The 54,023-nt window shown below is 45.9% G+C and carries 48 protein-coding genes (1 of these 48 running past the window's edge); 23 read left to right on the top strand and 25 right to left on the bottom strand.

Annotated features, from left to right (window positions below):
- Positions 1-1,065: 1,065 nt before the first annotated feature.
- Positions 1,066-2,127 carry a TerC/Alx family metal homeostasis membrane protein gene (locus GO755_RS25315; protein WP_157588092.1) on the bottom strand — a complete coding sequence of 354 codons (1,062 nt, stop codon included), beginning with the start codon at positions 2,125-2,127 and terminating at the stop codon, positions 1,066-1,068.
- Positions 2,128-2,270: 143 nt separating this feature from the next.
- Between GO755_RS25315 and GO755_RS25310 the strand changes: the two genes are divergently transcribed.
- Positions 2,271-3,011 carry a glycosyltransferase family 2 protein gene (locus GO755_RS25310; protein WP_157588091.1) on the top strand — a complete coding sequence of 247 codons (741 nt, stop codon included), beginning with the start codon at positions 2,271-2,273 and terminating at the stop codon, positions 3,009-3,011.
- 174 nt (positions 3,012-3,185) lie between these two features.
- Here the strand turns inward: GO755_RS25310 and lpdA are convergent, their stop codons facing one another.
- Both lpdA and GO755_RS25300 read right to left on the bottom strand, forming a co-directional pair.
- Positions 3,186-4,586 (bottom strand): dihydrolipoyl dehydrogenase, encoded by a 1,401-nt coding sequence (gene lpdA, locus GO755_RS25305; RefSeq protein ID WP_157588090.1) that lies wholly within the window; start codon positions 4,584-4,586, stop codon positions 3,186-3,188.
- A gap of 93 nt (positions 4,587-4,679) precedes the next feature.
- Positions 4,680-6,407 (bottom strand): M43 family zinc metalloprotease, encoded by a 1,728-nt coding sequence (locus GO755_RS25300; protein ID WP_157588089.1) that lies wholly within the window; start codon positions 6,405-6,407, stop codon positions 4,680-4,682.
- A gap of 153 nt (positions 6,408-6,560) precedes the next feature.
- Between GO755_RS25300 and prfB the strand changes: the two genes are divergently transcribed.
- Both prfB and GO755_RS25290 read left to right on the top strand, forming a co-directional pair.
- Positions 6,561-7,638, top strand: a protein-coding gene (gene prfB / locus GO755_RS25295; protein ID WP_157588088.1) for a peptide chain release factor 2 whose coding sequence is annotated in 2 segments (ribosomal slippage) — positions 6,561-6,620 and positions 6,622-7,638 — 1,077 coding nt in all. Because the reading frame shifts where the segments join, the coding sequence is not laid out codon by codon here.
- Positions 7,639-7,827: 189 nt separating this feature from the next.
- Positions 7,828-8,460, top strand: coding sequence for an SGNH/GDSL hydrolase family protein (locus tag GO755_RS25290; protein WP_157588104.1), 633 nt, complete (start codon positions 7,828-7,830; stop codon positions 8,458-8,460).
- On the opposite strand, the gene GO755_RS25285 is transcribed toward GO755_RS25290, so the two are convergent.
- The 11 genes from GO755_RS25285 to GO755_RS25235 form a co-directional block, all read right to left on the bottom strand.
- Positions 8,461-9,159, bottom strand: coding sequence for a DUF2306 domain-containing protein (locus tag GO755_RS25285; RefSeq protein ID WP_157588087.1), 699 nt, complete (start codon positions 9,157-9,159; stop codon positions 8,461-8,463).
- Between the two features lie 136 nt (positions 9,160-9,295).
- On the bottom strand, positions 9,296-10,153 hold the full coding sequence (locus GO755_RS25280; RefSeq protein WP_227687079.1) for a LytR/AlgR family response regulator transcription factor: 858 nt from the start codon (positions 10,151-10,153) through the stop codon (positions 9,296-9,298).
- Positions 10,154-10,219: 66 nt separating this feature from the next.
- Positions 10,220-10,843, bottom strand: a complete 624-nt coding sequence (locus tag GO755_RS25275; RefSeq protein ID WP_157588085.1) for a rhomboid family intramembrane serine protease — start codon at positions 10,841-10,843, stop codon at positions 10,220-10,222.
- A 92-nt stretch (positions 10,844-10,935) separates the two neighbouring features.
- Entirely contained in the window at positions 10,936-11,907 is a 972-nt protein-coding gene (locus GO755_RS25270; RefSeq protein WP_157588084.1) for a polyprenyl synthetase family protein, read from the bottom strand.
- A 63-nt stretch (positions 11,908-11,970) separates the two neighbouring features.
- Positions 11,971-12,795 (bottom strand): hypothetical protein, encoded by an 825-nt coding sequence (locus GO755_RS25265; RefSeq protein WP_317165960.1) that lies wholly within the window; start codon positions 12,793-12,795, stop codon positions 11,971-11,973.
- 69 nt (positions 12,796-12,864) lie between these two features.
- Positions 12,865-13,299: a nucleoside deaminase gene (locus GO755_RS25260; RefSeq protein WP_157588083.1), complete on the bottom strand. Its 435-nt coding sequence runs from the start codon at positions 13,297-13,299 to the stop codon at positions 12,865-12,867.
- Between the two features lie 75 nt (positions 13,300-13,374).
- The gene (locus GO755_RS25255) at positions 13,375-14,055 is read right to left on the bottom strand and encodes an NUDIX hydrolase (protein ID WP_157588082.1); all 681 of its coding nucleotides are present in this window, start codon (positions 14,053-14,055) and stop codon (positions 13,375-13,377) included.
- A gap of 115 nt (positions 14,056-14,170) precedes the next feature.
- Positions 14,171-14,830 carry a hypothetical protein gene (locus tag GO755_RS25250; protein ID WP_157588081.1) on the bottom strand — a complete coding sequence of 220 codons (660 nt, stop codon included), beginning with the start codon at positions 14,828-14,830 and terminating at the stop codon, positions 14,171-14,173.
- A 121-nt stretch (positions 14,831-14,951) separates the two neighbouring features.
- Positions 14,952-17,159: a S9 family peptidase gene (locus tag GO755_RS25245; RefSeq protein WP_157588080.1), complete on the bottom strand. Its 2,208-nt coding sequence runs from the start codon at positions 17,157-17,159 to the stop codon at positions 14,952-14,954.
- On the bottom strand, positions 17,156-17,683 hold the full coding sequence (locus GO755_RS25240; protein WP_157588079.1) for a DinB family protein: 528 nt from the start codon (positions 17,681-17,683) through the stop codon (positions 17,156-17,158). The genes GO755_RS25245 and GO755_RS25240 overlap by 4 nt, the downstream gene beginning before the upstream one ends.
- A 120-nt stretch (positions 17,684-17,803) precedes the next feature.
- Positions 17,804-19,942, bottom strand: coding sequence for a S46 family peptidase (locus GO755_RS25235; RefSeq protein WP_157588078.1), 2,139 nt, complete (start codon positions 19,940-19,942; stop codon positions 17,804-17,806).
- A gap of 509 nt (positions 19,943-20,451) precedes the next feature.
- Here GO755_RS25235 and GO755_RS25230 point away from each other — a divergent pair.
- On the top strand, positions 20,452-21,279 hold the full coding sequence (locus tag GO755_RS25230; RefSeq protein ID WP_227687078.1) for a hypothetical protein: 828 nt from the start codon (positions 20,452-20,454) through the stop codon (positions 21,277-21,279).
- 3 nt (positions 21,280-21,282) lie between these two features.
- On the opposite strand, the gene GO755_RS25225 is transcribed toward GO755_RS25230, so the two are convergent.
- On the bottom strand, positions 21,283-22,623 hold the full coding sequence (locus GO755_RS25225) for an NAD(P)/FAD-dependent oxidoreductase (RefSeq protein ID WP_157588077.1): 1,341 nt from the start codon (positions 22,621-22,623) through the stop codon (positions 21,283-21,285).
- 220 nt (positions 22,624-22,843) lie between these two features.
- On the opposite strand from GO755_RS25225, the gene GO755_RS25220 reads away from it, so the two are divergent.
- Both GO755_RS25220 and GO755_RS25215 read left to right on the top strand, forming a co-directional pair.
- Positions 22,844-25,264 carry a TonB-dependent receptor gene (locus GO755_RS25220; RefSeq protein WP_157588076.1) on the top strand — a complete coding sequence of 807 codons (2,421 nt, stop codon included), beginning with the start codon at positions 22,844-22,846 and terminating at the stop codon, positions 25,262-25,264.
- Complete coding sequence (locus tag GO755_RS25215; protein WP_157588075.1) at positions 25,264-26,214, top strand: DUF4249 domain-containing protein; 951 nt, start codon at positions 25,264-25,266, stop codon at positions 26,212-26,214. The genes GO755_RS25220 and GO755_RS25215 overlap by 1 nt, the downstream gene beginning before the upstream one ends.
- An 82-nt stretch (positions 26,215-26,296) precedes the next feature.
- Here the strand turns inward: GO755_RS25215 and GO755_RS25210 are convergent, their stop codons facing one another.
- The gene (locus GO755_RS25210) at positions 26,297-27,400 is read right to left on the bottom strand and encodes a chorismate mutase (protein WP_157588074.1); all 1,104 of its coding nucleotides are present in this window, start codon (positions 27,398-27,400) and stop codon (positions 26,297-26,299) included.
- A gap of 274 nt (positions 27,401-27,674) precedes the next feature.
- On the opposite strand from GO755_RS25210, the gene GO755_RS25205 reads away from it, so the two are divergent.
- Both GO755_RS25205 and GO755_RS25200 read left to right on the top strand, forming a co-directional pair.
- The gene (locus GO755_RS25205) at positions 27,675-28,886 is read left to right on the top strand and encodes a proline dehydrogenase family protein (protein WP_157588101.1); all 1,212 of its coding nucleotides are present in this window, start codon (positions 27,675-27,677) and stop codon (positions 28,884-28,886) included.
- A gap of 144 nt (positions 28,887-29,030) precedes the next feature.
- Positions 29,031-29,813, top strand: coding sequence for a lipoprotein signal peptidase (locus tag GO755_RS25200; protein WP_157588073.1), 783 nt, complete (start codon positions 29,031-29,033; stop codon positions 29,811-29,813).
- Positions 29,814-29,896: 83 nt separating this feature from the next.
- Here the strand turns inward: GO755_RS25200 and GO755_RS25195 are convergent, their stop codons facing one another.
- Positions 29,897-30,781, bottom strand: a complete 885-nt coding sequence (locus GO755_RS25195) for an OmpA/MotB family protein (RefSeq protein ID WP_157588072.1) — start codon at positions 30,779-30,781, stop codon at positions 29,897-29,899.
- 275 nt (positions 30,782-31,056) lie between these two features.
- Here GO755_RS25195 and GO755_RS25190 point away from each other — a divergent pair, with 275 nt between their 5' ends.
- From GO755_RS25190 to GO755_RS25180, 3 genes are all read left to right on the top strand, one after another.
- A complete protein-coding gene (locus GO755_RS25190; protein ID WP_157588071.1) occupies positions 31,057-32,184 on the top strand; it encodes a lactonase family protein in 1,128 nt (375 codons plus the stop codon).
- An 18-nt stretch (positions 32,185-32,202) separates the two neighbouring features.
- A complete protein-coding gene (locus tag GO755_RS25185; protein WP_157588070.1) occupies positions 32,203-32,799 on the top strand; it encodes a 3-keto-disaccharide hydrolase in 597 nt (198 codons plus the stop codon).
- 90 nt (positions 32,800-32,889) lie between these two features.
- Positions 32,890-33,735 (top strand): 3-keto-disaccharide hydrolase, encoded by an 846-nt coding sequence (locus GO755_RS25180; RefSeq protein ID WP_157588069.1) that lies wholly within the window; start codon positions 32,890-32,892, stop codon positions 33,733-33,735.
- A gap of 15 nt (positions 33,736-33,750) precedes the next feature.
- On the opposite strand, the gene GO755_RS25175 is transcribed toward GO755_RS25180, so the two are convergent.
- Complete coding sequence (locus tag GO755_RS25175; protein WP_157588068.1) at positions 33,751-34,245, bottom strand: VOC family protein; 495 nt, start codon at positions 34,243-34,245, stop codon at positions 33,751-33,753.
- 102 nt (positions 34,246-34,347) lie between these two features.
- Between GO755_RS25175 and GO755_RS25170 the strand changes: the two genes are divergently transcribed.
- On the top strand, positions 34,348-37,635 hold the full coding sequence (locus GO755_RS25170; protein ID WP_157588067.1) for a S41 family peptidase: 3,288 nt from the start codon (positions 34,348-34,350) through the stop codon (positions 37,633-37,635).
- A gap of 147 nt (positions 37,636-37,782) precedes the next feature.
- Positions 37,783-38,427: a hypothetical protein gene (locus GO755_RS25165; protein ID WP_157588066.1), complete on the top strand. Its 645-nt coding sequence runs from the start codon at positions 37,783-37,785 to the stop codon at positions 38,425-38,427.
- Between the two features lie 13 nt (positions 38,428-38,440).
- Here the strand turns inward: GO755_RS25165 and GO755_RS25160 are convergent, their stop codons facing one another.
- Complete coding sequence (locus GO755_RS25160) at positions 38,441-38,944, bottom strand: DUF6265 family protein (protein WP_157588065.1); 504 nt, start codon at positions 38,942-38,944, stop codon at positions 38,441-38,443.
- A gap of 156 nt (positions 38,945-39,100) precedes the next feature.
- On the opposite strand from GO755_RS25160, the gene GO755_RS25155 reads away from it, so the two are divergent.
- From GO755_RS25155 to GO755_RS25140, 4 genes are all read left to right on the top strand, one after another.
- On the top strand, positions 39,101-40,006 hold the full coding sequence (locus GO755_RS25155) for a DnaJ C-terminal domain-containing protein (RefSeq protein ID WP_157588064.1): 906 nt from the start codon (positions 39,101-39,103) through the stop codon (positions 40,004-40,006).
- A gap of 12 nt (positions 40,007-40,018) precedes the next feature.
- Positions 40,019-40,321 carry a chaperone modulator CbpM gene (locus tag GO755_RS25150; RefSeq protein ID WP_157588063.1) on the top strand — a complete coding sequence of 101 codons (303 nt, stop codon included), beginning with the start codon at positions 40,019-40,021 and terminating at the stop codon, positions 40,319-40,321.
- Between the two features lie 164 nt (positions 40,322-40,485).
- The gene (locus GO755_RS25145) at positions 40,486-40,815 is read left to right on the top strand and encodes a hypothetical protein (RefSeq protein WP_227687077.1); all 330 of its coding nucleotides are present in this window, start codon (positions 40,486-40,488) and stop codon (positions 40,813-40,815) included.
- A gap of 127 nt (positions 40,816-40,942) precedes the next feature.
- The gene (locus GO755_RS25140; RefSeq protein WP_157588061.1) at positions 40,943-42,007 is read left to right on the top strand and encodes a DmpA family aminopeptidase; all 1,065 of its coding nucleotides are present in this window, start codon (positions 40,943-40,945) and stop codon (positions 42,005-42,007) included.
- 19 nt (positions 42,008-42,026) lie between these two features.
- On the opposite strand, the gene GO755_RS25135 is transcribed toward GO755_RS25140, so the two are convergent.
- The 3 genes from GO755_RS25135 to GO755_RS25125 all read right to left on the bottom strand — a co-directional run bounded on the left by GO755_RS25135 (position 42,027) and on the right by GO755_RS25125 (position 45,490).
- Positions 42,027-42,587, bottom strand: a complete 561-nt coding sequence (locus GO755_RS25135; RefSeq protein WP_157588060.1) for a hypothetical protein — start codon at positions 42,585-42,587, stop codon at positions 42,027-42,029.
- A 104-nt stretch (positions 42,588-42,691) separates the two neighbouring features.
- Positions 42,692-44,752 (bottom strand): OPT family oligopeptide transporter, encoded by a 2,061-nt coding sequence (locus GO755_RS25130; protein ID WP_157588059.1) that lies wholly within the window; start codon positions 44,750-44,752, stop codon positions 42,692-42,694.
- 69 nt (positions 44,753-44,821) lie between these two features.
- A complete protein-coding gene (locus GO755_RS25125) occupies positions 44,822-45,490 on the bottom strand; it encodes an AlbA family DNA-binding domain-containing protein (protein ID WP_157588058.1) in 669 nt (222 codons plus the stop codon).
- Positions 45,491-45,652: 162 nt separating this feature from the next.
- Between GO755_RS25125 and GO755_RS25120 the strand changes: the two genes are divergently transcribed.
- Positions 45,653-46,135 carry a sterol desaturase family protein gene (locus GO755_RS25120; protein WP_157588057.1) on the top strand — a complete coding sequence of 161 codons (483 nt, stop codon included), beginning with the start codon at positions 45,653-45,655 and terminating at the stop codon, positions 46,133-46,135.
- Between the two features lie 98 nt (positions 46,136-46,233).
- Here GO755_RS25120 and GO755_RS25115 read toward each other — a convergent pair whose 3' ends face one another.
- Positions 46,234-46,455 carry a DUF2795 domain-containing protein gene (locus GO755_RS25115; protein WP_009284883.1) on the bottom strand — a complete coding sequence of 74 codons (222 nt, stop codon included), beginning with the start codon at positions 46,453-46,455 and terminating at the stop codon, positions 46,234-46,236.
- 245 nt (positions 46,456-46,700) lie between these two features.
- On the opposite strand from GO755_RS25115, the gene GO755_RS25110 reads away from it, so the two are divergent.
- Positions 46,701-47,426, top strand: a complete 726-nt coding sequence (locus GO755_RS25110) for a copper homeostasis protein CutC (protein WP_157588056.1) — start codon at positions 46,701-46,703, stop codon at positions 47,424-47,426.
- Here GO755_RS25110 and purU read toward each other — a convergent pair.
- Positions 47,421-48,275, bottom strand: a complete 855-nt coding sequence (purU, locus tag GO755_RS25105) for a formyltetrahydrofolate deformylase (RefSeq protein WP_157588055.1) — start codon at positions 48,273-48,275, stop codon at positions 47,421-47,423. The two genes, GO755_RS25110 and purU, sit on opposite strands and share 6 nt — an antisense overlap.
- An 80-nt stretch (positions 48,276-48,355) precedes the next feature.
- On the opposite strand from purU, the gene GO755_RS25100 reads away from it, so the two are divergent.
- From GO755_RS25100 to mog, 3 genes are all read left to right on the top strand, one after another.
- Positions 48,356-49,363 carry an isoaspartyl peptidase/L-asparaginase family protein gene (locus GO755_RS25100; protein WP_157588054.1) on the top strand — a complete coding sequence of 336 codons (1,008 nt, stop codon included), beginning with the start codon at positions 48,356-48,358 and terminating at the stop codon, positions 49,361-49,363.
- A gap of 93 nt (positions 49,364-49,456) precedes the next feature.
- On the top strand, positions 49,457-51,277 hold the full coding sequence (locus GO755_RS25095) for a glycosyltransferase (RefSeq protein WP_157588053.1): 1,821 nt from the start codon (positions 49,457-49,459) through the stop codon (positions 51,275-51,277).
- A 98-nt stretch (positions 51,278-51,375) separates the two neighbouring features.
- Positions 51,376-51,900 (top strand): molybdopterin adenylyltransferase, encoded by a 525-nt coding sequence (gene mog / locus GO755_RS25090; RefSeq protein WP_157588052.1) that lies wholly within the window; start codon positions 51,376-51,378, stop codon positions 51,898-51,900.
- A 67-nt stretch (positions 51,901-51,967) separates the two neighbouring features.
- On the opposite strand, the gene GO755_RS25085 is transcribed toward mog, so the two are convergent.
- Positions 51,968-53,164, bottom strand: a complete 1,197-nt coding sequence (locus GO755_RS25085; RefSeq protein ID WP_157588051.1) for an anhydro-N-acetylmuramic acid kinase — start codon at positions 53,162-53,164, stop codon at positions 51,968-51,970.
- A 124-nt stretch (positions 53,165-53,288) separates the two neighbouring features.
- Here GO755_RS25085 and GO755_RS25080 point away from each other — a divergent pair, with 124 nt between their 5' ends.
- Positions 53,289-54,023: the 5' portion of a fructosamine kinase family protein gene (locus GO755_RS25080; RefSeq protein ID WP_157588050.1), read on the top strand. Its footprint extends 162 nt past the window's final position; only the first 735 of its 897 coding nucleotides appear in the window; the start codon lies at positions 53,289-53,291; the stop codon falls past the right edge of the window.

The raw sequence follows: 54,023 nt of genomic DNA, 5'->3' as shown, positions 1-54,023 counted from the left end.
TATCCGTTCAGGAAAGTCGCTCCCAGGCACGTCTAAAGCAAAAGAAGCCTGGTTACGACCAGGCTTCTTTCTTCCAGTTTTCTTAACGTTGAGTAGGTAATCTATGAATATGCTACCTTGTGTTGCTGGCAGCTAGCTAGTTCATATTATTAATTACCCTATAGCACAAATTGCGCCAACTTACTTACTCTACCATAAATACCCTGATAGTCAATAACTTGCAGTAATTATATACTTTTTACTTCAGGACAGTACGTGTGGAAAAAGGGGTACATTTTCCACATAAGTGTGTGCGTATACCACAAAATCCACAATCGATCACCAAACAAGATTAAAAACCAATCTTCCAAGACTCTCGATAACAATGCAGAAGAGCGATACGGAGACTAATAAAACTAACGTCCAGGGACCGCTTAGAGTTAAGTATTCTTTTGGGACTTCCATGACTAATCAAGAAAATATTAAGCTGCCAATCGCGATGTCGGTTTCCCAATCCTGAATGACAGTAACGTTTCATCAATTCGGGACCAGGTCCGAAAAACGGAACGTAACAGGCGTGACGAAAATGGAATGGAATCGTAGTCAATCCCTGGCCGTATAAATTGGCAGGCAGCCCCAGAGCTATGTGGTTTGGGCTGATCGATCCGTCTCCTAAGCAAAAAAGAGCAACCAGTATAACGCCATCCTCCATAACCCGCCCACAATGAGCCGGTCGTGCTAACCGGAACTGTAGAACAATACCGATTGGAAAATGAGAGAAATCGCGATTCTGACATAATTTTCATACTTACAAGCGATTACACATCACTATAACGAAAATTAGGAAAAAATGGATTTACTCAGGAAAAAATTCTTGATAAAATTTAACAGAAATTAAATGCGCAGGAATTCGTCAAAGTGCTGACCGAAGTCTGTTTAAGCCGATTTTGCCAGAAGAGTGTATGGACTCAAAACTGGGTTAATTCCAGAATAGGCATAGGTCAACAGCCACCAGCCTATAGCATCTTAAGTGTTGGACTGATGAATTATCTCCAATACCAGCGATTTCAGATCGTTGTCCAAAAATTAGTTTTCCTCTTTCTTTTCCGGTATCAACCAGGAAGCTAGAATACTGACACCCAGGATACCAATAATAATATACAACGAGTAAACGGGTTTGAAACCTAAACCCGCCAGCCAATGCTCAGCCAGCATTTTAGCGCCAATAAACGTCAACAGCACCGCCAGCCCAACTTTCAGGAAACGGAACTGGCTCATAATGCTCGACAGGAAGAAAAACATGGAACGTAGTCCCATGATGGCAAATACATTGGAGAAAAAGACAATGTATGGGTCTTTTGTAATCGAGAAAATAGCTGGAATTGAGTCAACCGCGAACACTAAATCGGTAAAAGCAACGACAATAACGATCAGAAATAGAGGAGTCACGAATATCTTTCTATCTGACTTTCGGCGGATGAAAAAATTATCCGTCACATTGCGGTGGTAAACATTCAGGTACTTGCTGGCAAACCGAATTACGGGGTGCTGAGCAGGATCAATTTTCTCGTCTTCCTCTTTCTGAAAGAACAATTGAACGCCTGTGTAAACCAAAAAAGCGCCAAAGAGGTACATGATCCATTCGAAGCGCTGAATCAACGCGGAACCCAGGAAAATAAAAATAAATCGTAGTATAATTGCTCCCAGAATACCCCACACCAAAATCTTTTTGTAATAGCGCTCATGAACACCAAAGGAGCTGAATATCAGTATAAATACAAAAATATTATCGGCAGAGAGTGAATATTCTACCAGATAACCAGTTATGTATTCTAAAGCCATGTTGGCCTGAAAGCTCTCTAAACTGGCAGCAAAATTGCCGGGAACGAGTTTAACATGATCAGCATATAGGTCACGTACTTCCTGAAGGCGGGCAAATGTATCGATACCATGAACCAGGTAACCGAAATATTGCAGAAAAAAATAGAAGCCAACGGATAAAGCAACCCAGATAGCACTCCAGATGGCAGCCTCTTTAAACTGAACAACATGACTTTTCTTCTTGGAGAAAACCCCAAGGTCTACGATCATTATAAGAAGGACAAAAGCGGCAAAGGCAAGAAAAAATATAGTTTCGCTGGAAAACATAATTGCTAAATATACAGCCAATTAAGGCCTGGATCAGGTAGTACTGTCGGTTAAACAACAAATCTACGCCCAATATCCTGAAGGAAACGGCTGCTATTGTTAAAAATATTGGTACAGTAATACCCACCTCTTAATTTTGCCCTATGTTTAATGAGAAAAAAGTGATTGTGGTCATGCCCGCCTACCGGGCAGCCCTAACGCTGGAACGTACCTACCGTGAAATTCCGCTTGACTTAGTTGATGACGTTATTTTAGTTGATGATGCCAGTCCCGATAATACCGTTGAAGTAGCTCGTCGTCTGGGCATTCGGCATGTTATTCGGCATGATCGGAATAAAGGCTACGGCGGCAACCAGAAGACCTGTTACGCTAAAGCGATTGAGCTTGGTGCCGACATTGTAGTCATGCTTCACCCTGATTATCAGTACACACCCTTGCTACTGCCTGCTATGATTACGATTATTGGCAATGGACTGTATCCGGTTGTATTTGCCTCGCGTATTTTGGGGAAGGGTGCTTTAAAGGGAGGCATGCCAATGTATAAATACATTGCCAATCGGTTTCTGACGCTCACGCAGAATATCCTCATGAATCAGAAGCTTTCTGAATATCATACAGGCTACCGGGCGTTTTCTGGCGAAGTCCTTCGCAATCTGGATTTCACGCATAATTCCGATGATTTCATTTTCGATAACGAAATGATCGCCCAGATTTTCTATAAGGGTTACGAAATTGGCGAAGTTACCTGCCCCACCAAGTATTTTGATGAAGCTTCCTCCATCAACTTCCGACGCAGTTCCATCTACGGCCTCGGTGTCCTACGCACTTCATTGTTTTATTTCTTCACAAAGCTTGGATTGATGCACTGGAAAATCCTGAAATAGCACTACAAGTGTCAACAAAAAAGGCTGCTAGTTGGATACTAGTAGCCTTTTTTGTTTTTGTCATTTTATGCTTGTCATTCCGACGAAAGGAGGAATCTCGAGCTTGATTAATAGGGAGGCTTGAGATTCCTCCTTTCGTCGGAATGACAAGCATAAAATGACAGACGAAAAATATTACAAGTGAATTGCTTCACCGTAGGCGGCTTCGGTAGCGTCTTTAATTGCTTCCGACATGGTTGGGTGCGGGTGAACCGTTTTCAGGATTTCCTCCCCAGTCGTTTCCAGTTTACGAGCCGCCACTACCTCCGCAATCATTTCGGTTACGTTGGTGCCAATGAAGTGAGCGCCCAGGAACTCACCGTATTTGGCATCGAAAATAACTTTCACGAAACCTTCTGGTGCGCCAGCAGCTTTCGCTTTACCCGATGCGGTGAAAGGAAATTTACCCACCTTTAGCTCATAACCCGCTTCGCGAGCGGCTTTCTCAGTATAACCTACCGATGCAATTTCAGGTGTGCAGTACGTACAGCCGGGGATGTTATTGTAGTTCAGCGGTTCTACGTGTGGTAGCCCAGCAATTTTCTCAACGCAAATGATCGCTTCGGCAGAAGCTACGTGCGCCAGCGCCTGGCCTTTTGTTACGTCGCCGATGGCATAATAGCCTTCAACATTGGTGCGGTAATAATCATCGGAAACGATTTTGCCCCGATCAACCGTAATTCCGACTTCTTCCAAACCGATGTTTTCGATATTGGCAACAACACCCGCAGCCGATAGCACAACGTCGACATCAAAGGTTTTTTCGCCATCGGGTGTTTTTACAAACACTTTACATCCGCTGCCACTGGTGTCTACTTTCGTCACCTCCGACTTGGTATAAATATCGATGCCGATCTTTTTGTACTGTTTTGCCAGCTCTTTCGAGATGTCTTCGTCTTCAACGGGTACTACGTTTGGCAGAAACTCGATGATTGTCACTTTCGTACCCATGCTAGCGTAGACGTAAGCAAACTCAACGCCAATCGCACCTGACCCAATCACAAGCATGCTATCTGGCTTCTTATCCAGCGTCATGGCTTTGCGATATTCAATCACTTTGTTGCCATCGATAGGGACACTCGGCAATTGACGTGCACGGCCTCCAGTAGCAATAATGATGTGCTTGGCTTCGTATTCGGTAACTTTTCCATCAGCCGCCGTTACGTCGACTTTCTTACCGGGTTTTACCTTACCAAAACCATTGATAACATCAATTTTATTTTTCTTCATCAGGAACTGAACGCCTTTGCTCATGCTATCAGCCACGCCCCGACTCCGCTTAATAACTGCACCAAAATCAGCTTTCGATTCACCCGAAACGGTGATTCCGTAATCGGCCGAATGCTTGATATACTCAAAAACCTGCGCTGATTTAAGCAGGGCTTTGGTTGGGATACAGCCCCAGTTCAGACAAATGCCGCCAAGGCTCTCGCGCTCGACAACGGCGGTTTTCAATCCTAACTGCGACGCCCGGATAGCAGCTACATAGCCGCCAGGCCCGCTACCCACAACGATTACGTCGTACTGTGAAGCCATTAGTTTTATGAAAAATATATAATGAAAAATGTGTAATGTCCGTGATTACAGAACACAAAGGTAGGTCGAAAAGTTGATACGGGGCTATTCGTCTTAATTACCTGTCAATTGTAATTGCCCACCCACTGCATATTGCAATCTCCCTTGGAGCGTTAGATTTAGGGCCTGCTTCATGCCACTACTAATCGACACAATATGCCCGGACTGTACCGAAACAATATCAGCAGAAGTGGGCACACAGGTACAGGACCAAGTGGCTGGTGTTGCCCAACTACCCGATGCGACTGAAATAACAGTACGCCGTTGAACAACAACGGTATAGTCCTCCACCTGTCCAACTCCCTCATTTACGGACGATGTACCTACCAGATTGCAGGGTGTAGGTGCTTGCCCCGTAGGATTAGGGTTATCTGCAATAATTCGGAGCCGTAATGGTGTATTTATTTTAACATTGACAGCAGCAGGCACAGTTACAATAACCGTTGCGCTACCTGCCGAAGTTGTCATCAGTGTTTCGCCAGCATCATTGAAATCACCGTCTGCGTTATAATCTACGTACGCTCGTAAATACTGGTAGTTATTGTAAGTACCCTGGACTGCTAATGAGTACGACTGCCCCGCAGTAAGCGTAGTGCGTTGGTTACAGGTCCGATCCACATAAAAAGCACCGTCGGCCATCGAAGAATTAGAATAGACATCAAGTGTGTTGAAGGTCAATCGCCCAACCCCATAATAAGGCGACAATCCATTCGCGGCCGAAACGGAACAAACTGTAGGCGGACTAGCTGCTGGAGCCGATAATGCACCAGAACTCAATAATCCACCCCGAAACGCTAATAGTGCCGTTCGCATTCGATCTTTCTGACCTTGCGTAAACATCCATTGGCAGCTCGTATAGCCCATGTAATTGTTCAGTACGGTATAATTCATGCTTGCATCGGCTATCTGAAACGCAGCCCCTGTACAAGTATTTGATGTAACTCCACAGGTACTATTCAACACTGGTTCGGTATCGCAAACGCGGTCGCCGGTAGTTGTACAGGAAGTTGATGGAGGGCAGGTTGTTTCATTCCCATTATCATAGTCATGGAAGGTGTGATACAAATTGAAGACGTGCCCCATTTCGTGAACAATGGTTTTGTTCGTACTGGTAACTGTGCCAGCACAGACCACAATACCATCATTGAGCGCGGAGTTGTACTCAGGAAAAAAAGCAAAACCACCGGCGTTGGCATCTCCATTAATCTTATTTACAATCCAGATGTTAATGTAATCTGTATTAGGCCAACGACTGAGCGACTTTACGGCCACTTCGTCGGCGCTACCCCCATACGTTCCAATGGCAATGCCACCGCTTGTATAATTCGTTACGCTACTGCCGTTTACCCGATTAATACCGGAGGTACTACCACACTGGGGCGACCGCATAGCTAGTTGAAACTGAATACCTATATCAACCCCACCCGATTGCGGAAAGCTCTTGCGAAAGCCAGCATTCAGTACGCCAATCATAGCCTGGATAGACGCGTCAGAAGGATTGTTAGCACTACCGATAGATTCGCCATTATGGATTACGTGAACGACTACGGGAAGTGTATAAACAGTTTCCTGCGCAACCCGTGCACCACGCTGGCGGGCAATTTGCTGTTGAAAAGTGGCTTCGGATTGATTTAACCGCTGGACAAATAATGGGTCACGTGCACGCTGCTGTTGCCATAGTAAACCGAATCCACACACAGATGCTTTAGACGAGTCAATTTGCCCTAAGGCAATCCATGAAATTAAGAGTAAAGGGATCAGAATCAGTAAACTGTATTTCATAGCCCGAGAAAGGTTTTACATAAGAAAGCTAGCGACAAAGCAGGCAAATTCCTATACACATCTGCTGAAACCTCTCCCCCACTTTCTTTTGTTCTATCTTTGTGATCCTAATTTAGGACACGGAGATTATTTTTTTAACAATACGACAAGTTCATGACAACCGACCAGTTGACCGACTTGAGAGCCAGAGTAGAGGCTCTAAGGAGGTATCTTTGACTACGATGCCAAGAAAGAACAATTAGCTGAACTCGAGCAGCAAACCTTTCAACCTGAGTTCTGGACCAATGCTGCCCGTGCCGAAGGCGTAATGAAGCAGGTTCGTGCCCTGAAAGGCTGGACCAGCGGTTATGAGAAATTGAATAGCCAGTTCGGCGATCTCGAAACGCTATTCGAATTCTACGAAGCCGGCGATGTGAGTGAGGAAGAAGTGGACGAGGAAGGGAGTAAGCTTAAAGACACGCTTGACGACCTTGAACTCAAAAAAATGCTCGGTAATGAGGAAGATCAGCTTAGTGCAGTCCTCGAAATAAACGCCGGGGCAGGTGGTACAGAAAGTCAGGACTGGGCTGATATGCTTTATCGCATGTATATGCGCTGGGCCGAAAAACATGGTTACGGATTAAAACAGGTCGATTATCAGGAGGGCGATACAGCTGGTATTAAATCAGCTACGATTGAGGTCGATGGTGCACTTGCCTACGGCTTTCTAAAATCCGAGAATGGTGTTCACCGCCTGGTGCGCATTTCTCCGTTCGACTCCAACGCCCGACGGCATACATCATTTGCCTCGGTATATGCTTACCCATTAATTGACGATACGATTAACATTGAAGTCAATCCGGCCGATATTGACTGGGATACGTTCCGATCGGGTGGTGCTGGTGGACAGAATGTGAACAAAGTAGAAACGGCTGTCCGACTGAAGCACAAACCGTCGGGTTTGATTATTGAGTGTCAGCAGGAACGGAGTCAGTTGCAGAATAAGGAGGTGGCCATACGCTTACTGAAATCAAAACTCTACGAAATCGAGGTGCAGAAGCGGAACGCGGCCCGCGCCGAAGTAGAAGCCAGCAAGCAGAAAATCGAGTGGGGCTCCCAAATACGTTCTTACGTATTGGATGATCGGCGGGTGAAAGACCATCGCACGGGTTACCAAACGTCTAATACAGAAGCCGTGCTGGATGGCGACCTTGACCCATTCATTAAGGCGTTTTTGCTGGAACAGGAGTAATCCGAACCGGGATTTTCTTGATCTAAATGATTATCATGATTTTGTGCCCTAAATCAGATTCTTTAAATCTGATTTAGGGCACAAATCGTTTATTGTAACTAGGCATCAACGTTTCTCTAAATCATGACAATCCAACTAATCACACAAATCCTGGTTCAGATAATTTTACTAGCCTGCACCCAACACGACATGATCGAAAATCCGAACGCTGATGCATCGAAATATAGCTTCCTATCACTTGGCGATTCCTATACCATTGGGGAACGCGTTTCAGAAACTGATCGCTGGAGCGTTCAATTAGCTGGGCTTTTACGCAAAGACGGTTTGGATATAGCAAGCCCGGATATTATTGCTCGTACCGGCTGGACAACATCTGAACTGCAGGATGCGATTAAAGCCAGTGGCAATCAGAAAACATATAGTCTGGTTTCGTTGCTAATTGGCGTCAACAATCAATATCGTGGTCAGAGTCAGGATACGTATCGAACTGAGTTTCGAGAGTTGCTGCAAACGGCCACCAAGTTTGCCGGAGGTAAAACGGCACACGTTTTTGTCTTATCGATTCCCGATTGGGGTTATTCACCCTATGCCGCTGGCCAGAGCAAAGCTAGAATCGCTCAGGAGATTGACCAGTTCAATACCATTGCCAGAGATGAGTGTGAGAAAGCAGCCATTACTTTCGTTGACATTACTCCGCTGACCCGGTCAGCTTCAGGTGATGAAACACAATTTGCTTCTGATGGCCTGCATTATTCAGGTAAACAAATGAAGCTTTGGGCTGAAAAAGCACTGCCAACCGCCAAAGAGTCATTACAAAAATGATTAGGCGACTACGGGCGTCTTCACAGCACTAAATTTCTTCTTATAATACCGCACTGTTCTGCCAATTAGCATTCCTCCAATGATGCTTGGGGCGATCCAGCCAAGAGTACCAGCCCAATCGGGCGCATTGTCAGGCAGTATACGAGCCAGATTCGTGACCAAAGCGGCTGTAAATGTGGCAATATAAGAACCACCCATCCGCGTGAAATGCTGAAAAAACCAATGCATTTTTTCCGTAGGCTGCGTCATTTGTTTGACATCACGTCCGGCAAATGTCAATGTCAGCACCCCGAAAAAAGAGAATAAAATCGGGAAGAATGATGCTCCATTTAGCGCCAATAAATACACGCCAAAGCCAATCATTCCCACGCTGACCATCAGTGTTATGAAGGTAAGTCCCTTATCGAATGATGTTGGACCTGTCTTTTTCTGCTTCGTTGCGCGCCAGCCCGTCATGCTTAAGTAAAAACTAAAGACAGCGATACCTGTCAGGAACAGACGCATCATTTTGAAGGGCTGTAAGCCGCATAATAGCAACGCCGTTATCGCAACGGTAATCATGCAATACACATAGATCAGCCCGGTCCGATTATGTAGTTGGCTGCCTTTTTTAGAAAACATAGGGATCAGGCCAACCAGCAAGGCAGTGAAACCGGTAGCGATATGGATAATGAGGAGAGAAATAATCAGCGTTTTCATAGCCGTTTGTGTGCTTGTCGTTCGTTGAGACAAACTTACATCGGCTCGCCAACCTGCTGCAACTAAAAGGGGTGAACAGCAATTTTAGGGATGTTTGGCAACTAAAAACGGCTTTAGGGACGAACAGAGGGCTATTTTACAACGCTTTCAGCTCGGCAACCAGCGTTTCGTTATACTGTCTGGCCACGGGTAGTTGAAACTGCCCACCTAGTAAGTGAAGTTTGTAACCTTGTGCATTACCCGTTACGCGCTCAACCCGATTAAGATTAACCACATAGGAACGATGACACCGGACAATGTGCGGTTGGGCAATCTGTTTTTCTAATCGACTCAAGCTGCTCCGTAGAAGCGGTTTAGCAGGCTGCTCATTTTTAAGATAAACGACAGTGCAATAATTATCGCTGGACTCGATAAAAACCAGGGATTCGATTGGTAGAGTCAGTTTGTCTTTCTCATTATCAGCCACCAGCGTTACTATAGAATCTGGTAATTCAGACGCAGCTGTAACTACCGTATTCATTGTAGGAATGTTATCTGTAACTGAACTATGAATTGGCAGATCGGCGGCAGCGCGACTGTATTTTTTGAGCTCCCGAATATAATTGAGTAATACCAGACCTGTTACAGGAAATACAGCGATCAGGAAAGTCACGACAATCATATTTAGCCAGTTCAAACCACTCTCCTCTTTAGGTTCCAGCAACCCTGACAGATAAAGTCGGTTAGCAATGGCAATCAGCAAAACATTTGTTGTTACGAACAGAATTTCACGCCCAATTGTCCAGGTTTGTTCTGCGAATAGCTTTGGGAATAGCCGTGGCCAAATGACAAAATTGATGGCCGTTATAACAAATGTAACAGCGCCAAAACCTATTACTTTAAGCGCTTTATTCGGTGTCTCCCATAGGTTAATCCCAAACGGCTGAAAGATCAGCAAAAACAAACCAACGAATAGCCCAATTACCGCAGCCTTACGCAGTTCCTGCATAGGCATATTTGTGGATGGGTATGGTTGATTGAACAGGCTGAACATAGTAAGTCGACAATAGGATCGTATTTACTAAAACAGGCGCCAGCCAGCAATCTGTTCGAAAAAATCAGGGAGCACTTGTGGGTACACAATAATCATAAACACGATACCGAATAATGCTCCATAGAAGTGAGCATCGTGATTAATATTACTACCTCCACGACGAGCTTCGTAGTAAGAATAAGCAAGATACAATGGTCCAAAAATGAATCCAGGGATACCGATCGGGAGAAAAAACAGGGAGATAGGCGTTAAAGGTCGAAATAGAATAGCGGCAAAAATAATGGCAGATACGCCCCCCGATGCGCCCAGCGAATTGTACCCCGGATCGTTTCGATGCTTTAGAAAGGTAGGAATGTCAGATACTAAAATGGCAGCTAAGTAAAATCCAACTAGGTATACCGCACCGCTTCCCGCAAATAAGTAATAAAATAGTTGCTCAATAAAACTAGCAAAGAAGTAGAAGCTAATCATGTTGAACAACAAGTGTCCCCAGTCGGCATGTAGAAAACCTGACGTGATCAATCGATAATACTCCCCCCGACTTGCTATTCGATAGGGGTTCATTATAAACCGATCCATAAGGCTGTAATCTCTCCAGGCCAGAACACTAACGAGGACCGTGACAACAATGATAATAATGGTTATGCTCATGATTTTATGTATGGTATAGGATGTAGGATATATGAAGTATTATATAGAGAATAGCTAGCATACCTCATATATCCTATATCATACATCTTTTCTCAGCTTTCGCGTTCGACTAATTGGCGAGTGAATTGAATCAACAAATTCTTCCGGTCAGACTCGGCATTGATTTGATCGAAGTTGGCAAATCCCCGGGCAAAATAGTCGTTAATACGAGTTTCGGTCTGTTGGCGAATACCTAACTGGTCGTATATAGCCGTGACAGCCTGCACTTTTTCAACTTTGTCAAAGGTTTTTCGGGTTAGCCAGTCGGTTAGTTCATCCCGGATTGATCCCTGAGCTTGCTGGAGTGCTTTTATGAGTAAAAAGGTTTTTTTGTTGGCGATAATGTCGCCACCAACTTGTTTACCAAACTTGATAGGGTCACCATATACATCAAGCAAATCATCTTTTAACTGAAAACCAACACCAATGTTCATCCCACCTTCATAAAGATGACGGGTTGTTTCAGCATCAGCTCCAGCAATTAAACCGCCAAGTTCAAGCGCATAGCCTAACAAGACCGACGTCTTCAGGCGAATCATGTCGATATATTCGGCTTCGGTAACGTCCCAGCGAGTTTCAAAATTCATATCCATCTGCTGGCCCTCACAAACCTCAGCTGCGGTCCGGCTAAAGCGCTCTAAAGCAGGCTTTAGTTTATCCGCTTCGATCGATAGCAGCAGTTGATACGCATTGACCAGCATCACATCTCCAGACAGGATAGCCGTATTCCCATTCCATTTTTCATGCACAGTGGGGTTCCCCCGACGCAAGGGAGCCTGATCCATAATATCATCGTGCATGAGGGTAAAATTGTGGAAGACCTCTACGCCCAACGCGGGCCGAACCGCTTTTTTCCAGTCGTCAGTAAACAGGTAAGTCGACATAAGGGTCAATAAAGGCCGCATGCGCTTACCACCAAGATTCATAATATATCGAATGGGGTCATAGAGTTCGGGCGGAGATTCCCCGTACTGAATAGATTGGAGTTCGTTTTGAAGGGCATCTATAAAAATTGCTGGACTCATTCGGTTAGGAAAGGCATTGCTGCCGGGTTTTAGCCCAAAAATACAGCAAAAGCCCCCAAAAGCCTAACGACCAATTTGCCGGCGGTAGCTCCGCTGGCCTGGTGTAATGATAACGAAGATCAGACGACCCGATACCATAAAATATCCATCATTTTTACCCGTATTGCCCCGTTGTTCACCAGGTTCATTAGGCGTTGTACCTAGTTCAGCACGTCGGTCGGATAGGGCGGCTGCCAATGAGCTCATGCTGCTACGATCAGGGTAAACCGAGCTAACATCGTCCAGATAATCGCTTAAAACATGTGTGTATGTCCCCTCAAGCATAAATCGAAATCGCTCATTAGCCAGGAGTGGTATCCCGAATCCATAGCGAACAATACCCGCCAGTTGATTATAAGCTACACCTTCGGTTTGGAGTACGGATAGCCCGTACGATTTATCCTTATAGACCGCTTTCGGTCGCATGTAGGTTATACCAGCACCTAGAAGCACATAGGGAATAGTGGCCCGATGAGGATCGTTGACAGGCCATAGATCCACCTGCATACCCGTCCAAATATCAGGATTCAGACTTCTGAACGATAGATTGTTGTAGAAATTTCGGGTGTATTTTTGGTGGGCATAGATATAATAAAGCTGAACCTCTGCCCGATACGAAAGCTGTTGAGAAATCCGATAGGTTGCAGCTATATTGACACCCAATCCCAGTTGTAAGTGAGCAATATTCCCCAGCTCACTCAAATCTCCTGTATATTTCGTTGTACCTAAACCCGTGTTCAACAGCCAGGTTCCGGGCTTTTCACGCCAGATTTCTGATCGTTGCGCTAGTACGTTAAGGGAATAAGAATATCCTATGGCAAACGCAATGAAAAATACAGAAAATCGCACGAGTCCGGTTAGTTATAGCAATGGCTTATGTGACGTATCTTAACTGGATAGGTAACATAAGCATGCCACTTATAACTCTCCGATGTCTTCGTTCCAGAGTGTTGGTTTTTCGGCAATGAACTGATTCATCATCTCAACGCATTCGGGTAGGTCAAGATCGATCACCTCTACCCCATGCTGCTCCATGAATTCCCGTGCTCCCGGAAAGGTCCGCGATTCGCCGACAATCACTTTCGGAATTTTGAATTGTACAATGGTTCCAGCGCACATATAACACGGCATCAACGTGGAGTAAATAACTGTGTCACGAAACGACCCGACGCGCCCTGCATTATTCAGACAATCCATTTCACCGTGCAAAATTGGGTTGTCTTCCTGCACACGCTTATTATGACCAGATGCCACCAATTTTCCATTTTTAATCAGTGTCGAGCCGATGGGAATACCACCTTCGCTCAAACTTTTTCGGGCCTGATTAATAGCCTCCTGCATGAATTCATCCATTCTATTCTCAGTTTGTAGTTCGTGGTTTGTAGTCGAAGTCAACATGTATGAGTTAACTGCATATAGTTGCTTTGTCTATAGCAACTTCATCGTCTCATAATCTCCTACATGTTTCAGATAGAGAAAATTAAGCAGTAATCCGTTCACATTGGTGATGAGCTTATGCGATTCTGGCAACGTAGCCACTACACTGACAATACGCTCATGCTCTGCCTCACTTCCCATATTTTTGAGGTGAAACGCCATGATTTCGTCACGAGCCATTTCTTTCTCGATATAGAAAAAGTGCATCCCTTCGTCGCTGGTGCCGGTGCTGGGAAACCAAACCCGTGGGTTTAGCTTCGTCAACTCATCGGCCATAACAGTAAGGCCAATTTCTTCGCCAATTTCACGAGCGGCTACATCGCCGGGATCATCACTGGCGTCAACCATTCCGGCAGGATGCTCATAGGTTTGCGAGCCATCGGCAATACGTCGTTGTTTCACCAATACCACAAATTTCTCGCGGGTATCTTTGTCAATCAGGCAAACCAGCATCGATGCTGCGTGGCCTTTCAGAAATAGTGCAGGGGGAATTTTGTCGCCTTCAGGCGTATCCGCGTCCACTTCGAGCATGGCGAACAACACTTCACCATTGTGTCTTCGACGAATATAAAAATCATTAATGGCATTGATTTTCATGCCATTTGCTTCCATCTGGGTTTTCCAGTAATGAAACTTATGTGCCTCTTCGAGCGATTCCTGCTGTTTACTCATAGATACAAATCACGTAAAAAAAAGTCTTCATATCAGTCGTTTGCTGACATGAAGACAAAAATAGAGTTGATCAACAAAAATGACCCATTCGCATCTGGGATACAACCAAACATGTTTAATTCAATTTCAATCTGAATGTGCCGTTCGAGATGACGATTTGGTCTACTTTTTCCTGCTTTTTATAGCCGTTTCCTTCGGGATCAATATCGGAATCATAGCCCGAAGCCTTCGTAATAGCTTTATCCTGCATCTTGTTCATTAGGCGACCCATGCCGCCAAAAACGGTAGCAGTTGCTTTTTCTTTCCAATAGCTGCCTTCCAATGTACCAGAAAAGGTAGCTTCCAGAAAACCATCGGTCCCCATTTTAACCTGTATTGTCTCATCGGCATTTTTCGACTTACCGACGTGATACTCCATACGAGGCTCTTTGGTTTCTTCGACGTATTTAATGACGGCAATGCCTTTATACTTGCCCATATCTTCGTATTTCTTCTTATTTTCTTTGGTGTCTGGCTTGTCGGCGTCAACGACCAGATAGGTACCCGATTCGAGAACATCACTTTTATCGAAGCGCCCCAACCATATTCGAAGCGATTTGTCAGGTTTTACCGTATTAGCCGTTATCCACCAGAAATTGGCAATCTTAATTCGGCGTGGCTGCGTCGTAAATTCCTTTCCGTCAATCTGCGCCTTTAGGGTATTATCGTTTGCGATTTGTGCAAAACTGACAGTTGTCAAAAAAAGCAGGCAAAAAAACAAACAGCGAACAGTCATGATCTGAGCAGGTTAATGATGGTCATAAACTTATAGAAATAAAGAATTGAATGTCATTCTCCTTTAGTTTGCGGTTCATTTCTAGCAAAAACGTAAGGCGGGTGGGACCCGCCTTACTTCATTACTTCTGCGTTAATACCTGCGAATCGGGGCCTATATACCGCTCGAAGAATTCATAAATTCGCAGTATTCTGTCAATGCGTTGCCGAACATTACCTGATCGACTTAGTTCGTGCGTGGCACCGGGCATGCGCACATACTCCACTGGGCGACCTAATATTTTAAGACTTTTATACATCATTTCGCTCTGAATAGGGCCCGTGCGAAGATCATTTTCGCCATGCTTAATTAGCAGAGGTGTTTTAATATTCTGCACGAAGGTGTAGGGTGAATTGGTCTCCAACACCTTGGCATCGGCAGACCAGGGATAAGCGAAGTAGCTCGGAATGAGCCGCCAGGCATTGCCTTCGCCCAGGAAAGTTGTGAGATCATACACGCCCCGTTGTGCGAAGGCCGCTTTGAACCGATTATCATGCCCAACGATCCAGGCGGTGAGATAGCCCGCATACGACCCTCCTGTAATCACCTGCCGACTGGTGTCAACCCAGGCTTCTTTCGCTGCGTCGCTTTCGGCGGCCAGAACATCCTCTGCTGGCCCAGTGCCCCAATCCTTAATGTTGGCTCGTTGGAAATTGATGCCGTACCCGCCCGACCCGCGCGGATTCGCATAGACGACGCCATATCCTTGTGCACACATATACTGAAACTCATGCCACATGGACTGCTCGCCTGGTCCCCACATAGCGGTTGGGCCACCGTGCATATTTAGTAGGAGCGGATACTTTTTATTGGCCTCAAAAACCGTCGGCTTCATAATCCAGTAATCCACCGTTTGGCCAAGCGAGTTTTTATAGGTGCGTTTTTGAGGGAGACTAAGCTGCCGTTGGGCAACCCAGTCGTTATGATTGCTCAGTTTTGTTTGCGCTTTGGCAGTTTCATCCGTTACATAGAGTTCCGATGGATTCGCTACTTCGGTTTTAGCGATAACCACCCGATTGCCTACTACATCGAAACCGGTAACACCACTTTCAAAATCGGTTAGTTGGGTAACCTGACGGGTAGCGGGATCAAGCCGATACAGTGGGGCTCCTCCATTCGACGAAGCCGTAAAGTAGATAACATCACTTGTAACGGCTTTTTTACCTTTTGCCGAGCTGGATAGCGTTGCCCAAACCAGATTTCCGGCAGCCCGGTCGAAGGTAACAAGTTGGGTACCCGAAGCTGTTGAGCCGTTGAGCGTTGCCAGACCAATTTGCGAGAAATTGACTCCTTCCGATGGGCTAACCAGAAACGCCAGTTGCTTACCATCTGGCGATATTTCTGGCGCACCATAACTTTTGCCTTCTTCGCCGAGAACCAGCGTTTTTTTGCCAGAACCGTCCGCCGAAATAAAGAAAATAGCATTATCCTGCTCACGGTCGGGGTGTTTGAGCGAATCGCGGTCGGTTACGGCCAATAAACCTTGTCCATTGGGAAGCCAGTTGGCGGCACCATAAGACGAATAGCCTCGCGTCAAAGGTTTGGGCGTTGCTCCCTCGGCCACATCGATTACGTATAAATGTGTAAAGGTTATATCCGGCTCGGTTGTGGCTTCACCTTGAAAATTAAGTCGGTTAATAACTTTCGCCTTTTTATCCTCAACATCTTTATTCAGATAAGCGCGAATTTCAGCCAGCGAACCGTCAGGATTAGGCTTTACTTTTTTATCGACCTTAATAAAATTATTATTGGTAAAACCCGGTTTTTCGAGCGACCAGGACGGTCCGCCTTTGGCTGGATTTAATAACGAATCCGTCAGCATCTGGGCCATGGTTACACCGCCCGTAAACGCAATCCGTTTTCCATCGGGCGACCAAAGCGGATTATAGGCTCCATAAGTACTATTCGTCAACTGCCAGGCTTCGCCCCCATCCAACGACATGATGAAGATCTGACTTTTTGCTTTCACCGTCCGGACAAAAGCCAGCCATTTCCCATCGGGCGACCAGGTAGCTTGTCGTGCTGACTCGGGGCCACGTGTTAGCGCTTTCGTATCGCCCGGCTTCAGGCCTGTTAAATAAATGTGCGTTTTGTAGTCATACTCCTCCTTTTGATCAGGATTAGTTTCAATGGTTGTGAGCGTGTAAACGGCCCGTTGCCCGTCGGGGGCCAGTTCGATACCACCGATCTGCCTAATTCGTGTGAGGTCGGTAGCTGTTATTTTTGATTTAGTCTGGGCGCAAACGGCCTGCGCCGTGATGGCGATGAAGAGGAAGGTTTGTTTAATCATAGTTTGGTAAGAAGTGGCAAATAGCGTTCCCGAATAATATTAGCATGATGCTGAGCATGACCCACGATCACAAAGCCTAAGGCCAGCACAGAAATAGTCTGGTGAAAACAGATGCCACTACGGAGCAGCATTTCATTGTCGAAGCTTTTGTAGAGCGCAATGGTCGACTGTCTGACATCGGCATATTCGGCGTATAAATCAGGGATAGTTCGTCGGGTGGCGCGGGAATTTTTACCAAACAATTCTTCATCATAGCCAGGTAAACTGGTCTGATCATTTCGGGCAAAGCGTAACGCTCGGTACGACATAATACGCTCGTTATCAATAACGTGCTGCACAATGTCTTTTACCATCCATTTCTCGGGCGCATACCGAAGATCGCCGATGGCTTCGAGTTTGTAGGCTGGCATCAAACTCTCAAACGATGCCGATTGAGTGAGAGCCTCCATGATAAATACGTTATCGGCGATATTGATATACCGGTCGAAAAACTGGGGCATCACTGGAATTTCAGATTTGGTCATTGGCTTGGGTGGGTGTTTGTTATAAATATAATGCGTTAAAGCGAATTGAGCGGGTTAAAACAGGTAAAAATCTGTTTTAACCCGCTCAAACGGATAGCAATTCAACTGTATTTGCAGTCGTTATTTCTTTACGGAAACTGGCTTAGCGGGCGCGCCAATCAGCTCATTTACCAGTCGGTCTGCTTTGTAAATATATCGCATGGCCGCAATGATTCCGCCTGTATGTACCGAAATGGTTCTGTTTAGATCAGGCACAAAAATGAACTCGCCGGGTAGGCTTTCCATATTCCCGTCAAATGCCAAGCCTACTGCTTCCCGATTTTTGTTAATCATTGGGCTACCGGAGTTTCCGCCAATAATATCGTTCGTGGAGATAAAGCACATAGGCTGTTTCAACAACTCCATCGGCGGATTTTTCCAGCGAGCTGGCAAATCCCAGGGCGCTTTATTAGCAAAGGAATAATTCCGATCATACAGGCCAGCAAAGGTGGTCAGGATAGGAGCTTTTGTGCCATTGTAGTTATACGATTGAACAACCCCATCGTTAATCCGAAGCGAAAAAGTGGCGTCAGGTGGCACAGCTGTACCATACACATCATAGAGCATGCGTCCCAACTGCCCACGCAAAACCTCTTGCCGTTGTGTAAGCTGCCGAGCTTGCCGGGCGGCTGTCACATAACGAGGAAAGCCTATTTTAGCCAAAGCCAGCATTGGATCGTTGGACGAACTGGCAATATTCGGTCGGGTAGATAATTCCTTCAGAAAAGCTGGATCGGTAAGCTTCGTATTTTTTACGAGATAAGCCGTTGCTTCTTTCGGGCTACGACTTTTGCCATCGGGTCCAGTTAGAGCCGCTTTTACGTAGGGATCATCATTCCCAAGGGCTGCTTGTGCTTCAGTCAGGTGAGCTGCCAGGTAAGCCTCTTCCAATCCCATATCGGTCACTTCTGGCGCGACCATCAGCGAACGGGCGCGCTCGGCATCCTGTGGGCGTGAAGCCAGCAATTCGCTAAACTGAGTAGCTACATTAGCGAATGTCATTAGCTCACCCATCGTGCGCTCACTTGGAGCGAGATAATTTGCGTCTTTAAAAATAGCACGCAACTGAGCCGTACTAGTAGCAATTTCGTCCCAGGTTCTGAGTTGATCAGCTGGAAGATTTTTGGCTTTGGCAGCTGCCTTAAACTGGTTTTCGAAAACAGCTTTACGCGCCAGCAAGCTGGCATCGCGCAACCCTTCGAGTTGTCCACCATAGGCTTTCAGGCTGTTTTCGTAGCTAAAGATTTCGTTCAGAACACTATCGTTTTTAGCGGTTGCATTGTAGGCTTGCAGTGCAGCCGACCGGTTTTTAAGAAGTTGAATGGTAGCAGGCGTCTGTAAATCGCGATCAAATTCGAGTTCGGCTACTGTTTTTAGCCGTTCCGTATGACCGGGATTACCGATCACAAAAATGGGTTCGCCATCCCGAACGCCATTCGGGTTAAACTTAAAAAAATGGGTCGTTTGCAACGGCTTTCCATTATCATATACCCGGAAGAATGAGCAGTCGAGAGCATAACGCGGATAGGTAAAATTGTCGTAATCACCACCGAAAAAGCCAAGTTGCAGTTCAGGCATGAATACCAGACGCACATCGGTATATCGTTTGAAGCCATAAATCGAATAGCGGCCTCCGTTATAAAACGTTATGGTCTGAAGCTCCAGCCCTTTCCAGCCTGCTTTTTGCCCATATTCCTGTTTTACAGCTGTAAATGCCTCTTCACGTGCCTGTAGCTGTGCCTGTTCTGGTTGAGATGCCGCACCGGCCATAGCATCCTGAATACGCTTCGTAATGTCTTCAATCTTCACTAATTGATCGACGAACAAGCCATCCACTTTTCGCTCTTCAGCAGCTGTTTTAGCAAAAAAACCGGTGGCATTGAGGTCTTCTCCTTTCCGAGTCACACCCGTTCCCGACTCGCGGGCGCAGTGGTGATTGGTCATCACAAGCCCGTTTGCTGAGACGAACGAAGCGGAACAGTAATCTGCAAATCGGAGTGAGGCCAGACGCGTTTCATCAAACCATTTTTCGTCGGGAGTGAAGTTATAGGTCTTCTGAAAATAGTCTTTGGGAGGATTATCGAAGGTCCACATCTTGCCCAAATCGAGTGGGCCGCCTTTAGAAGTAGTATCGGATGTGGATTGGGCTGGTGACGAACCAGATAATAGTGCTAGAAAAGCACTTGCCATCAGGGTAGTGCGAAGATTGATACAGCGCATGGTGTAATCAGGAAAGTGATACTAGTGGAACGCGAATTTGGGACAAACGTTTCAGACGCGCTTATCTTCTAGAGCTTTAATCGAAGCTTAATCAGCGATTTTAATCCTTTATGTGTTCTACTTATCTAACCTTCGAATTACATAAAAATAGATTCATAGCCATGAAAACTTCAAAATTGCTTGCCTTTTTAGTAGCAGTAATGATGATAACGTCTGTGACAAGCTGCACCTCAACTTATTATAGCAGACCTAATTATGGGCGTCATTACGGATACAGACGTCCTTATGGTCCACCACCACGTCCTCCACGACCTTATAGCGGTAACTACGGGTATGGTCGCCCTGGCTGGTAAGAGGGTTGAATTATCCCCCAATGGATACGCCACTTAGGTATATACATTGGGGGATATCTGTATACAGTAGGTACGGAACTCAAACAGGTGAAATACGCTTTATTTAGCATTTGTCACCTGCATACCATTTCACCACCGTCACTTATTGTGTACTGTATGAACTGTAAATCTTTACTGATCACTGGTTTATTCTATTCTTTACTATATCCTGTTTTAGCCCAACAGTCATTCCCCGAAAACTCAATCAAGTTGGGTAAACAGCGCGGTAGTTTGTATTTCACCTGGGGCTATAACCGCGACTGGTACACCAAAAGCACGATCCATTTCCGCAATACAACGACGGATAACTACGACTTTACGTTTATTGATGCGAAGGCCCATGATCGGCCTGATATGGAAAGTTTTTATAAGCCAAATGCGCTGACGATACCGCAGTATGACATGAACCTGGGGTATTTTTTCAATGATAAACGCGACCTGGGGATCGAACTAAGTTGGGATCACCTTAAATACATCGTTACTGATAATCAGGTTATTCACGTAAAGGGCCAGATCAGGGGGCATCAGATTGATAAGGACACGCTCGTAACGCCTGATTTTGTGCATTTACAACACACCAATGGCAATAATTACCTGATGCTCAACTTGGTGAAGCGGCAAAAACTATGGCATTCTAAAGCTTTTCAACTGAGTGCTATGGGTAAAGTTGGTGCCGGGCCATTGATTTCTTACACGATTTCGAGTGTGCTAGGTAACAATGACGATGGTTATTTTCACTATCATGGTGTGGTAGCAGCATTGAGTGGCGGATTTAAACTCGATATACTGAAGTACTTTTTTATACAAACCGACTTACAGGGCGCCTGGGTAGACTACACCAATACCAAACTTGGTGCTGACCATCAGGGCCTGGCTACGCACCATTTCTATTCGCTGCAATACAAATACCTGTTCGGCTTTAATTATCCACTGGGCAAACTTTAGGTTTTAAGCCTGCTCATTCTGTTCCACCATTTCCTGACCAACTTTGTCGTCTTTTCGAACAAACGGGCGAATGATAATACGCGTGCCGCGTTCGTAGGTGAATAGTCGATATACCCAGTTGCTGAATACGATTAGTTTGCTCCGGAAACCGACTAAATACCAGATGTGAACGAATAACCAGGCCATCCAGGCAATAAAGCCGCCTAGATGAATCTTACCAGGTAAATCGGCAACCGCTCGGCTTCGCCCTACAATTGCCAGCGACCCCTTATCAAAATATTCGAAGGGTGTTGTTGGTTCGTTTTTCAGAATTCGCTGGAGGTTCTTCGCTAAATGTTTTCCCTGTTGAATGGCAGGCTGAGCCACACCGGGGTGGCCTTTGGGATAGTCTTTCAATTTCATAAAGGCGATGTCGCCAATCGCAAATACGTCGGTCAGACCCTGCACTCGATTAATTGGATCGACCAGAATTCGCCCTTTTTCAATCGCTTCAGCTGGAATACCGTCGATGAGCGCACCGGTAACGCCAGCCCCCCAAACCAACGTCTGGGTTCTGATTTGTTCGCCCCCTTTGAAGGTCACCGTCTCCCCATCATACGATTCGACCATTGTATTCAGCTTAACAATAACCCCCAGATCTTCGAGATACTGTTGGGCTTTCTTCCCGGCTTCGTCCGACATTGGTGGCAATACTTTACCCAAGCCTTCGACAACGTAGATACTCATCTGGCTGAAATCCAGTCCTGGATAATCACTGGGCAGTACGTGTTTGCGCATTTCGGCCAATGAACCAGCCATTTCCACGCCTGTTGGACCCGCCCCGGCAATGACGAAAGTGAGCAAACTCTCTCGTTCGGCAAAGTCGGTTGTAACACTGGCCTGTTCAAAACATTGCAAAAACTGACTTCGGACGTTGAGTGCTTCAGGAATCGTTTTCAGAGGAAAGGCGTATTTTTTAATCTGCTCATTGCCAAAGTAATTAGATTTTGCCCCACTGGCAACGACTAAAAAATCATAATGTAAATCGCCAATCAGCGTCGTAACCGTTTTTGCAGTTGGATCAATCTTATTCACCCGCACCATTCGATAATGAAAATCGTCGAAGCCGTCGAACATTTTACGAAACGGCTCGGCAATGGCATCTGGCTCTAAACCAGCCGTAGCCACCTGGTACAATAATGGCCAGAAACCGTTGTAATTTTGTTTATCGAACAGCACCACCTGCACATTAATATTGCGCAGGGCTTTAGCCAGATTCATTCCTCCGAAACCACCACCGATAATGATAACACGAGGTTTTCCGGTATCGGGTATATTGAGCGAAAGTTTATCGAATTGAAGCATATCTATTCAGGCCTTGAACATAAAGAACTACACTGGGTATAGTACCTTATAATCAGTCGTTTTGTTTCGATGTGAACCAGAAACTGAGCAATGAATTAGCAGCTTCTTCGTTTCTCCATATAATCCTTTTTCTAAGAAATATTAATTTAAAAAGATACCTCGTATCAGAGCGATTTTCTTATGCAAGCTTCACGTTTATATTCGTACGAATTACCCATTTATGCGAAAGTATCTGTACAGTAGTTTTCTATTATTCTTCCTGTCAATCAGTCTATTAAAAGCCCAAAGCGGATTTGAAAAGTTTACCGTAAGTGGCTATGTGCGCGAAACGGGGAGTCTGGAAGCGCTAATTGGTGTGAATGTTTACTTGCCTGGTACAACAACAGGAACAACTACCAATACTTATGGATTTTATTCGTTGACTTTGCCTGCTCAGGATAGTGTTCGATTGGCCTACTCCTTTGTAGGCTACGAAACAGTTAGTCGTGTCCTGAATCTGCACACTAATCAGACACAAAATATACTACTTACGCCTGGTCGGGCACTCTCGGAGGTGCAGGTAAAAGCGGGGTCATCAGTTGAGAAAGTAAGTGAAAGCGCGCAAATGAGTACGATTGATGTTCCCGTGGCGCAGATTAAAAAGATTCCGGCTTTTTTGGGCGAAAAAGACGTATTGAAGGTTTTGCAATTGATGCCTGGTGTGCAGAAAGGTTCAGAAGGGCAAACGGGAATTTATGTTCGTGGCGGTGGCCCAGACCAGAATCTCATTATTCTGGACGATGCCGTCGTTTACAACGCCAGCCACTTATTTGGCTTTTTCTCGGTCTTTAATGGCGACGCGATTAAGAGCGTTGAGTTAATTAAAGGAGGATTTCCAGCCCGCTATGGCGGTCGGCTCTCGTCGGTTATTGATCTGAATATGAAAGATGGTAACCGGGAGAAACTCCATGGAGAAGGCGGTATTGGTCTGATTGCCTCCCGATTAACCCTCGAAGGTCCACTGACTAAAAATAAAAAAGGCTCTTTCCTGGTTTCAGGCCGGCGAACGTATCTCGATATTATAGCTGCTCCCCTTATCAACGCCCAGACCAAAGGACAAACCCAGGCAGGTTATTACTTCTATGACCTGAATGCCAAGGCAAATTACGATTTCAGTCCGACCAATAAGCTCTATCTAAGCGGTTACTTTGGGCGCGACAAGTTTTATGCACACGACAATACCCAAAACAATGACATCGGACTGGGCTGGGGAAATGCAACGGGCACACTCCGATGGAATCACCTCTTCAATCAGAAACTATTCGCGAACCTGTCCTTAATTTTTAGTGATTACAAATTCCAGATTTCGGCAGTAGAGAAGAGTACGCTAGCTACGGATACCTATTCACTCGAATACAATTCCGGCATTCGTGATTTTTCACTGAAGTATGATGTCGATTATTACCCTAACCCTCAGCACTCCGTAAAGGTAGGTTTGCAGAATACGTACCATCGCTTTACGCCAAGTGCTGTCGTGTTGCAAAATGCAGGTGTAAGTCAGCCGGTTAACAATATCAATACGATTGATGTCCTGGAATCAGGCATTTACGCAGAAGATACCTGGCGTCCATCCAATCGCTTACGTATCAATGCTGGTCTCCGTCTGAGTTATTTCCATCAGACGGGAGTAAATTATTTTAAACCTGAACCTCGGCTTTCGGCAGCTTTTACCCTCAAACCAGACTTGTCGATTAAAGCGTCATATGCGATCATGAACCAATATGTTCATCTGCTGTCGAACACAGGCATAGGGCTCCCAACCGATTTATGGGTGCCTAGTACCGACCGGGTCAAACCGCAGCAATCACAGCAGGTTGCTTTAGGGCTTGCCAAAGATTTTACGACCGGGGGCGCGTTCGCCAAAGGGTTGACGCTAACGGTTGAAGGGTACTATAAAGCGATGAATAATATCATCAATTATAAGGAAGGGGCTAGTTTTCTACTATTGAATGATCCTACGTCTGCCAACAGTATACGCTGGGAAGATAACGTAACAGCAGGTCGGGGGTGGTCGTACGGTGCCGAAGTCTTACTCCAAAAGAAAGTCGGGCGTTTTTCGGGCTGGGCAGGCTATACACTTTCCTGGACTCAGTGGCAATTTGCCGAACTAAATGGTGGTCAACCGTATTACCCCCGCTACGACCGACGGCACGATATTTCGTTAGTAGGTATTTATGAATTGAGTAAGAAAATTACCTTATCGGCAGTTTGGGTTTATGGTACGGGGAATGCGCTGACAGTGCCGGTTGGCCGCTTTGATACCTACCGGGCAGGAAATACGCTGGTTTATGGAGGTTCGCCCGGTATTGTACAAACGTTTTTCAATAACCCACGTACTGCTGACGATTATGGTACACAGAAAAATAGCTTCCGCGCTGAGCCCTACCATCGCTTTGACCTGGGCATTCAGTTTCATAAACAAAAGAAGCACCACGAACGAACCTGGGAAATCAGCGTTTACAATCTCTACGACCGACGTAATCCATTTTTCTACCGCCTTGAATCGGTTGCAGCAACCGCTACAGAGCCTGCCAGAACAGCGCTCTTTCGCTATTCAGTTTTTCCAGTTGTCCCAGCATTCAGCTATAATTTCAAATTCTGATGCGATTAGTAAGCCAACATCATCCTATTACTTTTGCCTTGCTTGTATTCTTATTAGGCTTTCTTCTGCTTACTGGATGCAATAGCTTGCGAAACGAAGTTGATCCGGGACAATTAGGCCTTGAATCGTCGAAACTGGTAGTGAGCAGTTTCTTATGTCCACAGGATACGCTGCTTACTGTTAAAGTAACTCGGTCCAATACGGTAGTAGGTGATAGTATTAGTCTGTTACAGCCTGGCAATACCGTTACCAATGCGACCGTTACGCTGTCGGAAGGAGATCGCTCGGTTGTATTACCCTATTATAAAGTTCGTCCTTCGGCAGATTCTGCCTATAGCATTAGTACTAAACTACTGCCAATTATAGCCGGACACACCTACAAACTCACTGTCGTAACTGCCAATGGGCAACAGGCAACAAGTACATGTACCATCCCGCAACCTGTTGACCCAGGGCTTATTAAATTTTCTTCACTAACCGAACAGTCTCGTACGCAGCTCAAACGCTACTTTGTTCAAGTACAATGGTTAGACCCTGCTGGACAAACAAATGCCTATCAAGTTGCCGGTATTTTTCGATACACTACAACCACCAACGTTCGGGAGGAAAACTACAACAGCCTTTCTTTTGATGATGAAAATCGGGGATTGTTTCCAGATGTGGGAGTCGATGGAGACACTATAGTTTCCGGAAGGGCTTTTCTAACCCCAGTTTCTAGCACTGGTAATCAACAAACAGATTTTTACAGTCAGTATAATACAGCTTCAGTTACAGTTAATCTACTGAGTATCGATCAATCATATTATCGATACCAAGAAGCCATTATCCGGCAACGGCGTTCCCGAGGAAATCCATTTGCCGAACCCGTACTTATTCCCAGCAATATTGAGGGCGGCCTAGGTTGTTTTGCTGGTTATAACAACGCAACACTTACCCTAAAGTTAAAGTAAGTGAAATGGGTGGAATAGGTGCAGTAAGTTCCAAGACTTACTGCACCTATTCCACCCATTTCACTTACTTTACCAATACCAACTATACGCTTTGCGCTGCGCTGTGGATAATTTCCGTTTGCTTGCGAATCGACTCCATGTGGATAATCTTGTAGATTTCTTCCACCAGTTCAGGGTACAATCCCAACTTCTGTCCCAATTCGGTACGTGTCTTCAGAATTTCTTTCCAGCGTTCAGGCTGGAACAGGGTTACGTTATTATCACGTTTGTATTCGGCCAGACGTTCTACGAGGGCCATCCGGGCAGCTAACATTTCGACAATCTGCCGATCTACGTTATCGATGCTGCGACGTGACTGCTCCGTAAAACTCTGGAATTCCAGATTTTGCGACTCAACCTGACGAATTTGCAGGTGATCGAGCATTTCACCGAAAGCCGCAGGTGTCAACTGCTGAGCAGCATCACTCCACGCTTTGTCTGGATCGATATGCGATTCAACAATCAGACCATCGTAGTTAAGGTCCATAGCCATCTGAGCTAATTCGTTCAGATACGCCCGTTTGCCTGCCATGTGGCTTGGATCACCAATGATTGGCAACTGAGGGAAGATCGACTTCAACTCAATAGCCATCTGCCACATCGGTACGTTACGGTATTTACTGGCTTCGCCGGTTGCAAATCCACGGTGAATAGCGCCTAATTTCGTAATACCAGCTCCGGCAAGACGCTCAAAGGCACCTACCCAAAGGGCTAGATCCGGATTAACAGGATTTTTCACCAATACAGGTACATCTACTCCACGCAAAGCGTCAGCAATTTCCTGTACGTTGAATGGGTTAACAGTAGTACGGGCACCTACCCACAGAATATCAACACCATATTTCAGAGCCAGTTCGATGTGCTCGGGCGTGGCAACCTCAACCGCAAACGGCAGACCCGTTTCCGCTTTGGCGCGCTGAATCCAGGGAAGAGCGGCTTCACCCATACCCTCAAAACTACCCGGACGAGTGCGGGGCTTCCACACACCCGCGCGAATAACATGAACCGCGTCCAGGGCTTTTAACTGGCGAGCGGTTTCAACTAACTGATCTTCGGTCTCAGCACTGCACGGACCGGCAATGATCAGAGGTTTGCCGTTGGTCTCAATCCACGACCCAAGCGGCTCTACGGCTAATTCTACTTTCATACTTAACGCTTAATCTAAGAGTAATACCGACTACTCTATCGGGAACTTTCAATTTAATTTTGTAGTATATTTGCAGGGGAATTGGCTGTATTTCAAGCTGGTTCCTTAATTTGTCTAAAACCTTTTTTAGTTTGTCCAAATAAGCCGCGCCGGTGAGTTAACTGATAGACCGAAATTTCGTTATATATTTCGGTCGTGTTAGCCGACACGCATTTAAGTTATGCAAGTAGCACCGCCCAAACGGAGCACTGATATGTCGAACCGAAGTAATCTAATGCCGGAGACAGTCCAGGGCCTTACTGATGTAAAACCCGTTTCATTTGAGGACACTTCGATTGCTTTTTCGTCCCAGTCGGACTTCAAACTCCGAAAGACCTACTGGTTATTTGCGTTGATGAATAAGGGATGGCTGGTAAATTTAGGTACTTTTTTTATAAAGATCGCCTTACGCCTGCATCTTCCCATTAAATTCCTCATTAAAAACACTATTTTCGAGCAATTCTGCGGTGGCGAAAGTATTCAGGATTGCGAACAAACCATCCGCCATCTCCACGACGTTCACGTTGGCACCATCCTCGATTATTCTGTTGAAGGCGAAGAAACCGAAAAAAGTTTCGATGAAACCACACTCGAAATTCTGCGTACGATAGAACGAGCCAGCGAATCTAAAGATATCCCCTTTTCAGTATTTAAAGTGACGGGCGTTGCCTCAACTGAATTGCTTGAAGCGGTTCAGATTGGCGATTCGCTCAATAAGTCACAAAAAGCTGAATTTGATCGGGTTATGCAGCGAGTCGATACACTATGTCGACGAGCCTACGAACGGAACGTCCGTATTTTTATCGATGCGGAAGAAAGCTGGATTCAGGATACAATAGATACGCTGGCGTATGAAATGATGGATCGCTATAATCATGAGCGACCCGTTGTCTATAATACTTACCAGATGTATCGCTGGGAGAGCTTCGATCACCTCCGACGCGACACTGCCGAAGCCCAGGCCAAAGGATACTATCTGGGCGTGAAGCTAGTGCGGGGAGCCTATCTCGAAAAAGAACGACTACGCGCTCATGAAGAGGAATATCAAGATCCAATCCAAGCAACCAAAGCAGATACTGACCTAGCCTTCAATGGAGCTATCGACTTCTGTTTGGAACATCGGGATATCATCTCAGTATGCCTTGGTACGCACAATGAAGAAAGTTGTCGGTACTGCATACAACAAATGAAGCAGTTGGGAATCGCATCCAACGACTCGCATATTTATTTCGCGCAGTTGCTGGGCATGAGCGATAATATCTCCTATAACCTGGCCAATGCCGACTACAACGTAGCCAAATACGTCCCTTACGGTCCTGTCGACACGGTTATGCCTTATCTATTTCGGCGGGCCGACGAAAACAAATCCATTGCTGGACAGAGTAGCCGGGAGTTTAATTTAATTAGTGACGAGTTGAAACGCCGGAAGAACTGCCGACCAAGATAAGTGGTCAATCATGGTCAAGTATAGTTAAGAGTTGTCCTCAAAGCCTGACTATAGTTGATTATCAATGACAACCTTTGACAAGCATTTAATGACTGGCACAGCAAGCCGGGCAACCCGAGCCATGCTGTGCCACCTTTTTTTACTATGATTCAGAAAAGTCCCTTTAAATTTTTTCTGCTAACGCTTATCTTGATTGCACTTGATCAGGGGGTAAAATTGGCTGTGCATCACTATATGGCCCCCGGCTTTGTGGGTCAGGTTAAACTCGTTGGCGATTGGCTCAAGCTACACTACGTACTTAACCCTGGCATGGCGTTCGGGATGCAGTTAGGCCATGAGTACGGCAAATTGTTGTTGAGCATATTTCGCTTGTTTGCCATGGTTGGCATTGGCTATTATCTCGTGAATTTAGCGCATCGGGGTGCACCTAATGGGCTCTTATGGGCCATGGCCATGATTCTTGCCGGAGCTGTTGGCAATGTTATTGACAGCACATTCTATGGTGTTTTTCTGAATAACGCGCCATATGGTTCGCCTACTCCCTGGTTTCATGGCCAAGTAATCGACATGATTTTTGTGGATGTTTGGGAGGGATTTATTCCCGATTGGGTACCTGTTTGGGGAGGCCAGTATTACTCAACTCCTATTTTTAACGTAGCCGATTCCTGTATTTTTATAGGTGTCTGCATTATTCTGTTTTTTCAACGTCGATTCTTCGGCGATCAGCATGTTGAAGATAGCATGCTTCCGATTTCTGGGCCAGATCCGGTTGAAGCGTCGGTATTGCCAGCAGAGGAACTTATCAACAATGATCAGAGTGTTCAGGAGCCCCAATCTGTTCAAGGTGAAGATGAATCACCAACAGATGAAAGTCAGCAGGAGACGCCTGAATCCGTATTACCAGATGAGGAAAAGCATTCTGAATAGATAGATTTTATAAATCAATGGCATAAAAAAGACCGAACCTTCGAAGGTTCGGTCTTTTTTATGCCATTGATTCAACAGGATTCTTACTTACTTCCGCCAGCCTGACCGCTCGACAATAAGTTGAAGAACTGATCCAGTTTTGGGGTAATAATGATTTCCGTCCGGCGATTCTGTTGACGACCAGCATCGGTGGTGTTATCATCCTTCGGTGCGAATTCTGAACGACCACCAGCAGTCATACGCTCAGGAGCTACGCTAAATTTCTTTTGCAACGTCCGAACAACAGACGTAGCCCGTAATGCGCTCAAATCCCAGTTGTCTTTAATAGCCGATGTCGCGATAGGGACAACATCTGTATGGCCTTCTACCAGAATATCAAGCTCTTTGTGATCGTTCACAACCTTAGCCACTTTACCCAGAACGGTTTCAGCGGCTGGCAGGACTTCATAGCTACCCGATTTGAACAGGAGCTTATCTGAAAGAGACACATAAACTACACCTTTTTTCACCTCAACCTGTACGTCCTGATCGTTGATATCGTCCAGCGATCGTTTCAGGCTCATAACCAGCGCCAAATTCATCGAATCTTTCCGTTGAATAGACGAATTTAGGTTATTGGTGTACTTGGTTTGCTCGTTCAGCGTTTCAAGCGATTTCTTAATACTTTCGGCACCCGACTTACTTACAATCGACAAATCTGACATCCGATCAAGGAGGTTCGTATTCGTCTTTTTAAGATAGTCGATCTGCGATTGCAAATCAGCTACCTGCTTGTCTTTGCCTTGTAGATCGGTGTCTTTGGCTGCCAATTGTGTTTTCAGGGCAGTCGTGCGTTGGTCACAATCGTTCAGCGAGGCAACCGCCTTGTCGCGAGCGTCTTGTAGGGATTTAATTTCAGCCAGCCGCTTCTTACTATTGCAGGAAGCCAGCATAGTTACAGCAGCAATAACAATCAAAACTCGTTTCATACTGATAGAGAAGAATAGTAACGGGTAACGAAAAAGTTAGGTTATAAACGATATATACTCAAACTAGAGTGAATCATTCTGCAAAAGTACAAGATTCTGGTTATTCGTTTCAACAGCATTATTCATGTAAAGCAATTATGATTGCATTATTTCCTTAGAATTCACTTAGAAATTGATTAGAACTTAATAAAATAGTGGATTCTGTAGAATGAGCGAAATGACATCGGTAGTTTAAAGCAGCTTCTCACTTATTAATTTGACTCATCATTGTTTTTATGAATAAGCTATTAAGCATTGTTTTGATTGGTATAAGCCTGACTGCACAAGCTCAGTCAGCCAAAGAGATTATGTATATCGGAACCTATTCTCTCCGAGGTAGCGAAGGTATCTATGTATTTGAGTTTGACCGAAAAACAGGTACTATGCAACCGATCCAATCGGTCTCTAATGCTAAAAGTCCATCGTTTCTGGCCATACATCCGTCGGGTAAGTATCTTTACTCAGTAAATGAAGGGGCCGCAAAAACGGAAGGTGGTGTTAGTGCTTACACCATAGATCGGGCAACCGGTAAATTAACTTTTTTGAATGGCCAGTCTTCGCTCGGCGCGGGCCCTTGTCACGTTAGTGTTGACCAAACGGGCAAAACCGCCTTTGTTTCCAACTATGGCGGAGGCAGTTTAGCCGTACTTCCTATTAAAGCAGATGGCACGCTGGGCGAAGCAACAGACAGTGTTCAGGATGAAGGTACCGGCCCAAACACCCAACGGCAGGAAAAAGCACACGTTCACTCGGCAACACTAGCTCCCGACAATCGATTTGTATACGTAGCTGATCTGGGCATCGATAAACTAAATATATACGATATCGATGTTAAGGCCAGCAAGATAAAACCAGCTTCAACACCCTATGCAACGGTGAAACCAGGTTCTGGGCCACGCCATTTCACCTTTCATCCTAATGGGAAATATGCTTATTTAGTCGAAGAAATGACCTCATCTGTAGCTGTCTTTTCCCGTAATCCTCAAACGGGTGCCCTAACGATGCTTGAGGACAATGTTAAAACACTACCCGCCGATTTCACTGGTCAAAATACCAGTGCCGATATTCACATTGATCCGTCGGGCAAGTTTCTATATCAATCAAATCGGGGTTATAATGCGTTGACTATTTTTGCTATTGGTAACGATGGCAAACTGACTAAAGTGGGCGATCAGCCGACAGAAGGAAAAACACCCCGCAACTTCCTGATCGATCCTAAAGGCGAATTTGTGTTCGTGGCGCATCAGGATTCTGATAATATTACGATTTTTAAGCGCGATCAGAAAACGGGAAAACTAACCTACACCGGTCAGTCGGTGAAAGTACCTGCTCCCGTTTGTGTTCTCATGGCAAGTTCTCACTAAACTGTATCTCTATTCCTTATGACTAAATTACTCTCTCTCGGGCTGGTCCTCATGCTATTTATTATGGCCGCACCAACCAAAACCATTAAACTGTTTAATGGTAAGGACTTAACCGGCTGGAAAATTTACGGCACTGAAAAATGGTATGTCGATAACGGAGAACTCATCTGCGAAAGTGGCCCTGATAAGAAGTACGGTTATTTAGCAACCGAAAAATTCTACAAAAACTTCGACCTAACGCTGGAATTCAAGCAGGAAGCCAATGGTAACAGTGGTGTCTTTTTCCGATCCACTGTCGAAGGGACCAAAGTTAGTGGCTGGCAGGTAGAAGTAGCTCCACCGAACCATGACACGGGTGGTATTTATGAATCATATGGACGTAACTGGCTCGTTCAGATCCCCGATGAAAAAGAAAACATTCTGAAACCCGGTGAGTGGAACAAGCTTCGTATTCGCGTAGAGGGCGATCACGTTCAGACATTCCTGAACGGTACACAAATGGTTGATTTAACAGACGAAAAAATTGGTAAAGGCGAAGGCTCCATCGCCCTGCAAATACACGATGGCGGAGGAATTAAAGTCCGCTGGAGGAATATGAAATTGCAGGAATTGTAAAACTAAAAATGCCATAGCTCAACAGTTATGGCATTTTTAGTTTTAAAGCGTTTCGTAATCCTCTTTTACAGCCCCAAATCCTTACCTCCAATGAAATTCCTTTTCTTACCAGTATGCCTTAGTCTGGTTTCTCTCATTTCGCTTCGTGCGCAACCCGCCCAAGGCGTGAGCAAGTGGCAGACCCTCTTCAATGGCAAAAATCTAAGTGGTTGGGAAACCTACCTGGATAAGCCCTATGCAAAAGACAATCAAAGCGATAAAACACCTCCGATTGGCCTAAACAACGACCCTAATCATGTTTTTTCTGTAGTAACCGTAGACGGAAAACCTGCCCTGCGTATTTCAGGAGAAACGTTTGGTGGTATTAATACGCTGGCTGATTTTGAGAATTACCACCTTAAGATGGAATTTAAATGGGGAACGCAAAAATGGCCCCCCAAACTCGACAAACCCCGCGATAGTGGACTACTTTACCATAGTGTTGGCCCTCATGGAACGCCTATGCTCTGGATGGAATCCTTCGAGTTACAGGTACAGGAAGGCGATTGTGGGGACTACTGGGGCGTCATGAATGTCCTGACCGACATTTCAGCCCGTAAAACTGATAAAGGGACCTACATGTATGAGCCGGGCGCTGCACCGATAACGTTTCAGGACAAAACGCCTGTTGGTCGATCATGCCTTAAAAATCCAGATAATGAAAAACCGTCCGGCCAATGGAATGTGCTGGAATTGTACTGTTTCGGTGATACTTGCCTGCACGTCATGAATGGCAAAGTAAATCTGGTATTGACACACACTCGCCATCTGGTTAATGGGCAGGTTGAGCCACTCACCAAAGGAAAAATTCAGTTACAATCAGAGGGTGCTGAAGTGTTTTACCGGAACATTCAAATCCAGGGCATCAATCAATTGCCTTCAGCTTTACTTCGATGAAATTCGTTGCGCTGTCTATCCTAGCTCAGCCAACAATCCCTCCAGGTTCAATGGGTGCGTGTACATCTCGATAGAGCCATCTGGTTTATGCGGCCATTGGTCTTGTGGGCGATCCCAATATAATTCAACGCCATTCTGGTCGGGATCATTGAGATAGATAGCTTCTGACACACCATGATCCGACGCGCCCGTAATGGGATACTTCGCGTCGACAAGCCGCTGTAATGCTACTGCCAGATCCCGGCGGGTAGGATACAGAATTGCGGTATGAAAAAGACCTGCAGAACGTTTGGGCGCCGGTGGTGCGTCTTTACTATACCATGTATTCAAGCCAATGTGGTGATGGTACCCTCCTGCCGAAATAAAGGCAGCCTCCTTACCGTACATTGTAATTAATGAAAACCCCAACAGGTCTCGGTAAAACGCCAATGCCCGGTCTAGATCGGCAACTTTCAGGTGAACGTGACCGATGCGGGTTTGAGCAGGAATGGTATAGGGAGAATCAGGCATAATGTTTAAATTTAGATGCCATTTGCGTTGGCTATCTGCGTTTTCTGTCACACAAATTTTAACGAAAACGAGAATAACCTGAAAATAAATCCTCTTTACCCAATGCACACTTTGTCAACACGTTTACTACTCCGTTGTTTGTTGCTGGCAGCCATCTCGTTGCCTTCCTTAGGGCAAACCCAATCAGCTACGCCAACTCCCAGATTTGCCTACGCTGAGCCCAGTCTTTCACCCGATGGTGCAGAAGTCGCATTTGTATCAGGTGGCGATATCTGGACCGTACCAACCGCTGGTGGCGAAGCCCGTCTGCTCGTATCGCACCCAGACAATGAGTCGCGACCGCTGTATTCGCCCGATGGGAAATACCTGGCTTTTGCCTCATCTCGCACGGGGAATGGCGACATTTACCTACTCACCTTAGAAACCGGAACAATTAAACGGCTTACGTATGATGATGGCAGCGAGGTATTGAATGCCTGGTCCCGCGATAGCAAAATGGTCTATTTTCAATCGACAAGCCGGGATATTTCCGGCATGAACGACATCTACCGGGTAGCCATTACGGGCGGAACTCCAATGCCCGTTACAGCTGATCGCTACGCGAATGAATTTTATAGCGCGCCCTCACCTGATGGTAAAACACTGGCTTTTTCGGCGCGGGGAATTGCTTCTAACCAATGGTGGCGAAAAGGGCGTAGTCATCTTGACGAAGCAGAAATCTGGCTTTATCACCTTGACACAAAAAAAGCCGAAACTGCCTACGAGCAAGTGACCCAAAGTGGAGCGAAAGAACTTTGGCCCATGTGGAGCCAGGATGGAAAAACTATTTACTACGTATCGGATCGTAACAAGATTCAAAACCTGTGGTCGCAACCCATTTCTGGAAAGCCAACTATGCTGACTACGTTTACGAGTGGACGGGTAGTCTGGCCATCTATTGGGTACGATGGAAAGACAATCGTATTTGAACGCGATTTCGGACTCTGGAAATACGATATTGCCAGCCGCCAGGCAACGCCTATCTCAGTCCGGCTTCGGGGTGTTGCGGCCAGTCCTGCTGTTGAACATCTGAAACAGGCCAGCCAATTCCGCGAACTAGCCTTGTCGCCCGATGGCAAGAAAGTGGCTTTCACAGTACATGGTGAAGTATTCGCAGCCTCGGCAAAAGACGGTGGCGATGCTACCCGGATCAGTCATACGGCTGCTAATGAATCGCAACCAGTCTGGACATCTAACAGCCGGGGTCTTGTGTACTTGTCCAGCCGCGATGGAGTCGCTCATCTCTACCGTTATGACTTTGGCACCCGCGATGAAACCCGACTAACCAACGACCTCACCGACGATAGCTCACCCGTATTTTCGCCCGATGGGAAATTGCTGGCGTTCATTCGAAATGGACAGGAACTGCGCGTACTCGATATAGCAACAAAGAAAGAGAAGCTCCTCAAAAAGGGTTTTCTGGGCCGCCCACCTTTTGCCTCTTCGGGTTCCATTGTATGGTCTCCAGATGGAAAATGGATCGCTTTTGCGTCGTTTGGGGCCAAAACCTTTCGGAACATTTCGGTTGTTCCCGCTGCTGGCGGAGAAAGTAAACCCATTAGTTTTCTGGCCAATACGTTTGGTGGGAATCTGAGCTGGAGCCCCGACGGAAAGTATATTCTGTTCAGTACTACTCAGCGCACTGAAACGGCACAGGTTGCCCGAATTGATCTGGTACTTCGCTCTCCCAAATTCAGGGAAGATCAGTTTCGTGACTTGTTCAATGAGGAAATTCCGAAAACGCTGAAGCCCGCGACGGCCCCTACGACAACCGCAAAGACAGCTTCCCGAGACACTACAGCACGTGCTGATACGGCCGACAAATCCGACAAAGGTGGAGCAACAAAGATCGTTTTCGAGGATATTCGTCAACGGCTGAGCCTGTTGCCTGTGGGGGTCGATGTTGACGCACAATCGATCAGTAAGGATGGTAAAACTCTGTTATTGACCGCTACTGTAGCTGGCCAACAGAATTTATACACCTATTCTCTAGATGAATTAGGGCGCGAGCAAAGTGTAGCGCGACAGCTGACGTCAACTCCCGGCAACAAAAGTGGTGTTCAATTCTCATCTGATGGCAAAGAGATTTTTTACCTGGAACAGGGGCGGATTCAATCCATTGCACTGGACAGACGGGAGCCCAAACCGTTGAGTATTTCAACAGAAATGGACGTTGATTTCAGCGAAGAGAAAATACAGGTTTTCCGCCAGGCATGGGATATTCAGAGCAAAGGCTTTTATGACTCAACCTTTCACGGAGCCGATTGGAAAGCTATTCGAGCCGAATACGAACCACTGGCAGCAGGTGCCCGTACACCCGATGAATTACGTCGGCTCATTAGCCTGATGTTAGGCGAATTGAATGCGTCTCACTCTGGCATTTCGGCCCCAGCCGGGTCTGTTCAGACAACTACGGGACGTATTGGGCTTCGCTTCGACCGGACAGAATACGAAAGTACAGGTCGACTCCGGATTACCGAAGTGATTGCGTTGAGTCCTGCTGATATAGCGGGTACCATCAAAGTAGGTGATTATCTACTTGGTGTTGACGATACAAAAATCAATGCGGGTACGAACCTCGATCAATTACTGGAAAACCAGATCAATCACCGGATTTCATTGATGATTGCATCGTCGGCTACTGCTCCACCGCATGAAGTGGTTATACGTCCTGTCAACCTGGCAACGGAAAAAGTTCTACTCTACAAACAATGGGTGCAACAACAACGGGATTATGTGAATAAAGCCAGCGATGGGCGGCTTGGCTACGTGCATTTATTCGATATGTCGGCAGAGTCGCTAGCTCAGTTGAATATTGATTTAGATGCCGACAATCATGCTCGTGAAGGCGTAGTGGTCGATGTTCGGAATAACAATGGTGGATTCGTAAATGCATATGCACTGGACGTATTCACCCGCAAAGGCTATATGACCATGACACCACGTGGACTTCCATCGGCTCCTGCCCGAACCCAGTTAGGCCAGCGGGCGCTGGAAAGGCCCACGATTCTGGTCACGAACCAGCATTCGCTTTCAGATGCGGAAGATTTTACGGAAGGCTACCGGACGCTCAAACTGGGCAAAGTTGTGGGCGAACCCACAGGCGGCTGGATCATTTACACCTCAGCCGCACAGCTCATCGATGGATCGAACTTACGCTTGCCATTCATTAAGATTACCGACAACACTGGCAAAAACATGGAATTAGCTCCTCGCCCGGTCGATATTGAGGTAGCGCGTCCCATTGGCGAAAGTTATACCAACAAAAATGTGCAGTTGGATCGGGCTGTAACCGAATTGCTTAAAGAATTGAATGAAGCAAAAGCCTCGAAACTCAGCACAGGGAAATAAACAAATATAGTAGTGCCAGAAAACAGACAGCGGAGCGTGATTTGACAGTCACGTTCCGCTGTTTGTTAACCAGTCTCTTCCAGTTAGTAAGTGGGGCTCTTCGTTGACGAATGGAATCTATAGCTTTCCGGCCAAAATAGATTTCACATGTTCCTTATTCGTCTATTACTGCTCTGGTTGGTAGCCTGTCTGATCGCAGGTCAATCAGTGGCGCAATCCCCAAAAAAAATGACTGGAGAATATTATTTATCAGGTGTACGTGAAGTAGGATCAGGCATCAAACTAAATGATGACGCTACGTTTGAATTTTTCTTTTCCTATGGGGCCGTCGATCGAATGGGACAGGGAACCTGGAAACAGCAAGGCAATCAGATTACATTGTCCAGCCGCCCACGCCCAGAAAAAGACTTTGCGCTGGTAATCAGCCGAATCGTTCCTGGCAATAAACTAACCATTCGCATCGTCGACCCGAACAAACAAATCCTGCGCTATGTGGAATGTGCGGTTAAAAATGGATCGACCATCCAACGAGAAATGACAAATTCGGAAGGCGAAGTCCAGTTTGAGCAGAAATCTGGGGAAGCCATTTCGTTACGATTTGAACTTTGCCCAGATCGCTATTCGGTTTTCCCCATTACGAACAAAGCTCACAACTACTTCGAGTTTCGATTTGAGCCGTGGATTGCGGAGGCATTTTTCGAAAACGTGACTTATACACTCTCCGAAACCGGTTTTGAAGGTCCGCATCCATTACTGGAACCGGGCAAAATCTATTCGTTTGAGCGTCCCTAAGCAGCCCTAACGTTTATTTGCCAAAGCGATTGAACACAAAAAGATCCGTAAAGGCCCACTTACCGTCTTTCAACTGCCCGCGTTGTATAGCTAACTGGTCGGCGGATCGTTTTTCGTAGATGATCCGAATAGAGCCGTCTTCTTTTTCAAAGGTGGCTTTATCTTTTCCAGCATCGATAAATCGGTAGCGGTCCGATTTATCCTTCTCTTCCTGCCCAATCAGCCCAGGTTTAAAATGCTTCACCAGCACGACGGGCCCTTGTTCGGTTTGCTCAAAAATCAGCATTTCGTACATGGTGACTTTGTTGTCGCGCATCATACGCATAAACCCAGTCAGGTTATCGCCAACGGGCGCTATCCAGGCAGCTTCAATAGGCCCACCATTGAACGTCCCTAACCAACGGCCTTCCATAAAACTGACGTCGGCTAGCGAGCCCGTTTTGGTGGTTTGTGCGTGTGTGGTACAGATTGTGAGCGAACATACGATAAATAGAACGTAGAGATAAGTAATTTTCATAAGGATTTAGGATTGACTTTAGAGCGGCAAATTACGAGAATATGAGTTGATAAAAATCAATAGTCTCCTCAACTTGTCTTCTATTATTTTTACAACCATCCTCATCTCTTCTGTGTTTACTAAGCGTGTTTGTAACTAAAGACACTCCCACCTCTTATGGACTTTATCGACTATTACAGCGTACTGGGCGTACCCAAAACAGCGTCGGACGAAGACATTAAGAAAGCTTATCGTAAGCTGGCTCGAAAACACCACCCCGATCTGAACCCAAACGACGCGGAGGCCAACAAGAAATTTCAGCAGATAAACGAAGCTAACGAAGTTCTGAGCGATCCCGAAAAACGCAAGAAATACGACCAGTACGGCAAAGACTGGCAACATGCCGAACAGTTTGAGCAAGCTCGTCAGCAACAACGATCGCGCCCACAATACGCACAAGGTGATACGGGAGATTATGATTTCTCGGGCGGTTTCGGAGGATCAGATTTCTCTGATTTCTTCTCGTCTATGTTTGGACAAGATGGAGGGATGGGCGGCAGCCGACGACAGACCAAATTCAAAGGCCAGGATTATCAGGCCGAATTGAAATTGGACTTACGCGATGCTTATACTACCCACAAACAAACGCTGACTGTCGACGGCAAGAATATCCGAATTACGGTTCAGGCGGGTATCGAAAATGGGCAGAAAATCAAGCTGGCCGGTTATGGCTCGCCGGGAATGAACGGTGGACCTAATGGCGATTTGTACATCACCTTCGTTATTCCTGATGATAGTCGCTACAAACGCAAAGGCAATGATTTATACGTTGACGAGGAAATAGACTTATATACAGCTATGCTTGGCGGAGAGCGCGTCGTTGAAACGATGGACGGGAAAGTAAAACTAACTGTGAAGCCTGAAACCCAGTCTGGAACGAAAGTAAGACTGAAAGGCAAAGGCTTCCCGATTTATAAACAGGACGGTTCTTTCGGCGATCTGTATATCACCTGGCAAGTGAAGCTACCAACAAATTTGACCGATCAGCAGAAAGAACTATTCCGCCAACTATCGACCCTATAATTCATTGATATTATGCAAACTACACACTTGATTTCTGTTCGTGACTTCTGCGTACATCACCATGTCGAAATCACGTTTGTCGAAACCTTAGCTGATAATGGCCTGATCGAAACGACAATTGTCGAACAGACTACCTATGTTCAGCCGGAGCAAGTAGGTCGCTTAGAGAAATTCGTCCGTTTGCATCAGGATCTAGCCATTCATGCCGATGATCTGGATGTAGTTAGCGATTTGCTGGATCGTATGGAATATTTACAGCAACAGTTGGCTCAGTTACAAAATCGACTTGTTTTCTACGAATCTTCCAATCATTAATGAGTACGATAAATAGGACTACCCCGATGCCAAGAATAGTGCCTTGCATAGCCTTATTACTTTGCTTATACAGCTGCGGTCAACGCTCTTCTCAAACAGAATCGGCGACCAAAACCGACTCGACAAAGAATGTTTCTACCACGGAGACGGCTCGACCAGATACGATGTGTTTCCGGCAAGTGATTGGCCGCGACTCCACTTTGTTACAGCTAGTTATCAAGGATTCAACAGTAACGGGAGAGCTAAACGTATTGCCCTTCGAGAAAGATCGAGCGCGCGGCCCTATACAAGGCACGTTGACAAACAATCAGATTTTGGCCAACTGGCAGCGGTCAGGTGAGGGCGTTACTCAATCTTATGCTGTTGTCTTCACGCTGAAAGGCGATGCCGTAACCTGGCGAGAAGGTGAACGCATTGAAAAGAATGGCAAATGGGTATTGAAGAATCCAGAACAGGGATATGAGTATGTATTAATGAAGGCTGACTGCCCGTAGTTTTGATCAATTATTCAATTATATTGAACTCATTGAATCAACTCAGTAAGCGAATAACCAGATGCTTTTGCTTTCCAATTACAAGCTCCTTTCACTATCGTTTATACTCCTCATTACTAGTTTTGCAATGGCTCAAACGCCTAAACGTCCTCGCGAATACGGCATCCGATTCGGGGTGTTACCAACTGGCACGTTCAACGCTATCACCGACGTGCCGGGCGTTCGGGTTGGCCAAATTACCCTGAAACAAGGGCAGACTATTCGTACGGGTGTTACAGCGATCCTGCCACACGCAGGCAATCAGTTTCAGCAAAAAAGTCCAGCCGCTATTTACATCGGTAATGGTTTCGGTAAATTAATGGGGTATAGTCAGATCGAAGAACTCGGCACGCTCGAAACGCCAATTGTTCTAACGAACACGCTCAGCGTTCCCACCGCTGCCGACGCTCTGATTGATTACACACTAGGCCAGCAAGGTAACGAGCAAGTACGATCGGTGAATTCGGTAGTAGGCGAGACCAACGATGGTTTTCTTAATGATATTCGTGGACGGCACGTAACAAAGCAGCACGTACTGGATGCACTCAAGCAGGCAAAAACAGGACCTGTTGACGAAGGCAACGTCGGGGCTGGCACAGGAACTATTTGTTTTGGGTTCAAAGGAGGTATTGGGACGTCATCCCGTAAGTTACCTGCATCGTTGGGAGGTTATACGGTTGGTGCGCTGGTACAGACAAATTTCGGGGGTGTATTACAAATTGCCGGCGTGCCGATTGGTGTAGCGCTGGGCAAGTATTCATTTAAAGAAAACCTCGACGGCTCGTGCATGATGGTCGTACTAACCGATGCTCCTTTAGACGCCCGCAATCTGAAACGACTGGCGAAACGGGCGTTTATGGGCCTGGCACGCACGGGCGGCATTGCCTCGAACGGTAGTGGCGATTATGTCATCGCCGTATCGACTGCCTACCAAATTCCGCACGATACCCAAAGTTCGTTCGATGAAGTCAAAATACTTCGAAATGATAATGTATCTCCGCTCTTTATGGCTGCTATTGAAGCCACCGAAGAAGCAATTATCAATTCGCTCTTTGCGGCCCAAACCCTTACGGGTGATCAGGGACATCAGGTGGAACAATTACCTATAGACAAAGTGATAGAGTTATTGAAAAAGGCAGGACAAGCGAAATAAATCTTGCTCTGCCTTTTTCTTAGGCAACTTGCCTTTGCTGCCCACCTATTGCCAGTCGAACAAGCCCGTATACGAATAGTCCCAATGCGACTGCCGATATAGCCCATTTCGCATTGGTAAACACCGAACAAAGTGAGGCAATCGTATTGGGTGACTCAGGGTAACTTTTGAGCAAATACACGATGCAGGTATTCTCCAGTAAATCAAATCCCCAAATACCCACGGGCACTATATTCACTAGTTGAAAAGGCGCATATGTTCGGTTCCTGAATACCAACGAGAGAATAATGCAAAACAGAAATGTGTAGATAATTGGATAAATCAGATCGTAGGTTAGTTCACTCTGTGCATAAATACCCCGCCCTTCGGGTCCATAGTCTGCCACCAGTTGGCTGATCTTTGCCGGATCATATCCGAACAATAAATCAATCGGGCCAACTGGCTTTCCAGCTAAGGTATTCATCTGAGCTTCCAGATTTTTAAATACATAGACCGGAAAAGGTATGTATAGTATAATCCCCAGAAGCAACGTTTTCCAGGAAGCAATTCGATAAAAGAATGACGAAAGCGTAGTAAGCATGATTGCACGTAGTTAAGAAGAGGAGTTAGAAAACCTGCTCAATAAACCACTACTTTTCAACTACTTACATACTCAGCCGTCTCAATTTAGTAAGCGGTAGCTACTCAACGCCTGCTCTCCGCAACTCGCCAGAGTACGATCGCTAATGCGGCAAAAGACAGCGCACCTAGTAACTCATAACCGCTTTCTCCCAGTGCTCCAGCTAGTGCAGGTTCCAGGGTTAGCAATGCCAGTCCGTTATAAATTGACTCATTGACCGACAGTAGAGCCACCACGACTCCGGCTAATGCTCCGCCAGCTACTAAACCCGTCGCGAAGAGATTTCCCTTGCCCAGATCAGCGTCTTCTTCTACAGTGCCTTTGCGCTTGGCATTCCAATCAACAATTGACTTCACCAGCCCACCGGCAAAAATAGGAAGCGTCGTTGAAAGAGGTAAATAAAGCCCTACAGCAAAAGCCAACGCGCTAACGCCAACCAACTCGAACACAAACGCAATAAAGGCACCGACCAGCACAAACTGCCAGTCGAGGTTAAAGGAAAGCAAACCCTTAATGAGCGTGGCCATAAGCGTTCCTTGAGGAGCCGGAAACTTATCGGAACCGATAGCATGCGTAATACCCTGCGCTAACAAATCAGGAGTAGGCGTATCCAGAATTTTAACCGTTGCCCCTACAACCAGAGACGAGACAATGACGCCGATAAACAACGCCATCTGTTGGTATTTTGGCGTAGCGCCAACCAGATAACCCGTTTTAAGATCCTGTGACGTTCCTCCTGCGTTGGCAGCGGCTACGCAAATCATACTACCTACCACCAATACAGCAGGTTCGTACACTTTACCCGTTAAACCAAAGCCGATAAAAACCAGAGATGTCCCCATAATGGTAGCAATGGTCATCCCCGATACAGGCGATGAACTGGAGCCAATTAACCCTACAATCCGACTAGACACCGTAACGAAAAAGAATCCGAAGACAATGACTAGTATAGCAATCAGCAATTTAGTTATGATCGAATCGCCGGGAATTTGAGGCAACACGACCATCAATGCCGTTAGCGCAACGCTTCCAATAATAACAATGCGTACGCTTAAGTCCCGTTCTGTACGAGGTGTGCGGTTGCTGGCGCTCAGTTCATCTTCCTTTTCAATAGCATTGATCGACGAGCGACTGAAGCTTTGTTTGAAGGAAGAGACAATGGTCGGAATCGTTTTAATCAGTGTCATGAATCCACCCGCTGTAACGGCCCCCGCACCAATTTGCCGAATATAAGCCCGATAAATGGCTACGGCTGTATCAGCAAACGTGTGTGTCGTTGGGTTCCATCCGCCAGGACCACCCGCCGTTTGCAGATTGGTCAGATAGCCGAGTTTTTGAAGTTGTAAGGCAATCGTATCGCCCGGCACTACCGACGCCAATAGAGGAATTAAGCCCAACCACGCCAATATTCCCCCGCCGACTAAAACTGCCGAGATACGAAAGCCAATAATGTAGCCAACACCTAAATACTCTGGGGTAATCTCTCCCGCAACCTGTGCTGATGGGAAATACCGGTTAGCCTGTTTCGTGGCCCAAACCGGCACTTCGGCAATTACGTGCAATACTTTCTGGAGTAGCGCATAAAGCAAAGCAGCCCCTAATCCCTGGTAAGCCGTTTTGGCAAAATCTCCGCCCTTTTCACCGGCAATCAACACTGATGCACAGGCGGTACCTTCAGGATAGGGAAGCGTGCCATGCTCCTGCACAATCAACGATCGACGCAATGGTATCATCATGAGTGTACCAATAAGGCCGCCCAGAATAGCCAATGTCAGAATTGTCCAGTAATTGAAGAAGTCAGCCCCACTACCGTTCGTCAGGAAAAGAAAACCTGGCATCGTGAAGACCACACCCGATGCAATACTCTCTCCCGCCGAGCCAGTTGTTTGAATGATGTTGTTTTCGAGAATGGTCGTGTTCAAGAAACGCCGACCTAGCGAAATAGCCAGTACCGCAATTGGGATGGAAGCTGATACCGACAATCCAGCTTTGAGCGATAAGTAAACCGTTGCAGCTCCGAACAATACGCCAAAGACGGCCCCGGTGATGATCGCTTTTAATGTAAATTCAGCAGGTGATTCGGTAGCGGGAACAAAAGGTTTATGGCTGGCTAAGGGTTGAGACATAGTCGTTGGTTTTGTGATGCAGCATTACTGAGCTTCACAAAGTAAGACTTTCCCGATATATACCCAATTCTACTGTATGGCTCGTGTGGTGTACTGATCCACTACATCGCTCGGGTGAATCTCCAGCACATTAGCTAATACCAACAACACCAGCGTTCTGGAAGCAATACGGCGCGAAACTCCGGCAATATTCGCGAACAGATCGACTGTAATACTATCGTGTTCGCCAAGGTGTTGCATGAGCTTATGCTCCTTCTCGCCGTAGCTGAATCGAATGTCGCGTTCGGCCTGTTCGCCTTTTAGAATCTCACGCACTTCGCGACTGGCCTGCACCGATTTGTCGGCCACGCGCACGTAAGCCTTCTTGCTGTCGGGGTCGGCAGGGTCGGGAATGATGTAATGAGGCCGAGTCGGGCTTCGGGGTACCCGAATTACGAGAACTTCGCGTTCATCGTAAAGTTGTACTCGTTCGATTGTGTAGGAAATGCGCGGAAAACAGAATTTGTTAATAGCCCGGACGAGCAGGTATTCGTCCTCATCGGCGTATTTCAGTCCCGGAATTTTTTTGTCGTCGCCGACGCCGATGAGCATGATTCCGCCGTTTGTATTAGCGAAGGCTACCACGCCCCGGATGATTTTCTCGGGATGGTTTGTTTTCAGCTTGAACTCTAAATTGCTACCCTCTCCCCGTTTGACCAGGTTTTTGAGTGCTTGATAGTCCATAACCGATGGGTTCATCTGGTTGAACACTGACTTGCGCTAAAGATACGGCTTTTCTGCAAACATGCAAATGAGAGACTCGTATCTCTATCTTTTGTTAAAAACTCGGTTCGTCTCCGTCAACTTTTCAACGTACTTAACCGTTACTAAAGTACTCTTTACTTCATACAAAACACAAAAATGCTGGTAAACGTTGCTCTGGTTTTAGGGACTTTCGGCTTCATGGAAGGCGTTGCCTGGTTTACACATAAGTATGTCATGCATGGTTTTCTATGGAGTTGGCATCGCGACCACCACAACCACCACAATGGCTTCTTTGAGGTGAACGATTTGTTTGCCGTTGTGTTCAGTCTGACCGCCATTACTTTAATTCTTATCGGTGTAGAATTCCCCGAATGGGGTTATTTAGCGTGGATTGGGGCAGGGGTTACACTGTATGGATTCTTTTATTTCGTCTTCCACGACATTATCGTTCATCGACGGGTAAAAATGAAAGTCGATACAAGTGGCCGATATATGCAACGCATTATGCGGGCGCACTACATTCATCATAAAGTGCATACGAAGGGAGGTGCCGAAGCATTCGGTTTTCTATACGCGCCGAAAAAATATGATCGGCCTGTAAAAAGCAAAAAATCGGAGTCCGAATCAAAATCATCGTAGCATGGGTTGCAACGGCCGACCGTCCATGCTACATATAAAAAAGGCGTAATCTCAAACCAGTGGATTACGCCTTTTTTATCAAAAAATATCCGAACGACTCAATATTCGTCTTCGTTGAAGAAGAAGTCATCTTTGGTTGGATAATCTGGCCAAATCTCTTCGATACTTTCGTACGGCTGACCATCGTCTTCAAGTTCTTGTAAGTTTTCAACTACTTCAAGAGGAGCGCCTGAGCGAATTGAATAGTCAATCAGTTCGTCTTTAGTGGCAGGCCATGGGGCATCTTCCAGATAGGATGCTAATTCGAGAGTCCAGTACATAGTGTTCGTATTTTGATGTCTATTTTCAATGAGGGTGCAAAAGTAAAAAAATCGTTAATATCCAAGCTATTTTAGGCAAAAATGTTCGTAATCGTTATTCTACCGGGTTTTAGGCGATTAACGCGCAGCAACGGCGTTTGTTTTTGTCGAAGTAAATAAATTTAAAAGACAAACTAGTAAATGGTCATTCTATTTATTTAGCGCAATGTCTTCTTTTCTCTACGAATCTCCTTTTTTGCCTACTTATGGTTATTGAAGTATGCGCCTATTCGCTCGACTCATGCCTAACGGCGCAACAAGCCGGCGCCAAACGAATTGAACTATGTGGCGGCCTCGCCGAAGGTGGCACTACGCCCAGCGCAGGTCTGATTCAACTCGTCCGTCAGCACCTGACCATTCCATTTTATGTTATGATCCGGCCACGCGGGGGCGATTTTTTATATTCAAAAACCGAATTGGCAGTCATGAAGGCCGATATTCTACTGGCCAAAACGCTGGGAGCCGATGGTGTAGTCCTCGGTGTTTTGAAGGCTGACGGTAGCGTAAACGAAGCACAAACCCTCGAGTTAGTTGAATTAGCCAAGCCATTACCCGTTACGTTCCATCGGGCGTTCGATATGACCCGAGACCCATTCGAAGCCTTAGAGGCCGTTATTCGTACAGGGGCAGTCCGAATTTTAACCTCCGGTCAGCACCAAACCGTCGAGCTGGGTTTAGCGGTACTTCATCAATTAACAGAAAAAGCAGCCGGACGAATTGAAATCATGGCAGGAGCCGGGGTGAACGCTCAAAACACGCCAAAACTGATAGAGGCAGGTGTGCATGCTTTACACCTGAGCGGTGGTCAGAAAGAAGATAGCGGCATGATTTATCGACAACCAGCGGTATCAATGGCCTCAAGTCTACCTGGTGAGTATGAATACATAGAAGCCAGTGAGGAGAAAATCAGGGCGGTTGTTGAACAGCTATAGTACAATGGCTCGGTTACCCGAAATAAATACCCGATCGTTGAAGACTAATTTTAGTGCCTGAGACAGCACTATTTTTTCTACATCTTTCCCTTCCGTAGCCATATCGGCCGCCGTATGACGGTGGTCTACTTCTTTCACATTTTGGGCAATGATTGGGCCTTCATCTAAGTCATTATTCACGAAATGGGCGGTAGCACCAATAATTTTAACGCCCCGCTCATACGCCTGTCGATAAGGGTTAGCGCCTATAAAAGCGGGCAAAAATGAATGGTGAATATTAACAATTCGGTTCGGAAAATGATTAACAAAGTTGGCCGTAAGTACCCGCATATACTTGGCTAATACTACGTACTCAGGTTCATAAATAGCCATTGTTCGCAGAATAGCTTCTTCATGTTCTTCGCGAGTTTTGCCTTCATGTGAAATGTAGTGAAAGGGAATACCAAACTTGCTCACCAGGGGTTGCAATAGACTATAGTTACCCACAACAGCCAGAATATCAGCATCTAACTCGTCGAACGCATACCGAATCAGCAATTCGCCCAAACAATGATGCTCTTTTGTAACCATCACAACGATATTTTTCTTCCGCTTTGGATTCAGGCGAAATGTAATCTCGGATTGATTGGTCGAATCAGGTAACGTGGTCTGCAATTCACGTAATAACGCGTTACTATCCAATGTACCCTCAAACTCGGTACGCATGAAAAATCGGCCTGACGGACTTACGTATTCATCATTATGAATGATGTTTAAATTATGCCGGAATAGTACACCTGTCACATGATAAATAAGGCCCTTACTATCGGGACCGTCCATAAGTAATATATGTTTGTCAGGAGCCGTCATACGTGGTTATGAATAAATTGGCTAAAAGTAGCAAATGCCAGCCGTTTATTCCTTTATTTTGGGTCGTAACCTGCCTATGTATGGTAAATCGACGCCGTTTTTTAACTCTCAGCTCGCTGGCCGGGCTACTTCCCTCACTGTCATTCAGTTCGGCCAAAGCAGTTCATACTTCAGATGGCCCAGACAGCCAACTCACTACCTCCGAAGGCGTAAGCCCTTTACTCAGTGGACCTATCGCCATTTCAACCTGGAAACAGCCAAAAGCAAATGCAGCCGCCCAAGCCGTGCTGGATGGCGGTGGTAGGGCTTTAGATGCTGTTGAAGCGGGTGTTCGCGTCCCAGAAGCCGATCCTGAGGACATGAGTGTGGGCTATGGAGGCAGGCCCGATCGAGACGGTCATGTGACCCTCGATGCCTGTATTATGGACGAGAAAGGGAATGCGGGCTCTGTAACGTTTCTGGAACACATTATGCATCCTATTTCTGTAGCACGGGCTGTTATGGAAAAAACTCCCCACGTGATGCTCAGTGGCGAAGGAGCCCTAACTTTTGCCTTATCGCAAGGATTTAAGAAAGAAAACCTGCTCACGAAAAAAGCCGAGAAAGAATGGCGAGAATGGCTCAAAACAGCTAAGTACAAGCCTATTGCGAATATCGAACGACATGATACCATTGGTATGCTCGCCATCGACAGTAAAGGCGATATCTCAGGTGCCTGTACTACCAGTGGACTTGCCTACAAAATGCGAGGTCGTGTAGGCGATTCACCAATTATTGGTGCCGGACTGTTTGTCGATAATGAAATTGGTGGAGCCTGTGCCACGGGTCTGGGCGAATTAGTTATGCGTACCTGTGGTGCCTTTCTGGTAGTCGAACTAATGCGCCAGGGACACACACCTCAGCAAGCCTGCGAAGAAGCGGCTATGCGAATTATCAAAAAGCAAGATTATAAAGACATACAGGTTGGCTTTCTAGCTTTAAACAAAAAGGGCGAGTATGGTGCTTATAGTATTCAGCCCGGTTTTAATTACACGTTATCGCAGCAAAAAAGGACAGAAGTAACGGATGCAAAGTCATATTTGAAATAAACAAGTTTTTCTTTTATTGTTTATAGTACTTAATTGCCGTACAAAAAGTGGCTAATTACGCGACTAAACAACTATTTAAAATCACGAACTACATTGGAATCGGTATTTTCAACATCGAAGCGGAAGCTCCTACTCGAAATAGCCTGGGAGGTGTGTAATCAGGTAGGTGGAATTTATACGGTTATCCGGTCGAAAGTACCAGCAATGGTCGAAAAATGGGATGACAACTACGTGGCACTGGGGCCTTATTTCCCTCAACGATCGGCCGCCGAATTTGAACCTATCACCGAACCTGACGAGACAGAAATTGGCCAAACGGTTCGTAAAATGCGTCAATTAGGGTACACCGTCGAATACGGTTATTGGTTAGTGACAGGGCGCCCTCGGGTTGTGTTATTCGACCTTAATAGCATCGGTATTGATCAACTTAACCAAATCAAAACCCAGCTTTGGCTAAACCATCAGCTCTCGACGCTTAACATAGAAGATCTTGTAAATCAAACAATTGTGTTTGGCGAGATGGTGCGAATATTCATCACGTTGCTGGCCGAAGACCATGCTCGTCGTGTTGATTTTGTCGCTCATTTCCACGAATGGATGGCTAGTACGGGTCTGCCCGATCTACGAAAAGACAATGTTAAAGTAGCTACGGTATTTACAACACACGCTACCATGCTTGGGCGCTATCTGGCCCAAAACGAGCCGGGCTTTTATGGCAAACTCCCGTTTTTCGACTGGAAGCGCGAAGCACAGCACTACGGTATTGAAACACAAGCAACTATTGAGCGGCTAGCTGCCCTTCAATCGCATGTTTTTACCACTGTCAGTGATGTGACAGCTCGTGAATGTGAGGTTTTTTTAGGAAGAAACCCCGATCTGGTCTTACCGAATGGATTGAATGTCACCCGATTCGCAGCTGTTCACGAATTCCAGAATCTACACGTTCGGTATAAACAGAAGATTCACGAGTTTATAATGGGGCACTTTTTTCAGAGCTATTCATTCGATCTGGAAAAAACCCTCTATTTCTTTACTTCAGGTCGTTTTGAGTTTACAAACAAAGGATATGACCTTACTCTTGAAGCTCTTGCCCGCCTGAACTATCGGATGCGTGAAGCCAACATGGACACGACGGTAGTGATGTTCATGGTTACGAAACAGCCTTACACCTCTATCAATCCTGATGTCCTTCACTCGCGCGCCTTACTCGATGAAATTCAGGAAACCTGCGAAAGCATCGAAAAACAAGTTGGTGAGCGCCTGTTTCAAGCAGCGGCTTCCAATACACAAAGCACGTCGTTACCTGATTTAAACAGTTTTGTAGACGACTATTGGCGACTTCGGCTTCGACGCACTGTTCAAAGCTGGAAAACTAAACACCTTCCCCCTTTTGTGACACACAATCTGGTTCAGGAAGATGATATGACGCGATTTATCCGGCAGGCTAACTTAGTAAATAATGAATACGACCGGGTTAAAATCGTTTATCATCCCGATTTTATAGCCTCCACCAATCCACTCTTTGGCCTAGATTACAGTCAATTCGTACGCGGTTGCCATCTTGGCGTCTTCCCAAGTTATTACGAACCTTGGGGTTATACACCTCTGGAATGCGTAGTTCGTGGAATTCCAACTGTCACGAGTGACCAGTCGGGCTTTGGTGATTTCATTATGCAAATCATGCGTGATTACGAAAACCGGGGCATTTACGTCATCAATCGCCGAACACAGTCATTTAATGAGGCTGCCGATCAATTAGCGGATGTACTCTACCGATTCGTACGAATGGCCCAACGCGACCGGATAAAACAACGTAACCGTGTTGAAAGCATAGCAGACGTGTTCGACTGGAGCAGTCTCCGCTCTTACTATGACACCGCGCATGATTTAGCGTTAAAGCGGAAGAAACCCTGATAATATTTAATGAAAAATGAAGAGTGAAGAATGTAGAATAGAACGCTCCAAGCATGTTTATTCTACATTCTTCACTCTTCATTTTTCACTTTTCAATTATGATTTATATCGGTATTATCAACGTTTCTGATCGGGCCAGCGCGGGTGTTTATGAAGATATTCCGGGAAAGGCCGTTGTCAGTTTACTAACGGAATGGCTTACTTGTTCCTGGAAGCCTGTTTATCGAGTTATTCCCGACGAACAAGATCAACTTGAAGCCACCATGATTGAACTGGCAGACAAAGAAGGCTGCTGTTTAGTCGTAACAACCGGCGGTACAGGCCCCGCCCTGCGAGATGTAACGCCAGAAGCCACCGAAGCCGTTTGCCAGAAAATGCTACCTGGTTTCGGCGAATTGATGCGCCAGGAAAGCCTTAAATACGTGCCAACGGCCATTTTATCACGCCAAACAGCGGGTATTCGAAATCAAACCTTACTCTTGAATTTGCCGGGTAAGCCTACAGCAATTGGACAATGCTTATCGGTTGTTTTTCCGGCCATTCCGTATTGTATTGACCTCATTGGCGGCCCTTTTTTGACCACCAACGAAGAGAAAATGAAGATCTTTAGGCCTAAGAGTTGATTTGTTTCAAGTTCAATGTTCCAAGTTGTAGTTATGATTGAGCCGAACCTGGAACATTGAACTTGAACTAACCAGGGAAACTCACTTTCCCCATTGTTACGTTCGGAACGCCCTGTCTATTGCCAAATGAGGTACTTCCTCCAGCCAGACTTTCATTGGCCAGTACAGCGAACAAAACCGCTTCTTTCGCGTCGCCACTAATACCCAGATCATCTGTACGCCCAAAAGTGCAGTTAGGTAGTTTTTCCTGAAGTGCTTTCGTCAATACAGGGTTGTGCATGCCTCCTCCGCTCATATAAATCTGATAAGTTTCACCATCATGCATTACACGCTTAATAGCGTCAACAATGGTATCGGCACTAAATTGTACAAGGGTAGCCATTAAATCAGCGCCAGGTAAGTCGATAGTCTGACTACGAATCTGTGCTTCCTCAACGTAAATCATATTGAAGACTTCAGGACCAGTTGTTTTGGGAAATGGGGCGTCAAAGAAAGGATTTGTTTTTAAGGCTTCGAGTAACTTGGTGTTTACCTGACCTTGGGCCGCGAGTTTACCATCTTCATCGTAAGGCTTATTCAACAGCTTTCGAGAATAAGCATCTAAAATTGTGTTCCCAGGTCCTGTGTCGGTTGTAAAAACGCTGCTGGCATCTTCACTAGCAGGTAAGTAGGTAAAGTTGGCAATACCGCCCATATTGAGCAGAATTCGGTTTTCACCCCTTTTGGAGAACATAAAATAGTCGCCATATACCGCTAGTGGAGCACCCTCGCCCCCATGCGCTACGTGTTTTTGTCGAAAATCACTGAAGGTAATAATACCAGTTACTGCCGCAACATGATCGCCATCCCCAATCTGCAAAGTAGCATTAGGGAACTTATCGCGTCGGTGCTGACTTTTGGGTGCATGGTATACCGTTTGGCCGTGACTGGCAACTACATCGATCTCATGAGGTTCAATTCCCCAGATACGCAAACAATCGAGAATCATCTGCCCGTGTAATCGTCCAATATATGGGTTTAGCAAACAGAGCTGCTCAAATTCTATTTCTGTTTTAGCAAAGATGGTACGAATGTCAGCCTTCAGCTCGTCGTCATATGGTACGGTTAAAAACTGCTCGAGAGTGACAAAAGTACCGGGTCCAGAGTCAGAAATACGGCAAAGGGCAATGTCAAGCCCATCGAGCGAAGTACCTGACATAAGGCCAATAATTAGACGTTGGGGTTTCTGAGCAATGTGATATAGTTGCTGAATTTGTGGGTTCATTTTAAATTTATAGTTTCGGCTTTATCATTTACAGTTAACCTGTGTCTGGTACATTAGCCAATCGGATCAGCAAACTACCGAAAATCCTGACGGGGAACCACCTAAACCACACACTAAATAACACATGAATTTTTGGGGTGATGAGCAATTTTCCTTTTTTGAAAACATTCTGTTTTCAGTATTAGGTCAATCCGTTGATGTGATCGAAACCCAGTTTTTATCAGGGGGCGACATTAATACGGCTGCTCAGGTATTTTCGTCGGCAGGTATATTTTTCATCAAATGGAATCATACTGATGATACTGCCGGAGGACACCCCAGTATGTTCGAATCCGAAGCCTGGGGTCTCGATCTACTTCGTCCAACCGGAGCGTTTCAAATTCCGCAGGTGATTGGTCATGGTCATTATCTGGGAAAGTGTTATTTAATTCTTGAATACATTGATTTTGGGAAGCCCACTAAAACATATTGGGAAACGCTTGGCCAGAAGCTAACCATTCTACACTCGCACACTCAGCCTAAATTTGGCTTAAATTTTGACAATTATATTGGCTCGCTGCCGCAGACCAATAAACTTACAGACAATGGTTTCGATTTCTTTTTCGATCACCGTCTTCTTCCTCAGGCTGGTTTAGCCCTCTACAAAGATTTACTGTCCAAGCAAGCCTACGATGCACTGTTTCGCCTGCGTAATCGCTTACCAGATCTAATTCCTGACGAACGACCAGCGCTTCTTCATGGGGATTTATGGTCTGGGAATGTCTTGATTAATGAAAGCGGCCTTCCCGCGCTAATTGACCCCGCCGTTTATTATGGATTCAGGGAAGCAGAACTAGCCTTTACGAAATTATTCGCTGGA

The sequence above is a fragment of the Spirosoma arboris genome, from assembly GCF_009754945.1.
Taxonomy (GTDB): Bacteria; Bacteroidota; Bacteroidia; order Cytophagales; family Spirosomataceae; genus Spirosoma; species Spirosoma arboris.
Note: the sequence above shows the minus strand (reverse complement) of the source record. Positions and strands in the feature narration are given on the sequence as shown.

What these genes read in the sequence shown, in the direction of transcription:
- GO755_RS25225 (WP_157588077.1), bottom strand. Translation starts at nt 22,623, where the DNA reads ATGCTTCAATTCGATAAACTTTCGCTCAATATACCCGATACCGGAAAA.
- GO755_RS25300 (WP_157588089.1), bottom strand. Translation starts at nt 6,407, where the DNA reads ATGAAATACAGTTTACTGATTCTGATCCCTTTACTCTTAATTTCATGG.
- GO755_RS25085 (WP_157588051.1), bottom strand. Translation starts at nt 53,164, where the DNA reads ATGAACCCACAAATTCAGCAACTATATCACATTGCTCAGAAACCCCAA.
- lpdA (WP_157588090.1), bottom strand. Translation starts at nt 4,586, where the DNA reads ATGGCTTCACAGTACGACGTAATCGTTGTGGGTAGCGGGCCTGGCGGC.
- GO755_RS25155 (WP_157588064.1), top strand. Translation starts at nt 39,101, where the DNA reads ATGGACTTTATCGACTATTACAGCGTACTGGGCGTACCCAAAACAGCG.
- GO755_RS25310 (WP_157588091.1), top strand. Translation starts at nt 2,271, where the DNA reads ATGTTTAATGAGAAAAAAGTGATTGTGGTCATGCCCGCCTACCGGGCA.
- GO755_RS25245 (WP_157588080.1), bottom strand. Translation starts at nt 17,159, where the DNA reads ATGATTAAACAAACCTTCCTCTTCATCGCCATCACGGCGCAGGCCGTT.
- GO755_RS25190 (WP_157588071.1), top strand. Translation starts at nt 31,057, where the DNA reads ATGAATAAGCTATTAAGCATTGTTTTGATTGGTATAAGCCTGACTGCA.
- GO755_RS25160 (WP_157588065.1), bottom strand. Translation starts at nt 38,944, where the DNA reads ATGAAAATTACTTATCTCTACGTTCTATTTATCGTATGTTCGCTCACA.
- GO755_RS25290 (WP_157588104.1), top strand. Translation starts at nt 7,828, where the DNA reads ATGATCGAAAATCCGAACGCTGATGCATCGAAATATAGCTTCCTATCA.
- GO755_RS25110 (WP_157588056.1), top strand. Translation starts at nt 46,701, where the DNA reads ATGGTTATTGAAGTATGCGCCTATTCGCTCGACTCATGCCTAACGGCG.
- GO755_RS25195 (WP_157588072.1), bottom strand. Translation starts at nt 30,781, where the DNA reads ATGAAACGAGTTTTGATTGTTATTGCTGCTGTAACTATGCTGGCTTCC.
- GO755_RS25150 (WP_157588063.1), top strand. Translation starts at nt 40,019, where the DNA reads ATGCAAACTACACACTTGATTTCTGTTCGTGACTTCTGCGTACATCAC.
- GO755_RS25250 (WP_157588081.1), bottom strand. Translation starts at nt 14,830, where the DNA reads ATGACTGTTCGCTGTTTGTTTTTTTGCCTGCTTTTTTTGACAACTGTC.
- GO755_RS25260 (WP_157588083.1), bottom strand. Translation starts at nt 13,299, where the DNA reads ATGGATGAATTCATGCAGGAGGCTATTAATCAGGCCCGAAAAAGTTTG.
- GO755_RS25125 (WP_157588058.1), bottom strand. Translation starts at nt 45,490, where the DNA reads ATGAACCCATCGGTTATGGACTATCAAGCACTCAAAAACCTGGTCAAA.
- purU (WP_157588055.1), bottom strand. Translation starts at nt 48,275, where the DNA reads ATGACGGCTCCTGACAAACATATATTACTTATGGACGGTCCCGATAGT.
- GO755_RS25135 (WP_157588060.1), bottom strand. Translation starts at nt 42,587, where the DNA reads ATGCTTACTACGCTTTCGTCATTCTTTTATCGAATTGCTTCCTGGAAA.
- GO755_RS25255 (WP_157588082.1), bottom strand. Translation starts at nt 14,055, where the DNA reads ATGAGTAAACAGCAGGAATCGCTCGAAGAGGCACATAAGTTTCATTAC.
- GO755_RS25115 (WP_009284883.1), bottom strand. Translation starts at nt 46,455, where the DNA reads ATGTACTGGACTCTCGAATTAGCATCCTATCTGGAAGATGCCCCATGG.
- GO755_RS25130 (WP_157588059.1), bottom strand. Translation starts at nt 44,752, where the DNA reads ATGTCTCAACCCTTAGCCAGCCATAAACCTTTTGTTCCCGCTACCGAA.
- GO755_RS25215 (WP_157588075.1), top strand. Translation starts at nt 25,264, where the DNA reads ATGCGATTAGTAAGCCAACATCATCCTATTACTTTTGCCTTGCTTGTA.
- GO755_RS25280 (WP_227687079.1), bottom strand. Translation starts at nt 10,153, where the DNA reads ATGCCTATGCAGGAACTGCGTAAGGCTGCGGTAATTGGGCTATTCGTT.
- GO755_RS25200 (WP_157588073.1), top strand. Translation starts at nt 29,031, where the DNA reads ATGATTCAGAAAAGTCCCTTTAAATTTTTTCTGCTAACGCTTATCTTG.
- GO755_RS25165 (WP_157588066.1), top strand. Translation starts at nt 37,783, where the DNA reads ATGTTCCTTATTCGTCTATTACTGCTCTGGTTGGTAGCCTGTCTGATC.
- GO755_RS25230 (WP_227687078.1), top strand. Translation starts at nt 20,452, where the DNA reads ATGAACTGTAAATCTTTACTGATCACTGGTTTATTCTATTCTTTACTA.
- GO755_RS25175 (WP_157588068.1), bottom strand. Translation starts at nt 34,245, where the DNA reads ATGCCTGATTCTCCCTATACCATTCCTGCTCAAACCCGCATCGGTCAC.
- GO755_RS25120 (WP_157588057.1), top strand. Translation starts at nt 45,653, where the DNA reads ATGCTGGTAAACGTTGCTCTGGTTTTAGGGACTTTCGGCTTCATGGAA.
- GO755_RS25180 (WP_157588069.1), top strand. Translation starts at nt 32,890, where the DNA reads ATGAAATTCCTTTTCTTACCAGTATGCCTTAGTCTGGTTTCTCTCATT.
- GO755_RS25145 (WP_227687077.1), top strand. Translation starts at nt 40,486, where the DNA reads ATGTGTTTCCGGCAAGTGATTGGCCGCGACTCCACTTTGTTACAGCTA.
- GO755_RS25220 (WP_157588076.1), top strand. Translation starts at nt 22,844, where the DNA reads ATGCGAAAGTATCTGTACAGTAGTTTTCTATTATTCTTCCTGTCAATC.
- GO755_RS25270 (WP_157588084.1), bottom strand. Translation starts at nt 11,907, where the DNA reads ATGAGTCCAGCAATTTTTATAGATGCCCTTCAAAACGAACTCCAATCT.
- GO755_RS25140 (WP_157588061.1), top strand. Translation starts at nt 40,943, where the DNA reads ATGGCTCAAACGCCTAAACGTCCTCGCGAATACGGCATCCGATTCGGG.
- GO755_RS25210 (WP_157588074.1), bottom strand. Translation starts at nt 27,400, where the DNA reads ATGAAAGTAGAATTAGCCGTAGAGCCGCTTGGGTCGTGGATTGAGACC.
- GO755_RS25240 (WP_157588079.1), bottom strand. Translation starts at nt 17,683, where the DNA reads ATGACCAAATCTGAAATTCCAGTGATGCCCCAGTTTTTCGACCGGTAT.
- mog (WP_157588052.1), top strand. Translation starts at nt 51,376, where the DNA reads ATGATTTATATCGGTATTATCAACGTTTCTGATCGGGCCAGCGCGGGT.
- GO755_RS25100 (WP_157588054.1), top strand. Translation starts at nt 48,356, where the DNA reads ATGGTAAATCGACGCCGTTTTTTAACTCTCAGCTCGCTGGCCGGGCTA.
- GO755_RS25275 (WP_157588085.1), bottom strand. Translation starts at nt 10,843, where the DNA reads ATGAGCATAACCATTATTATCATTGTTGTCACGGTCCTCGTTAGTGTT.
- GO755_RS25185 (WP_157588070.1), top strand. Translation starts at nt 32,203, where the DNA reads ATGACTAAATTACTCTCTCTCGGGCTGGTCCTCATGCTATTTATTATG.
- GO755_RS25235 (WP_157588078.1), bottom strand. Translation starts at nt 19,942, where the DNA reads ATGCGCTGTATCAATCTTCGCACTACCCTGATGGCAAGTGCTTTTCTA.
- GO755_RS25315 (WP_157588092.1), bottom strand. Translation starts at nt 2,127, where the DNA reads ATGTTTTCCAGCGAAACTATATTTTTTCTTGCCTTTGCCGCTTTTGTC.
- GO755_RS25170 (WP_157588067.1), top strand. Translation starts at nt 34,348, where the DNA reads ATGCACACTTTGTCAACACGTTTACTACTCCGTTGTTTGTTGCTGGCA.
- GO755_RS25285 (WP_157588087.1), bottom strand. Translation starts at nt 9,159, where the DNA reads ATGAAAACGCTGATTATTTCTCTCCTCATTATCCATATCGCTACCGGT.
- GO755_RS25205 (WP_157588101.1), top strand. Translation starts at nt 27,675, where the DNA reads ATGCCGGAGACAGTCCAGGGCCTTACTGATGTAAAACCCGTTTCATTT.